Here is a 53,803-nt window from a genome sequence, read left to right as displayed (position 1 = left end):
CGATGGAGGCCGTCCACCTGCTGCCCGAACGGTCCTAGGCGGGCAGCGGCGACCTCCCAGGTCCGTTCCATGTCCGTCCTGCGCGTGGCGGTTATGGTTTCCCGGTGAGCAACGAACCCGAGCAGACGACCGAGCCCGCGCGTCGCGGCTCCGTGCCGGCGCGCCACGGGCGCCAGAAGCGACGTGCGGGTGTGGTCTTCCCTGCAGTCGCCGGGGTCCTCACGATGGCGCTCCTGCTCAGCGGCGGGTACGCGGCCTTCGCGTTCAACCGCGTGCAGAGCGGGGTGACGCGGATCGACGCCATCGCCGGGGGCAAGAAGGACAAGGACGACATCGACGGCAAGGCGCAGAACATCCTGCTCGTCGGCGACGACCACCGTCCGGAGAACGCCACCCCCGAGCAGATGGCCGAGCTCAGCACGACGACCGACGGCGGTGCGACGAACACCGACACGATGATCGTGCTGCACATCAACGCCGACGGCTCGCAGGCGACGATGATCTCGTTCCCCCGCGACTCGTACGTCGACATCCCGGACGTCGGCAAGGGCAAGCTCAACAGCGCCTTCTACTACGGCACGCTCAACGGCGGTGGGGACACCGGCGGGGCGAAGATGCTCATCAAGACGATCGAGAACCTGAGCGGGCTGTCGATCGACCACTACGTGCGCGTCTCGCTGCTCGGCTTCTACCAGGTGGTGAAGGAGCTCGGCCCGGTCGAGGTGTGCCTGAACCAGCCCGCGAAGGACAAGGACTCCGGCGTGGACCTGCCCGCGGGCAAGTCGACGCTGAACGCGAAGGAGGCGCTGTCGTTCGTGCGTCAGCGCAAGGGGCTGCCGAACGGCGACCTCGACCGCAACGTGCGGCAGCAGTACTTCCTGTCGCAGGAGGCCCGCAAGGTCCTGTCCGCCGGCACGCTGCTCAACCCGATCAAGATGAACAACATCCTCGGGGCGATCGGTGACTCGATCCAGACCGACACCGACCTGGTGTCCCTCGCGACGCAGATGCGGAACCTGCGCCCGGGCAACATCCAGTCGGCGACGATCCCGACGCTCGGCACCCCGACGATCTACCCGAACGGCACGGCGCTCTCGATCGTCGAGGTCGACACCGTCGGGCTGCCCGCCTTCGTGCAGGGCCTGGTCGGCGAGCCGGAGCGGTACGCCAAGGCCGGTCGTGCGCAGCCGGCGAACACCTCGGTCACCGTGCTGAACGGCTCCGGCGTCGAGGGCGCCGCGACCGCCGCCGGGCAGGTCCTGACGGCACGCGGGTTCCAGGTCGCCCCGGCCGGGTCGTCCCCGACGACGAAGACCACGCAGGTGCAGTACCCGGCCGGCCAGGAGTCGCAGGCGAAGGCCGTCGCGGCCGTGACGCCGGGTGCGGTCGCGGTGCGGACGAACGTCGTCTCGACGGTCACGCTCGTGCTCGGCACCGACGGCAAGACCCCGAAGCCGGTCGCGGCGCCGAGTGCGACCGCCTCGTCGCCCGCCGCCGACCCCGGCAGCTCCTCCGGATCGGGTTCTGGTTCGGGGTCCAAGTCCAGCGCGAAGCCGTCGAAGGAGCCGTCGCCGAAGTCGACCGACGTGCACAACTACGGCACCGACGGCACCTGCATCAACTGACCGCGTCCCCCGCGGGATGGGAACGTCCGGCGGGAGGATCGGTACGGTCGACGGGTGAGCACTGCGGCCCGTCCGATCGTCCTGATGACCTACAACGTCAAGAACCCCGACCCGGCGCACGACTGGCCGGCACGGCTGCCGGTGGTGCTCGACATCATCCGTCGGCACGACCCGGACGTGCTGTGCGTCCAGGAGGCCTTCGACCACCAGATGGACGCCCTGCGCGCCGGCCTCCCCGACCACGCCGACGTCGGGCAGGGTCGCGAGGGCGGCACCGCGGGCGAGCACGCGGCGGTGTTCTTCCGCCGTGACCGGTTCCGCCCGGCCGACCAGGGGTCGTTCTGGCTGTCGGACACCCCCGACGAGCCGGTGTCGAACACCTGGGGCAGCCTGTACCCGCGGATCGCGAACCACGTCCGGCTGCTCGACGCCGACGGCCCGGCCTTCACCCTGCTCACCACGCACATGGACCACGAGGTCGGCCCGCACGGCGACGAGGTGCGGGGCAAGAGTGCCGCACTCATCGTGGAGCGCCTGGCCGCGGAGACCGGCCCGGTCGTGTTCGCGGGCGACTGCAACGAGCCGTCCGGTTCGGGTGCGGCGTCGCGCGTGTTCCGCGAGGCCGGCTTCGAGGACGCCTGGCTGGTGGCCGGCGACCCGGACGACCGGACCGCGAGCTACAACGAGTGGCAGCCCCCGGTGGACTCCGGTGAGCGCATCGACTGGGTGCTCACGCGCGGGGTCGCCGCCGTCGAGCGGGTCGAGATCGACCACGACGGCCCGGAGACCTGGTTCGCGAGCGACCACTTCCCGGTCGTCGCGACGATCCGCGTCTGACCGCGGGCGGCCGGGTCAGCAGCTGCGCTGTGCGTGCACCGGCATCGGCGACCCGAGCACCGTGACCGTGGTCTCGTCGGTCAGGGCCGACACCCCGTTCCTCCCGGAGTGGGCGCGGTCGGCGCGGTGCGACCGGTCCGTGCGCTCCCACCCCTCGCGGAGGAGCAGCTGCCACGCCTGGGCGTCGTCGGAGCCGTAGGACACGCGTGCCGAGCGCGGGGCGTCGGCGATCGCCCGGCGGATGTCGTCACCGACCCGCACACCGTCCGGACCGGAGAGCTCGACCGTCGAGCCCCATCGGCTGCGGACCGCGTCGCGCAGCACCCGGATCTCGACGGCGTTGCCGATGCGTGCCGTGGTGGTCAGGGCCGCGACCCGCACCGCACCGCGCCAGGTGTAGGTGGTGCCGGCGGGGAAGCACGCGCCGCCGTCGCCCTCGGCGGTCTGGGTGCGCGACGGTGTGCCGAGCAGGCGGTCGAGCAGGCCGACGGTGAGCGCGGAGTCGCGCATCGACGCACGGACGACGGTGTCGTCGCCGGCGCGCAGGACGAGCGACTCGGCGCCGAGCTCGATCGCGTCCACCCCGCGCAGCTGCGACTCCGTGACGACGACCGGTGCGGCGTCGCGGACGGGCACGGCGGCGACGGCGGCGTCCGATCCGGCCCAGGTCGCGCCGCCGCCGACGACCGATCCGGCCGTGCAGGCCAGGACGGCGGCGCAGAGAGCGAGCTTGGTCCGAGGAGTCACCGTCCGACGGTACGACGCCGGAGCGGCCTGGACGACAGGTGTTACCGAATCGCATCCGGGCCGTCACCGGACCGTGACCTTCGCCGGGGACGCGAGCGGCGCCCTGGTGGTGCGCGCCGCCGGACGTGGGCCGACCCGCGCGACCGGGGGACAGCCTCCTGGGCGGACGTGCTGTCGGGGCTGCGTACCGTCACCGGCATGACGGACCAGTACACCATGCAGGACCCGACCAAGCTCTACGCCGACAAGAAGCCCGACGAGCAGTACCTCGAGGGTGCCGGTACCGACGCGGAGATGGCGAAGAACGTCCCCGCGGACCACGGCGAGGACACCTACCGCGGTTCCGGCCGTCTCGAGGGCCGCAAGGCGCTCGTGACGGGCGGCGACTCCGGCATCGGCGCAGCCGTCGCCATCGCCTACGCCCGTGAGGGCGCCGACGTCGCCATCTCGTACCTGCCCGAGGAGCAGGAGGACGCCGAGCGCATCGTCGGCCTCATCGAGGCCGCCGGCCGCAAGGCCGTCGCCCTGCCCGGCGACATCACCTCGCTCGAGTTCTGCGAGCAGCTCGTCGCCGACGCCGTCGAGCAGCTCGGCGGACTCGACATCCTCGTGAACAACGCGGGCAAGCAGCAGAACGTCGACGACATCACGAAGATCTCCGACGAGGAGTTCGACGAGACCTTCAAGACGAACGCCTACGCGACCTTCCGCATCACGAAGGCCGCCGTGCCGCACCTGCAGCCGGGTTCGACGATCATCAACACGACGTCGATCCAGGCCTACGCGCCGTCGCCCCACCTGGTGCACTACGCCGCCACGAAGGCGACCGTCAACAACATGGCCAAGGGCCTGGCGGCGCAGCTCGCCCCGAAGGGCATCCGCGTCAACGCGGTCGCCCCGGGCCCGATCTGGACGCCGCTGCAGCCGGCCGGCGGCCAGCCGCCGGAGGCGCTGCCCTCTGCCGGTGAGCAGACCTACCTGGGCCGCTGGGGCCAGCCCGCCGAGCTCGCGCCGGCGTTCGTGTTCCTGGCGAGCGGCGAGTCGTCGTACGTCGTGGGCGAGACGCTGCACGTCGACGGCGGGATGCCGACGCCGTAGGGCGCGCTCCACGAGCGATCGGACAGGAGGCGCGGTGCCGGTGGGCACCGCGCCTCCTGTCGTGTCCGGGGTCGCGTCCACCGCCGGCGCGGTGTCAGCAGGTGACGGTGCCGGCCATCCGTTCGAGGAGCTCGCGCGCCGACAGGGCCGCGGCGAGCTCGACCTCGACCGGGTTGATGCCGATCGCCCGTTCGAAGGCCCGGCGGCGAGCCTGGTCGGCGATCGGGACCTCCGGACGCTGCGGCAGCACCGCGACGGCCCGTGCGGCGGCCTCGAACGCCCCGGCCGGTCGGCCGAGCTGCTCCCACATCGCCCGGACGTCGTGGGCCACCTGGTCGGGGTCGCCGCCGAACTCGAAGCCGGCCGAGGCCATGGTCGCGAGTCCCTGTGCGGTGGGGTCGTTCGGGGTCATGTCCGGCATCGTCACACGCGGTGCCGCGAGGGCGCTGGACGTCGCTTGTCCTCCGATGTGCTGACACCCGGACCGGGGATTCTGGTGTCCCCCGTTCTGCGTCAGCATGGAGGGGTCCCGGTACCGGGGCGACGCGGACACGACGTCCGGCGAACGACGGAGGGCATGATGCTCGAACACACCAGCGCGGACACGCAAGCGGCTGTCGCCGCGGCCGCCACCCTGCACCTGCGGATCACGATCGTGGGGGCCACCGTCGACCTCCTGCGCGACGTCCCCTTCCACGAGGCGCGACCCGCCCACGTCGCCGAACGCCTCGGGATCCCCGTCTCCGAACTCGAGCAGCACTTCCCGTCGTGGGACGGCCTGGTGCTCGCCGCGCTGGACCGCTGGAACGGCGCCCGGATGGACGAGGTCACCCGCGAGGTCGGGGACGGCTCCACCGTCGACCTGCTCCGCGCCATCGTCGCGTCGAACGCCGAGGACCCCGCGCTCATGCGCCTGCTCGTCGCGCTGCTGTCCGTGGCCGGCAACCCGCTGCACCCGATGGCGAACTACCTGCGCTCGCGGTACCAGCTCTTCTACGCGCAGATCAAGCGCGGACTCGAGCACGACGTCGCCGTCGGCCGGGCGCCGCACACCATGGAGCCCCGGCGGGGTGCCGAGCAGCTCATCGCCCTGTACGAGGGCCTGCAGCTGCAGGCGCTGCTGCGCTCCGACCTCGACCTGGTGCCGGCCTTCGACCGGGCCGTGGCGCGGCTCGAGCGTGGGTGGATGGAACGCTACGAGGCGAACGCGGCCCGCCGCCTGGCGACCTGGAACGACGACGACACCGGCAGCTGGGAGATCTGAGCGCGGTTCCTGCCCGGCCCGACGTCCGCTGAGCGCGTGCCTGCGCCGGGGCCGAGCGTCGACCGCGTACCGATGGGTGTCGACGGAAGGAACCCGACATGGCATCACCGAACCCCATCCAGGTCCAGAAGTACCTGAGCGGCATCGACTACCCGGCGTCGAAGGACGACATCGTCTCGACCGCCGAGCAGGAGAACGCCCCCGACGACGTGCTCGAGGCACTGCGCGGCATCCCGGACCGCGAGTACGACGGCCCGACCGCGGTGTCGAGCGCCGTCTCCGACGCGGGCTGAGCGCGCGCGACGGCGTCGGGACCGCGCCGCGGTCGTACCGCGGTCGCATCGAGTGAGCAGAAGACGTCGGGTGGCGTGATCGCACCCGGCGTCTTCTGCTCACCGGGCGCCGCCGGAGCGCGACCCGCGCGACCCGAGCGCGACCCGCGTCACCCGCGCTACGTGCGCGACCGTGACCCGCGCGGCACCGAACCGTCGCCCGGATCGTACCCGGAGTCCCGGATGACCCGCAGCGCCGTGGTGTCGTTGTGGACCGAGTGCACGACGACCCGACGGGTGCGGCGCAGGGCCCGACGGGCACCGGGGGTGGCGAACAGACCGCCGAGCACGAGTCCGGCGCCGATGCCGAGTGCGACGGACACCGCGGCGACGAAGTCGAGTGCCGCGCCGGACGACCCGGACATGAAGTTGAGCAGGGCGTTCGACACCGCGACACCGGGGAGCAGCGCCCCGCAGAACGCCGGCACCGCGATCGCCGCCACCGCCGTCCGCATGCGGACCGCCGCGTAGGTCGACAGCACACCGAGCAGCACCGACGCCAGGAACGTCGCACCGAGCAGCGGCAGCCCGGCCTGGCGCAGCATCCACAGCGAGGCGCCGGCCGCGACCGAGAAGACCACCGCGACCGGGATCACCCGGGCGCTCGCCTGCTGCACGAAGCAGTTCGCCGCCGCCGACACGACGGTGAGCGACATGAGTGCCCAGAGCGGCAGGGGGCGGATGACGATGCCGGACGGGTCGACCTCGATCGACAGCCAGTGCGTGACGGCGATGCCGGCCGGCACCCCGACCACGATCGCGGCGATGACCAGCCCGATGTAGAACGCGCGGGCCACCGCCATCGCCCGGAAGCCGGAGATGGCGTCCTGCGCCCAGGTCACGAGCGACGGGTGCGGCAGCAGCAGCACGACCAGGGCGGCGACCATGGTGGCCGCGCCGCCGGGCCCGAGGACCTCGGCGCGGATGGCGAGCGACCCGATCGCGGAGGCCACCGCGGCCTGCGCCCCCGAGACGAAGAACTGCGGGTACCCGCGGCCGGTCAGCCACCGGCCGGACACGATGATGCCGAGCATGAGCACGAACGCGCCGACCCCGGCGCGCCAGCCGCCGCCGGCCTGCATCGCGATGGACGTGCCGAGGACGGACAGGCCGACGTCGGACAGCCACATCGGCCACCGCGGCGGCATCCGGAGCACGGCGACGAGCGCGTTGACGGCGGAGGTCATGTCCCGGTCGTCGTGGATCAGGTCGTCGACGATCTGGTTCGCCCGCGCCAGGCGGTCGAGGTCGGAGCCGTCGGAGTGCACGGTGCGGACCTTCACGAGCGGCGGGACGTCGGACGGCGCGTACTGGATCGTCACCGAGCTGCCGGAGAAGTCGAGGTCGAGCGGCGCGAGGTTCCACTTCGTCGACACCGCGACGACGGCGGTCTCGACGCTCCGGGTGTCCGCGCCGGAGGCGAGCATCACCTCGGCCAGGTCGAGGCAGAAGTCGACGATCTGGGTCGCGGTGTACTGGTCGCGCCCCTTCGCGTCGGGCTCGACGTGCTCGTAGATCGTGCCGCGCAGACGGGCCCGGGCGTCGCGCAGGTCGTGCTGCGCCAGGCTGCGGCGTCGTGGCCGTGGTGGGCGGCCCGGCTTGTGCGGGCCAGGGGGGTGCTGCTCGGCCATCACGCCATGGTGCCAGGCGGATCGCGCCGAGTCCGGACGTCCGCTGGACGCGGCAGGATCAGCTCCGGCGGCGCACGCTGAGCCGACCGAGGGCGAACGCGGCGACCACGGCGCCGGCGACGGCGAGCAGCTGACCGACGGCCTGCTGCGTCGAGTCGGTCCCGGCGACGAAGGCGTCGTCGGACACAGGTGCGTACGCGAACCAGCCGAACGACGCCGTCGGGGCGGTCAGCGCGACCACGACCCCCGCCACGAGGGCGACCAGGCCCACCCAGAACGCGATACCGGACGGGGTGGCGAACAGGCGACGTCCCATGCGCACCAGCGTACGGGGACGACGGACAGGAGGCCCGTGGCGGATCCGCCACGGGCCTCCCGTCCGACAGGTGGTCGGTCTGCTGCCTACTGCTCGAACGTCGCGTCGAGCGTGATCTCGACGCCGGTCAGGGCCTTGCTGACCGGGCAGGTCGCCTTGGCGTCCTCGGCGGCCTTGAGGAAGGTCGCCTCGTCGATGCCGGAGACCTCGCCGCTGACGGTGAGGGCGATGCCGGTGAGCTTGAAGCCGCCAGCCGAGTCCGGGCCGAGCGAGACGTCGGCCTTGACGTCGAGGGCCTCGACGGTGCCGCCGGCCTCACCGAGGACGGCGGAGAACTGCATGGCGTAGCAGGCCGAGTGCGCTGCGGCGATGAGCTCCTCGGGGCTGGTCGTGCCGCCGGCCTCGTCAGCGGCGCGCTTCGGGAACGAGACGTCGTAGGTGCCGACCTTCGAGCTCGAGAGCTCGACCTGACCGGAACCGTCGTTGAGGCCGCCGTTCCAGGCGGTGCGTGCGGTGCGCGTGGGCATGGCCGCTCCTTTCGTGTGGGGGATCGGTCCCGAGCGGGACCGTCGGAGCCGAGTCAATCGGAGAACGCTCGTTCTCGCAACCCGCTCACGGCGAAGACGCAGGGTTCCGGGTGCGCCCCGGTGTCGCCCGGGTGCGCCCTGGTGCTGCCTGGTGCTGTTCCGCGCGTGGGAAGCAGTTCCGCGCGTGGTGAGGCGATCCGCGCGTCGGGGGGCGTTCCTTCCGGCCGACCACGCGCGGAACTGCTTCCCATCCCATGCGTGATGGGACGGAACGTGCGCGTGCAAGTCTGCGACAGGTGTCGGGGAGGGCGACAGGTGTAGGCTGAACCTCCGGATCACACGATCCGATCGCGACGCCGCACCCCTCCTGACGCCCGACGGATCACCGCCGATCCGCCGCCCCGCAGTCAGCGAAAGAGGAGAACCCCATGCGCGCCGTCGTGTTCGAGCAGTACCAGACCTTCCCGTCTCTGACGGAGGTCCCGAAGCCCACCCCCGGGCCGGGGGAGGTGCTGCTCAAGGTCGCCGGTGCCGGGGCCTGCCACTCGGACGTCGCCGTGTACCGCGAGTTCCAGGAGGGCCAGCCGGGTGCCCAGGCCCCCGCGTTCGTGCTCGGTCACGAGAACTCCGGTTGGGTCGAGGCCGTCGGCGACGGGGTCACCGGTTTCGCCGAGGGTGACGCCTACCTGGTGTACGGGCCGGTCGGCTGCGGGCACTGCTCGTACTGCTCGAAGGGGCAGGACACCTACTGCGAGAACGCCGCGACGAACCCGTACATGGGCATCGGCCTCGGGCGCGACGGTGGCATGGCGGAGTACGTGACCGTCCCGGCGCGGAACCTCGTGCCGCTCGGCGACGCCGACCCGATCGCGGCCGCACCGCTCAGCGACGCCGCGCTCACGCCGTACCACGCGATCAAGAACTCCCTGCCGAACCTGGCGGGCGGCGGCAAGTACGCGCTGGTCGTCGGGCTGGGCGGGCTCGGGCAGATCGCCGTGCAGATCCTCACCGCGCTCACCGGTGCCACGGTCATCGCCACGGACATGAAGCAGGACGCGATGGACCGCGCTGCCGCCCGGGGCGCGATCACGGTGCCCGGCGGCCCGGACCAGGCCGCGGCGATCCGCGAGATCACCGGCGGACGTGGCGTCGATGCGGCCTTCGACTTCGTCGGCGCCACCCCCACGATCACGCTCGCGCAGGCGTCGATGGCGGTCGGCGGCCGGTTCACCGTCGTCGGGATCGCGGGCGGCACCACCGAGTGGAACTTCTTCTCGACGCCGTACGAGTCGACCATCACGAACACGTACTGGGGCACCATCGAGGACCTGCACGAGGTCGTCGCCATGTACCGCGCGGGGCAGATCGTCCCCGACGTCGAGCGCTACGCGCTGTCGGACGCGCTCGAGGCGTACCGCAAGCTCGAGGCCGGCGAGCTCTCGGGCCGCGCGGTGGTCGTCCCGACGCTCTGACGGACAGTGCCCGCGGCGCCCTTGACGGGTGTCGCGGGCGGGGTGATCCTTGCCCGCATGAGCCTGTTCATCAGCTGCCCGGTCGAGAGCGTCGAACGCGCGACCGCCTTCTACAGCGCACTCGGCTGGACGCAGGACACCACGATGTCCCGCGACGACGTGTCGTGCTTCGCGATCACGCCCGGGCAGTTCGTCATGCTCGCCAGCCGTGCGGTGTACGCGAGCGTCGGCGGGACCGAGGACCTCGTCGGCGGTCCGGACACACCCTCGAAGGTGACGGTCTCGTTCGACCTGGCCAGCCGCGAGGCGGTCGACGACCTGGTGGAGCGAGCCGCCGCCGCCGGGGGGCGGGTCGGGGACACCGACGACTTCCCGTTCATGTACCAGCGCCAGTTCGACGACCCCGACGGGTACCACTACTCGCCGTTCTGGATGAAGCCGGGAACGGGACCGACGCCCTGACGGCGACCGCGACCGTCATGCCGGCGCCCGCGACCCCGCCCCGGGTGTCAGCGCCCGGCGGCGTAGCCCTGCGCGCCCCGCGGGTTGGCGGCTGCGCCGAGGACGCCGGTCGACGGGTCGCGGGTGACGCAGGAGAGGCGACCGAGTGACCAGTCGCCGGCGCGCGTGACGACGTGCCCACGGGCCTCCAGGCCGGCGATCACCGCGTCGCCGAGCCGGTCCTCGACCACGAGCCCCGCCGGCTCCCACGTGCGCGGCCAGAACGAACCGGGGAACGACGTGGTGTGCAGGGCCGGGGCGTCGATGGCCTGCTGCGGCGAGTACCCGCCGACGATCCAGCGCAGCAGGAAGAGCAGCTGCCACTGGTCCTGCTGGTCGCCGCCCGGTGAGCCGAGGGCCGCGACCGGCTCGCCGTCCCGCAGCACGAGCGTCGGGGTGAGCGTCGTGCGCGGACGGTCCCCCGGACGCAGGGTCGAGGCCGTGTCCGGCTCGAGCCACGTCATCTGCAGGCGCGTGCCGAGGCAGAACCCGAGGCCGGGGATCGTCGGCGACGACTGCAGCCAGCCGCCGGACGGGGTCGCGCTGACGATGTTGCCCCAGCGGTCGACGACGTCGATGTGGCAGGTGTCGCCGCGGGTCTCGCCGTCCGGGGCCACGAACGGTTCGCCGCGGTCCTCCACGGGAGCAGCGGGAGCGGCGGGAGCGGCGGGCGCGGCGGGCGGGCGACCGGCGCCCCGCGCGACCTGCACGGTCGGCTCGCCGAGCCCCGCCGGGCGCTCGGCGTCGTCGGGGGTACGGAACGGCGGCAGCACGTGCTCGACGCCCGCGACGGTGCCCGGGCGGAGCTCCGCGGACGCCCGGTCGCCGATGAGCGCGCGACGTTCGTCGGTGTAGGCGTCGGAGAGCAGGACGTCCATCGGGACGTCGCCGTCGCCGTAGAAGGCCTCGCGGTCGGCGAGCGCGAGCTTCTGCGCCTCGACGATCGTGTGCGCGCCGACCTCGGTGGACGGGTCGAGCAGTGCGTCGTCGAGGGGGTCGAGCAGGCGGAGCGTCTGCAGCAGCGCCGGCCCCTGCCCCCACGGCCCGGTCTTCGCGATCGTGCACCCGCGGAACGTCGCCGTCGTCGCCGGTTCGTAGGACGCCCGGAAGGCCGCGAGGTCCGACGCGCGGATCACCCCCGCGTGGTCGGTGCCGGAGGCGTGGCGGTGCGGTTCGCGGACGAACCGGTCGATCGCCTCGGCCACCATCCCCTCGGACCACTCGGTGCGGGCGGCGTCGATGCGGGCGGTCCGGGTGTCGGTGCCGGCACCGGCGGCGACGAGCCGGTCGAGCACCGAGGCGAGCGCCTCGTTGCGCACCAGGTCGCCGGCGGCCGGCACCGCACCGTCGGGCAGCCACTGCGCCGCGGACGTCGGCCAGTGCTGCCGGAACAGGTCGTGCACGGCCGTGATCGTGCGGACCACGGCGGGGGCGACGGGGTGGCCGTCGCGGGCGTAGCTGATGGCCGAGGCGAGGACGTCGGCGAGCTCCCACGTGCCGTGGTCGCGGAGCAGGAGCAGCCACGCGTCGACCGCGCCGGGGACCGTCGCGGCGAGGGCGCCGGACCCCGGCACGAGGGCGAGGCCCTCGGCGCGGTAGTGCTCAGGCGTCGCAGCGGCCGGTGCGGGGCCCTGCCCGACCAGCACGACCGGGGTCGGGTCCGTCGCCGTCGCGAACACCGCCGTCAGGTCGCCGCCCGGCCCGTTCAGGTGCGGCTCGACGACGTGCAGCACGAACGCCCCGGCGACCGCCGCGTCGAAGGCGTTCCCACCCCGCTCCAGCACGGACTGCGCGGTGGCCGTGGCGGTCCAGTGGGTCGCGGCGGCCATGCCGAAGGTGCCCTGCAGGTCGGGGCGCGTGGTGTGCCCGGCGGGCGGGACGAAGGCGGGGTTCGGCGTCGGCATGGCCCCATCCTGTCCCAGCGCCGGCGGACAGGTGTCGCCGTACCCCCCTGTCACGGGGTTGTGCGCCCCGCGGTGAGAAGCGACCATCGTTCGGCGACTCGTGCAGGGCGAGCGCCGAACGACCGCGCAGGGGCGCGGCCGCTCCACGAGGCAGGGACTCCATGACCACCAACCACTCGACCGTCGTGCGCGCGCGCCGGTCCCTCCGCATCGCCGGGCTCGTCACGGCGCTCGCCGTGGCCGCGACCGCACTCGTCGCGGGCGACCTCGCGGTGACCGCTCGTCCCGCTTCGGCGTCGGCGGTCTGGGTCGGCTCGGCACCGGCCGGCACCACGATCGCCCCCGGTGACCAGGTCACCTCGCCGAACGGCCAGTTCCGCCTCATCATGCAGGGCGACGGCAACCTGGTCGAGTACGGCATCGGGAACCAGGTGCTCTGGGCATCGAACACGTCCGGTGCGCCGGGCGCGGTCGCCGTGGTCGGCAAGAACCGCGCGCTCGACATCACCAGGAACGGCAAGCGGCTCGCGCGCTGGGCCTCGGCCGGCACCGGGCAGTCGACGGCGCTCAAGGTCCGTGCCGACGGCACCATGGCGCTCCTGGCGGGCAAGAAGGTCGTCGTGAACTGGACGAACTTCCAGGACCGGGTCCTGTCCGGCAACCGCATCCTCGGCGGCACCGTCCTGCGTTCCGACACGAGCGCGACCCGCACCCTCAACATGCGCACCGACGGCAACCTCGTGCAGAAGCAGGGCGGCCGCGTCGTCTGGCAGTCGAAGACCGGCGGGCACCCCGGCGCCTGGGTGGAGCTGCAGACGAAGGGCAACATGGTCGTCTGGACCCGAGACGCCTCGCGCAAGAAGGTCGCGCTCTGGTCCAGCCGCACGGGCACGGCCGGCTCCGGCACGCTCCTGGTACAGGTCGACGGCAACGTCGTGCTCTACGGCGGCAAGGACACCCGGGTCTGGTCGAGCCGCCCGGTCACCGGCCTCGCGTGGCCGGTCAACGGCACGAAGATCAGCGGCCGCTACGGCGACGACCGCGGCGCCGGACACGTGCCGCGCTACCACCAGGGCACCGACGCGCCCGTCGCGGTGGGCACCGCCGTGTACGCGTCCGGCTCGGGCACGGTGACGAAGACCGTGGCGAACGACGGTTCGTACGGCAACTACGTCGTCGTGACCTACGGCCTCACCACCGTCCTGACGGCGCACCTCAGCAAGATCGAGGTCAAGCAGGGGCAGATCGTCAAGCTCTCGACCGAGATCGCGAAGTCCGGCAACACCGGGCAGTCGACCGGGCCGCACGTGCACGTCGAGGTCCGGCGGAACGGCACCCTCGTCGACCCGCTGGGAACGCTGCACTTCCGCTGACGCGGCGCGCGGGCGGACGGCACGAGCGCGTCCCGGCCGGGAGGCACGGCTCGGGTGGACGGGGACGGCCGCGTCGTCCACGGGCGCGCGTCCGCACCCCTGCCCACCGAGCGGGGCGGGCGACACCCCGCCACGCCCCCGCTCCGGGACCGTAGGCTGGAGGCGATGGGACAGAGCCGCGGAGGACACGACGCCGAGGCCGTGCTGGCCGCGTTCGCCCGCACCACCGGGGACGTCGCGGCGGCCCGCCGGGTCGCGCGGCAGTTCCAGGACCTCGACGAGGGGGAGCGCTCCGCCCTGCTCTGGAGCGAGGACGACGGCGCGAAGACCGTCGCCGTCCTGCTGCTCGTGCAGGCCATGCGGGCGCACCCCGACCCGGAGCTGACCGAGGAGTACCTGGCCGCCGCGAAGGCGGAGCGGTTCGACGACCCGGTGCTCGTCGACCTCGCGGCCGAGGAGCTCGTCGGCGCCCCGCTCGTCGGCGGTTCGACGGGCCCGCTCTTCGCGCTCGTGAAGTCCGACGTCGCGATGGTGCGACGGATCGCCGTCGTCGCGACCCTGGCGTTCGCGAAGCAGGGCGACGCCGACGTGCCGCTCGGGATCGCGGGCCGGCTCGTGCGGGAACGCGGCGACACCGTGCAATCGGCGCTCGGCCGGGTGCTGCGCGAGACGGGGAAGCGGGCGTCGGAACCCGCCCTCGTGGCGTTCCTCGAGCAGAGCGGACGGTTCCTGACGCCCGCCGCGCTCGCCACCGCGACCGAGCACCTGCCGGCGGCCGAGCGGGACCGCCTGCGCGGCTGACCGCCGCCACGCGCGCCGACGCGCGCACGGCACACCGGGCTGGGAACGCACCACGGGGCGGGCGGGTACCGAGGACGTGAACGCGAGCCGTGCCTCCCGGCCGGCCCGAAGCGAACCACGAGAGGAACGCGACGTGCGCGCACTCACCTGGCAGGGCACCGAGAAGGTGTCCGTCGAGACCGTCCCCGACCCGACCATCCAGCAGCCGACCGACGCGATCGTGCGGATCACCTCGACGGCGATCTGCGGCTCCGACCTGCACCTGTACCGGGTGCTCGGACCGTACATCGACAAGGGCGACGTCCTCGGGCACGAGCCGATGGGCATCGTCGAGGAGGTCGGTTCCGCCGTCACGAACCTCAAGGTCGGCGACCGCGTCGTCATCCCGTTCAACATCTCGTGCGGGCACTGCTACATGTGCGAGCGCGGCCTGCAGTCGCAGTGCGAGACCACCCAGGTCACCGAGTACGGCTCCGGTGCGGCGCTCTTCGGCTACACGAAGATGTACGGCCAGGTGCCCGGCGGCCAGGCGGAGTACCTCCGCGTGCCGCACGCCGACTACGGCCCCATCGTCATCCCCGACGACGGCACCCCCGACGACCACTGGTTGTTCATGAGCGACATCCTGCCGACGGCCTGGCAGGCCGTGCAGTACGCGAACGTGCCCGAGGGCGGCACCCTCGCGGTGCTCGGCCTCGGCCCGGTCGGCCAGTTCGCCGCCCGCATCGGCAAGCACCTCGGCTACCGCGTGCTCGCCGTCGACCCGGAGTCGGTGCGCCGTGACCTCGGTGCGAAGCACGGTGCCGAGGTGTTCGACCTGACGAAGGACGTCGTGCCGGAACTCGTCGACCTGACGGACGGCCGCGGCCCCGACGGGGTCGTCGACGCCGTCGGCATGGAGGCGCACGGCAACCCCGTCGCCGGGTTCGCCCAGCGGGCGGCCGGGCTCCTGCCGGACGCCCTCGCGCAGAAGGCGATCGAGACCGCCGGCGTCGACCGGCTCGCTGCGGTGCACGCGGCGATCGACCTGGTCCGCCGCGGCGGCACGGTTTCCCTGAGCGGTGTCTACGGCGGCATGGCCGACCCGATGCCGATGATGACGCTGTTCGACAAGCAGATCACGGTCCGCGAGGGCCAGTGCAACGTCCGCCGCTGGGTCGACGACCTCATGCCGCTCGTGTCCGACCCGTCGGACCCGCTCGGCACGCTCGACCTGACCTCGCACCGGGTGTCGCTCGAGGACGCCCCGCACATGTACGAGGTGTTCCAGAAGAAGCAGGACGACTGCGTGAAGGTCGTGCTCGACCCGGCCATGGCAGCCGCCTGATGCGGATCGTCGTCGTCGGCGCGACCGGCAACGTCGGAACGGCGGTGCTCCGCCGGCTCGCCGCGGTCCGCGCCGGCGGCGACGGGGCTGGGGGGACGGGCGCGGGGCACGGCGGCGCCCACGCGGCCACGGTGCCCGACGCCGCTCGCGGCGAGGTCGAGCTCGTCGGCGTCGCCCGACGGCTGCCCGACGCGCACGCCGAGCCGTACGCCTCGGCGGTGTGGCACAGCGTCGACGTCGGCGCGACGGACGCCGTCGACCGGCTCGCGGCCGTGTTCCGCGGCGCCGACGCCGTCATCCACCTGGCGTGGGCCCTGCAGCCGACGCACGACATCCCGACGCAGTACCGGACGAACGTCACCGGGACGGCGAACGTCCTGGCGGCGGTCGCCCGCGTCGGGGTGCCCCAGGTCGTCATCGCGTCGTCGGTCGGCACCTACCGCGGGGTCGACGTCGACGGCAAGCACACCCCGGTCGACGAGACCTGGCCGACCGACGGCATCCCGACGGCGACCTACTCGATCCACAAGGCCGAGAACGAGGCCGCGCTCGACGCGTTCGAGGCGGAGCACCCCTCGGTGGTGGTGACGCGGCTGCGCCCCGGGCTCATCTTCCAGCGCGACGCGGCGGCCGAGATCCGCGGGCTGTTCCTCGGGCACCTCGTGCCGATGTCGATCGTCCGCTGGGTGCGCTGGCTGCCGCTGCCGCTGCCGTATCCGTTCGTGTTCCAGGCCGTGCACGCCGACGACGTCGCCGATGCCTACTGGCGCGCGGTCGACCGTCGGGCCGGCGGTGCGTTCAACATCGCCGCGTCGCCGGTGCTCAACCCGCCGCGGCTCGCACGGGCGTTCGGCATGCTCGGCGCCGTGCGCATCCCGCTCCGGCTGCTGCGCGGCATCGTGACCCTGACCTGGCGGCTCCGCCTGCAGCCGACGGACGCCGGCTGGATCGACATCGCGGCCGGGGTGCCGATCATGCGCACCGACCGCGCCCGGACGGTGCTCGGCTGGGAGCCGCGGCACACCTCCGAGGACGCCCTGCGCGCGCTGGTGGCCGGCTTCGCCGACGGCGCGAACGTCCCCGCGTCGGGGCCCTTGCGCGGGTAGGGGCGCGGCGGGGGCGCTGTTTCGCGCGTAGGAGGTCGTTCCGCTCGTGGGAGGGTCTTCTGCGCGTCGGCAGCCGGAAGTTCTGGCTCCCGACGCGCGGATCCGCTTCCCACTCCACGTGCGATGGGACGGATCGCGCGCGTGCTGTGTGTCGGGACGGTGACGATCCAGCGCCCGCGGTGACGGGGATCGGGGCTCCGGCGGGGCCTCGGGTCGTCGGACTGCCGCAGTGCTGAGACATCCGGTGCCTACGGTCGCGGGCATGCAGACCTCGACGCGATCCTCCTCCCACGACGACGACGTGCCACAGCAGGACGACCTCGTCGTGCTCGGGCTCGAGGTCGCCATCGTCGTCACGTTCGTGGCGATCATCGGCATCGCGGCGCTCTGGCTGACCTGAGCACACGACGACGACCGGACTGCCGGTCAGTCCGCCGGGCGGAGCTCGACCGTCGCCCGGGCGCCCCGGTCGGTGTTCTCGAGCCGGAGCACCGCGCCCGAGGCCGCCAGGTGCTGCAGCACGATCGCCAACCCGATCCCCGACCCGCCGTGCGAGCCCAGGGCACCGAAGCGTCGCGGGCCGTCGCGGAGGACCTCCGGCGGGAAGCCCGGTCCGGAGTCCTGCACGGCCACGGCGTGCCCGCGCACCTCGACGGTGACCGGCGACGCACCGTGCCGCTCGGCGTTCGCCACGAGGTTGGTGAGCACCCGGCGCAGGTGGCCGGGGTCGACGACGACCCGCCCCGCGTCGGCGGTGCGGAGCTCGACGCGCTCCCCGAGTCCCTCGTCCTCGACCAGGTCCTGCACGGTGCGGCCGAGATCGGCTGCGACCGCCCGGCCCTCGCCGGCCTCGTGCGCCGCGCGGGACAGGTCGAGCAGGTCGTCGAGCAGCTGTCGGAGCCGGGTCGTGATCCGGCGGACCCGCGCCGTGTCGGGCCCGTCCGGCAACAGCTCGGCGGCCCCGACCAGCGCCGTGACCGGCGTCCGCAGGTCGTGCGCGACCTCGGCGCTGATGGCGCGCTCGTGGTCGAGGCTGCGGGCCAGCGCCGCCGCGGTGTCGGCGAGCCCGCGGGAGAGCACCGCCACCTCGTCGTCGCCCCGGACCTCGGCCGGGGTCCGTCCGGCGACGGTCTCGTCGACGGTCCGCGCCGCGCGCCGGAGCCGTGCGGTGAGCCGTCCGGCGGCCAACCACGAGCCGACCGCCGCGATCGCCGCCGCCGCCACGGCCGCGAGGACGAAGGTGTGCTGCAGGTTGGCCCACTGCGTCTGCAACGGGGTGTTGTCCACACGGGTGGCGATCACCCCCGACGCCTGGTCGCGCGCCGCCCACATCCAGCGGCCGTCGTCGTAGGTCACGGCGGTGCCGCCGTCGAGCGAGGCCCGGAGCGCTGCGGGCAGCACCGCCGGGTCGTCCGTGGACTCCGGCGGCAGGGCCCCGCCGAACGCCTGCGTCGCGATCATCTCGTCGAGCTGGGTCAGCGCCTGCTGCCGGAGCTGACCGGTGGCGTCGTCGATCGCGGTGTGCGCGAACACCGCGCCGGCCCCGACGACGAGCGTCGTGGCGAGCACCGTCATGGCCGCGGCCGTGCGGAAGCGGAGCGAGCGCCACCACGGGGTGCGGTCCGCGTCGCCGATGCGCCGGTGGGCACCGGTGTCGGACGTCCAGCTCACGACGGGTCCCGGTCGACGCGGTAGCCGAAGCCGCGGACGGTCTCGACCACCCCCGGCCCGAGCTTGCGTCGGAGCCGCTGCACGTTCGTGTCGACGATCCGCGGGTCCTGCCACGTGCTGTCCCACGCCATCGCGATCACCTGCTCCCTGCTGAGCACGGCGCCCCGGTTCCGGAGCAGGGCCTCGAGCACCCGGAACTCGACCGAGGTCAACGGCACCGGCACACCCCGGCGTTCGACCCGTCGGGCGCGGACGTCGACCCTGACGTCGCCGATCGCCACGACCTCCTGCGGCGGCCCGAGCCGTCGACGCAGCACCGCCCGCAGCCGTGCGGACAGGACGTCGGCGTCGAAGGGCTTCGTGACGTAGTCGTCCGCCCCCGCGGCGAGGCCGGTGACCTCGTCGAGCGGCAGGCTGCGGGCGGTCAGCAGGACGACGGGGATGCCGAGCGCGGTGAGCCGGGCGGTCAGGTCGAGTCCGTTGAGCCGGGGCATCGCCACGTCGAGCACGGCGACGTCGGGCACCTCGACGTCGACGGACTCGAGCGCCGCGACGCCGTCGACCGTCGCGGTGACCCGCCAGCCACGACGCAGGAGCAGGAGCTCCGTGGTCTCGCGGACGTCGTCGTCGTCCTCGGCGAGCAGGACCAGCGGCGCCGGCTCGGAACCGTGCGCGGGACCGGTCACGCGGACCGAGCCGTGGGTGGGGCCGGTCATGCCCGCTCCTGGTCGCTCAGGAAGCCGAGGTCGCCCCAGATGAAGTGCATGGTCGCGCGGCTCGCCCACGCCGGTCGGTGACCGGGGAAGGTGATGCTGAGCCGCTCGTACCGCCGGACCTCGCCGACGGCGGTCGGGTCGTCGAAGCGGACCGCGACCGGGTACGCGCGCGTCCTGCCGGTCGAGCAGTCGCAGGCGTTGTCGGTCAGCAACCCCGTGGCGAGCGCCTGCCGGCCGCCCCACGACGACCACGCGAGGTTCTCGAGGCGCTGGTCCGACGACTGGCACCAGATCGGGATCGCCGCGGGCTCGGCCACGGCCTGTTCCCCGCACCCGGCGTAGTACGCGCTGCCGACGTCCACCGTGGCGGCGTGGGGGAGGGCGTCGTGCGGGAGGGGGGTCGACATGGCGGTGACGGAGGCGATGGCCACCGCTGCGGTCACGGCGACCGCGGCGGTGATGCCGAGGCCCCGCCAGGGTACTGGGCGCTGCATGCTCCGAGCCTCCGTCTCGTCGGTGTCCCGCACGGGGCAGGGATGTGTCAGTTCCGTCACAGATGCTCGCACGGACCGACGCGGATCGCGGTGTCCCGGACGCCGCGGGCCACGATGGTGTGACACCGGTCGGAGACGACCGCTCCGTAGCGTCAGCGTCGTTCGGAGCGGGTGCCAGCCCGCACACCTGAAGGGAAGACCGTGACCATGAAGACCTCCATCTCGATCCTCGCCGTCGCCGCGGCGGCCCTCGCGCTCACCGGCTGCGCCGGTGCGGGCACCCCCGCGCAGGCCTCGGCCGCCGAGCGCGCCACCGCCACCTCCGTCGCCGCATCGCCCTCGGCGACCGTGACGTTCCCCGCCGGTCAGCCCCCGCGCCCCGGACGGCAGGACCGCTACCACGACACCGACTCGGTGCCCGGCCTGACGGCCGCCGTCGCCGCCGCTAAGCACCCCGGTCTGCAGATCTGCGGTGACGACGTGCAGTCGATCGTCACCGCGTCGGGCGACCTGCGCGGCGACGGCGGCAAGCAGTACCTCGTGGACTCGACGTGCGCGATGGCGACGGCCAGCTCGCCGGACGAGGTCGCCCTGTACGACGTGCACGGTCGGAAGATCACCCGGAGCGCGGTGATCTCCGAGTTCAGCGCCAACCGCCCGCGGACGACCGCCTACCCGTACCTGTGGAAGCGCCACACGGTCGTGCTCACCTACGACGGGGGCACGGCCTACCGCCTCGTCCAGCTCTCGCCGCACGCCGTGACCCCGGGGACGGTGCACGCCTTCCGGTGATCGCGGTCGAGGCGCAGCGGTACGCTCGACCACCATGCGGAAGGGGTCGTGAGCGGATGCTGCTGCCGACCGACCTGATGGGGACGTGGGACCTCCGCCGGACCGTGCACGACCGGCTCGCGGGGGCCCGCGGCACCGTCACCGGCACCACGACGCTGACCCTCGTCGGTCCCGACGAGGTGCGGTGGGACGAGTCCGGGGTGATGGTCTTCGCCGGGCGCACCACACCGGTCTCGCGGACCCTCGCGGTCCGCCGGGCCAGCGAGGACGCCGCCCCCGGTGCCGGCCCCGCCGCCCCCGGCCCCGCCGGCTGGACCGTGCACTTCGCCGACGGGCGGGTGTTCCACGACTGGGTCTGGGGCACGAGCGTCGCCCATGCCTGCGCCCCGGACGACTACACCGGTGCCTTCGCGGGCGACCGGGACCGCTGGACCGTCCGGTGGGAGGCGCGCGGCCCGGCGAAGGACTACCGGCTGGACAGCGTGCTCACCCGAGCGTGACCCCGATCCCGACCCCGAGCTCGAGCCCGACCCCGACCCCGACCCCGACCCCGAGCCCGAGCCCCGCGCCGGACCCCGAGCGACCACACTGGGTGCATGGCACGATCACCACGCACCGGCGGCACCGACGCCCCGCGCATCACCCTGACCGAACCCGCGGACCTGCAGGACTGGGTGCCGGGCCCCGGTGACGTGCTGAGCGGGGACCGGATCGAGGGCAAGCGCATCGACGTGCTCGACCTGTCCGGCGAGCGGCTGCCCGACCTGGAGATCGAGGAGTGCGTCGTCGACACGCTCCGCGCCGGGGACGCCGACCTGCGCGGCCTGCGGGTCCACGACTCGCTCGTCGACACCCTCGACGCCCCCGTGTTCCGCGCGTCGAGCAGTTCCTGGCGCGAGGTCCGGGTGTCCGGCGGCCGGGTCGGCTCGGCGGAGCTGTACGACACGGGGCTGAACGGGGTCGAGTTCGTCGGGGTGAAGTTCGGCTTCGTGAACCTGCGCGGCTCGACGCTCACCGACGTCGTGTTCCGCGACTGCGTCGTCGACGAGCTCGACATCGCCGACGCGAAGCTGCTGCGGGTCTCGTTCGAGGGCAGCAGCATCCGCGACGCCGAGGGGTCGGACGCCCGGATCGAGCACGTGGACCTGCGCGGTGCCGACCTCGACCGGGTGGAGCGGCTCGAGGGCTTCCGCGGTGCGACGATCGGCACCGACCAGCTGTACACGCTCGCCCCGCTCCTGGCGGCGCAGGCGGGCTACCGCGTCGACTGAGCCCCGGCAGCGGTCGCCAGCGCCGCGGCCAGGTCGGCCTGCACGAGGTCGCCGTGCACCGCCGCGCCCGTCTGGGTGCCGGCGGCGGCCGAGGCGATCAGCGTCGCCATCGGGGTCGTCACGTTGCCGGCCGCGTACACGCCCCGCACCGGGGTCTGCCCCCCGGCGTCGACGGTCAGCGCCGTCGCGTACGAGAGGTCGCCCATGAACTGCTCGGTCGCGGCCAGGCCGAGGCCGGACAGGAACGCCACCCGCGCCTCGGGCCGGCTGGCCGTGGCGAGCGCGTCGAGCGCGACGACGGAACCGTCGCCGAGGCGCACCCCGGACAGGCGCTCGCCCTCGGAGAGCACCTCGGCGACCGGGCTGTCCACGACCTCGATGCCACGAGCCGTCAGACCGGCCCTGGCGGTCCCGTCCAGGAGCGCAGGATCGGTCACGAACGCGGTCACCCGGTCGCTGAGCGCCCGGAACATGAGCGCGTGGTGCGCTCCGTTCGGCGTCGTGACGAGGACGCCGATGCGCTGGTCGCGGATCTCCCACCCGTGGCAGAACGGGCAGTGCACGACGCCGCGCCCCCACTGTTCCGCGAGCCCGGGGACCTGCGGCAGGACGTCCACGGCGCCGGAGGCGACGACCAACCTGCGGGCGGTGACGGTCGCGCCGGAGTCGAGCGTGACCGAGAAGCCGACCGGGTCGGTGCCGTCGAGGGTCGTGGCGGACGCGGCCACGATCCTCCCGGCCGTGACCTCGACGCCGTAGGCGGCGACCTCCTCCCGCCCGAGGCGGCCGAGCTCGGCGGGGGCGACGCCCTCGCGGCCGAGGTAGTTGTGGGCGCTGGCCGCCGGGGCGTTGCGGGGCTCGCCGGAGTCGACCACGAGCACGGAGCGGCGGGAGCGTCCGAGGACGAGGGCGGCGGAGAGGCCGGCGGCCGCGCCGCCGATGACGATGACGTCGTACTGATCAGGCATGGGCCGATCATCGGCGCTGGGTCCGCACGACGGCAACGTCTGTTGCCGGTGTGGCAACATGGCGGCATGGAGCACCGTCAGCAGGACCGGACGACCACGCGCACGACGACCGAGGTCGTCGACGGGGTGGGGCCCCGGCTCCGTGCGTTGCGCGCGCACCGCGCCGTGACGCTCGCCGCGCTGTCGGAGCAGACCGGCATCTCGGTGAGCACCCTGTCGCGGCTCGAGGCGGGGCAGCGGAGACCGACGCTCGAGCTGCTGCTGCCGCTCGCCCGGGCGTACCAGGTGCCCCTCGACGACCTGGTCGGCGCTCCACAGACCGGCGATCCCCGCGTGCACATGAAGCCCGAGGTGATCGGTGGCCGCGTCGTCGTGCCCCTGACCCGTCGGACCGGGGGCGTGCGCTCGTACAAGCAGCTGTTCCAGCCGCACTCGCCCGGCGGTGAGCCGTCGCTCAAGACGCACGAGGGCTACGAGTGGATCTACGTGCTGTCGGGTCGCCTGCGGCTGTTGCTCGGCGAGCGGGACATCGACCTCGGGCCGGGTGAGGTCGTCGAGTTCGACACCCACACGCCGCACTGGGTCGGCAACGTCACCGACGCCGTCACCGAGGTGCTCTGCCTGTTCGGGCCGCAGGGCGAGCGGGCGCACGTGCGCTCCCGCCCGACCCGTGAGCGGACGCCGACGCCCTAGAACACGTGGGCCGTGACGTCCTCGAGCAGGTCGGTCGTCTCGATGTTCGACTGCCGGATGTGGATGCCGATGTCGCCACGGGTGAAGTACGTGTCGCCGTCGGTGACGGGGTACTGCTCGTTCTCCGACACCTTCTGGCACAGGAAGCCCTCGGCCTCGTTACCGCAGTCGTAGCCCTTCGCCGTGAGCGCCTGCAGCTCGTCGCTCGCGGTGGCCGAGTCGACGACGTCCACCGCGATCGACAGGTACGAGATGTCGGCCTGCGGTTCCCGCCACACGCAGTAGAGCCGCTTGCCGTCGGGCTGCAGGACCGGGGTGAAGGCGCTCTTCGGGATCGCGATCGGGTCACCGACCACGGACGGGTCGTTCAGCGGCGCCTTCGCGAACGAGTCGTCCCACCTGCCCGGCGTGACGAGGTCGGTGCAGCTGTCCGGCACCGAGCCGCCGTCGAAGTCGACGCCGGGGACCTGCGTGATCGTCGAGGTCGGGCGGGGGGTGCTGCTGGTGCCCGTGGACGGAGTGGCTGAACCGGTGACGCGGGTGGTCGCCGCGGCGTCGGCCGGGTCCGTCCCGCCGTCAGCGGCGCACCCGGCGAGGGCGAGGCCCGCCGCGAGCAGTGCCGTGACGGTGAGCGTCGTGCGTGTGGTCCGCGTCGTGTCGCGCATGGTTCCCCTCGTCCGGTCACGTCCGGTCGTGACCCTCCCTCACGACGGTACCGATCCGACCCTGGGTCGGCCGGGTCCGTCGCCCCCCTGGCGGTGCGTCAGGGGCGGTGCCAGGCACGGCGCCCCCGCCACGCCGAGCGCACCCGCCGGGCCCACCGACGGACCGGGTTCGCCCGCCGGCCGTTCACGTGGAACGTGTGGAAGGCGCGGCGCGTCCGCAGCAGGGCGGACGGGAGGCCCGAGAACGGTCGTGCGGACACCCCCACCGTGAGCGCGTGGTCGGCCACCACCCGCCAGGCCGGGTCGAGCTGCATGCTCAGGTCGACGTCGTCGTGGACCTCGGCGTCCTCGCGGTGCGCGCGGGACCGCACGGCCAGCCAGGTCCGGCGGCGCAGCGCCATCGCGGACCCGAACAGCGGCGGACGGCCGAGCGCGGCCCACATGAGCGTGAAGTACGGCCGCATGTAGACCGCGTCCCAGAGCCGGACGACGAGCGGGCTGCCGTCGTGCGGACGCCCCGGCCCGGTCACCGCGACCACGGCGGGGTCGGCGAGCAGCCGGAGCGCGTCGGCGATCCAGGTGGCCGGCGGGACGGAGTCGGCGTCCAGCCGGACGAGCACGTCACCCGTCGCCCGGTCGTAGCCGCGTGCCGACGCCCGGGCGATGCCGCGGACGGGTTCGGAGACCACGACGGCCCCGGCGGCGGACGCCACCGACGCGCTCTCGTCGGTGCTGCCGTTGTCGACCACCACGACCTCGTCGGCGGGGACGGTCTGCAGTGCGAGGGCGTCGAGGCACCGGCGCAGGTGCGCGGCGTCGTCGCGCACGGGGATGACGACCGAGACGCTGGGCATCCCACCATCCTGTCGAGCGGTCGCTGTGCGGGCGGTCGGACCGCGTTCCGTGGCGTTCCTGCGTGCATGCCCAGAGGCGAGCGCGCACGTTCGGTCACGACACGCCGCCGGTGCACGCCGACGACGACCACGACCGGAAGGCCGACCATGACCACGAACCCACCCGGGAACGACTCCGGGACCCCGATCCACGACCGCACCGCAGCCGCCGAAGGGCACGAGGTCGCGCCCGGCGTGACCGTGCCGTCCTGGGCGAGCGACACGTCCGCTGCGCGACCCGCGGACCCGTCGACGCCGCTGACGTACGACCCGTACGGCGAGGACGCCACCGAGGTGCCGTTCGACGCCCCGCTCGACGCGATCCCCGCCGACGAGCAGCTGCCGGCCACGCCGACCGCCGCGAGCGGCGCCGTCGGCACCGGCGGCACGACCGGGCACGACGCCGGCAGCGGCTCCGGCAAGGCCGACGCGGCGAAGAGTGCCGCGCAGGACGTCGCCGGCGACGCGAAGGAGAAGGCCGCCGACGTGGCCGGCACCGTCAAGGAGCAGGCGTCGAACGTCGCCTCGGAGGCGACCGACCACGCCAAGCAGCTGTACGCGCAGGCGAGCAGCACGCTCAAGGACCAGGCCGCCGACCAGCAGCAGCGCGCTGCCGGTGGGCTCCGCAGCCTCGGTGAGCAGCTCGGGCGCATGGCCGAGAACGACGACGAGCAGGGCGTCGCCTCGAAGGTCGTCCGCGACCTCTCGGGCCGCGCGAACTCCGTCGCCGGGTTCCTCGAGGACCGCGACCCGGGCTCGCTGCTCGACGAGGTGAAGACCTTCGCCGCCAAGCGACCCGGCACCTTCATCGCGATCGCCGCGGGCGCCGGCCTGCTGGCCGGGCGTCTGGCCAAGGCGCTCGCGACCGAGGCGAAGCACGAGAAGGAGGCCGGCGACGGCACCACCGGGCCGGGGAGCACCGCATGAGCCACTCCGCCCCCGGCGCGACACCCCTCGGGGAACCGACCCCCGAGGAGCGTGCCGCGACCACGCCACTCGGGTCGCTGCTGTCCGACGTGTCCCGCGACCTCTCGACGCTGTTCCGGCAGGAGGTCGCCCTCGCGAAGGCCGAGTTGACCGACTCCGCGAAGAAGGCGGGCAAGGCGGGCGGCATGTTCGGCGGCGCCGGCCTCACCGCCCTGTTCGCCCTGCTGTTCCTGTCGATCGCCGCGTGGTGGGGACTCGGACACCTGGTCGGCAACGCCTGGTCCGCCCTGATCATCGCGGTGGTCTACGCGATCGTCGCCGCCGTCCTCGCCCTCCGTGGGCGCAAGGAGATCAAGGAGATCCGGGGCGTCCCGCAGACGGTCGAGACCGTCAAGGAAGTCCCCGACACCCTCAAGCCCACCACCGGGAGGAAGCCATGAGCACCCCAGACGAGATCCGCGCCGACATCGAGCGCACCCGCGGCGAACTCGGCTCCGACGTCGACGCCCTCGCCGACAAGGTCAGCCCGTCGTCCATCGCCCACCGCCAGACGGAGAAGGTCAAGGGCCGGTTCCAGGACGTCCGCGAGTCCGTGATGGGCGCGGCCCACTCGGCCCGCTCGAGCGCCTCCGGATCCGCCTCCGGCGCCTCCGACCAGGCGAAGGACGTCGCGCACAAGGGCGTCGAGAAGGCGAAGGGCAACCCCCTGGCCGTCGGCCTCATCGCGTTCGGCGCCGGCTGGCTCGTGTCGTCGCTCCTGCCGACGACGGACAGGGAGGAAGCCCTCGCCGGTGACCTCAAGGAGAAGGCGGCACCGCTCGTCGACGACGTCAAGGAGCAGGCGAAGGACGTCGGGTCGCAGCTCGGCGACGCGGCGAAGGAGCACGCGCAGGACCTCAAGGGGACCGCGCAGGACGCCGCGCAGACCGTCAAAGGCGAGGCGCAGGGTGCCGCGTCCGACGTGCAGGACCACGCGCAGGGGGCTGCGGACGACGTCCGCAACAGCTGACGCGACGAGGTGACGGACGGGAGGCCCGTGGCGATCCAGCCACGGGCCTCCCGTCCGTCGCGCGGTAGCGTTCCGGCATGGACCCGATCGACGAGCTCGCCGCGGAGCTCCGGCAGTCCGTCGGTCGCCTCGTGCGCGCTGCGCGGCGGGAGGCCGACGCCCTGCCGGCGGCGCACACCGCGACGCTCGGGCTCCTGCTGCGCGAGGGGCCGCTGACGATCGCGGAGCTCGCCCGGCTCCGCGGGGTGAAGCACCAGGGCCAGTCGCGCACCGTCGGGGAGCTCGCGGCCCGCGGGCACGTCGAGCGTGCCGTCTCGGACGCCGACCGCCGGGTCTCGGTCATCCGCCTCTCCGACGCGGGGCGGGCGGTGCTGCAGCAGGAGATGGACGCCCGCGCCGACTGGTTGGCCGGGGCGATCCGGGCCGAGACCGACGACGAGGAACGCGCCCTGCTCGCGCGGTTGCCCGAGCTGTTCGAGCGCCTGGCGCGCCGGGCCGACTGAGCGGACCCGCAGGTCGACCCCGTGCAACAAGTACAACACTGTTGTACAGTTGGCCGCATGGAGTTGACGAAGTACACCCACGCCACGGTCGTCCTCGAGCAGGACGGCGTCACCCTCGTCATCGACCCGGGGGTCTTCACGCCCGAGGCCGCCGACCTCGTCCGCGGGGCCGCGGGCGTGCTCGTCACGCACGACCACCCCGACCACCTCGACGTCGACGCCCTGCGCGCGGGGTTGGCGGCGAACGCGGAGCTCGTGGTCCGCGGGCCGCAGACCGTCGTCGAGCAGCTCGGGGAGCACCACGGCCGCGTCGTCGCGGTTCACGCGGGCGACACGATCACCGTCGGGTCGTTCTCCGTCCGGGTCTTCGGCGAGCAGCACGCGGTCATCCACCCCGACATCCCCTCGACCGCCAACGTCGGCTACCTGGTCGACGACGCCGTCTTCCACCCCGGTGACGCGTACCTGCAGCCCGGCGTGCCCGTGCCGACCCTGCTCGTCCCGACGAGCGGGCCGTGGACGAACACGGCCGAGGCCGTCGACTACGTCCGCGCCGTCGCTCCCGAGCGGGCCGTGCAGATCCACGAGGCGATGCTGAGCGACCTCGGCCAGCAGTCCACCACGCGGTTCCTCGGCCCGGACGGGCTCGGGCCGGTACCGGTCCGCATCCTGCCCGTGGGGGAGACGATCACCGTCTGACGGGCCGCCGGCCGCCCCTGGGAGGCGATCCGGGCCTCCCGAGCAGCATGGACGGATGGCCGACGCACCCACGACAGCAGTCCTCTTCGACATCGACGGCACCCTCGCCGACTCGAACTACGCGCACATCGACGCGTGGTGGCGTGCGTTCCTGGCGGCGGGGGAGTCCGTCGACGCCTGGCGGATCCACCGCGCGATCGGCATGGACTCGGCGAAGCTGCTCGAGACGCTGCTGCCGGAGGCGTCCCAGGAGACCCGCGACACCGCGAAGCAGTTCCACACCGCCTACTACGCCGAGCAGATGCCACGGCTCCGGCTGCTGCCGGGCGCGCGCGAACTCCTGCAGGCCGTCGCCGAGGCCGGGCACGCCGTCGTCCTGGCGACCAGCGCGCCCGAGCACGAACTCGCCCGCCTGCGCGACCTGCTCGACGCGGGTGAGTGGGTCACCGCCGAGACCAGCTCCGAGGACGTCGAGCAGGCGAAGCCCGACCCCGGCATCGTCCGGGTCGCGCTCGAGAAGGCCGGGGTCTCCGCCGATTCCGCCGTGATGGTCGGGGACGCCGTGTGGGACGTCGAGTCCGCCGGCACGGCGGGCGTGACGTGCGTCGGTGTGATGACCGGCGGCATCGGCGGCGACGAGCTCCGCGGTGCCGGGGCGGCCGAGGTGTACGACGACGCGGCGGCCGTGCTCGCGGCGTTCCGCGCTGGCGAGGGCCCGATCGCGGCGCTCGGTCAGCACGCCTGACGGGCGGTGCCGGTCGCGCCTGACGGGCACCTCGGTTCCCGCGCCGTCGGGCGCCTCGGTTTCCGCACCGTCGGGCGCCTCGGTTTCCGCACCGTCGGTCGCGCGTGCCAGGATCGACGTTCGTGATCACGATCGAACGCGTGTCCTGGGACGACCCCCGCAGCGTGGAGCTCCGCGCCCGGATGGACGACGAGATGCACGAGCGCTACGGCTCGTCGAACGCCGGTGAGGACCCGGCCGTCACCGCCGAGCGGAGCCGTGCGCTGAGCGTCGACCCCTCGACGGTGGTCACGTCGGTCCTCGCCCTCGACGAGTCGGGTGCACCGGTCGGGCACATCGCCGTCCGTCGCCTCGGCGACGAGGTCGAGCTGAAGCGCCTCATCGTGCTGGCGGCTGCGCGCGGCAAGGGCGCCGCGACGGCGCTGCTCGACGAGTGCGAGCGGGTCGGTCGCGAGCTCGGCGCCCCGCGGCTCATCCTGCAGACGGGTGACAAGCAGCCGGACGCCGTCGCGCTGTACCGCAAGACCGGCTGGCACCAGATCGACGTCTACGAGCCCTACGCGGCGACCATGCCGTGGTCGTTCTGCTTCGAGAAGGCGCTGTAGGGGGACGATCTCTACCTTGCACTCTCAGCCTCAGAGTGCAATTCTTGTTCGGTGAGCACCACCGAACGCACCCGCGCGCTGCGCCGACGCATGATCGTCGAAGCGCGTCGGGCGACCGTCGAGCACGGGCTGCACGGGTTCACGATCGAGCAGCTCTGCCAGACCGTCGGGGTGTCCCGGCGCACGTTCTTCAACCACTTCGCGTCGAAGGACGACGCCGTGCTCGGCATCGAGATCAACGCCGACGTCGAGGCCATCGAGGCCTACGCCGCCGGCGGGATCGTCCCCGGCGACCTCGACCCGCTCGACTCAATCGTCGCGCTCGCGGTCGACCAGCTCCGACGCGTCGGCATCGACCGCGCGGACGAGGTCCTCGTCCGCGGCGTCTTCGAACGGGAGCCCGCGCTCGTCGCGCGGTTCCTGTCCGCCACCGACGTGCAGCTCGGCCGCATCACCGCGGCGGTCCGCACCCGGTTCGGCTGGGACGACCCGGCCGACCGCCGCGCGCGCCTGGTGACCGAGGCGGCCGCGGCGCTCGCGAAGGTGACGGCGGAGACGTACTTCGACGACGCCTTCGACGAGACCACCGGGCCGACGTTCGACGCCCTGCTCACCGAGAACCTCCGCCTCATGAGGGCGGCCATCACGACCGGACAGGACCACACCGCATGAGCGCCACCGCGCCGGGCACGACCAAGCGTGCCCGCCCAGGCACCGACGGACCGCTGCTCCTCACGCAGCGCCGGATCTGGATCATCTTCTCCGCGCTCATCGCGGGGATGCTGCTCTCCAGCCTCGACCAGACCATCGTCTCGACGGCGATGCCCACCATCGTCGGCGAGCTCGGCGGCGTCGCCCACCAGGCCTGGCTGACCACCGGGTACCTGCTCGCCTCCACCATCGTGATGCCCGTCTACGGCAAGTTCGGCGACGTCCTCGGGCGCCGCAACCTGTTCCTCATCGCGATCGCGCTGTTCACCGTCGCGTCGGCCGGGTGCGCGTTCGCCACGGACTTCACGCAGCTCGTCGTGTTCCGCGCGATGCAGGGGCTCGGCGGCGGCGGGTTGATGATCCTGTCGCAGGCGATCATCGCGGACATCGTGCCCGCCTCGCAGCGCGGCAAGTACCTCGGCCCGCTCGGCGCGATCTTCGGTCTGTCCGCGATCGGCGGCCCGCTGCTCGGCGGGTTCTTCGTCGACCACCTCACCTGGAACTGGGCGTTCTACATCAACATCCCGGTCGGCATCGCGGCGTTCTTCGTCGCCTGGTTCGCGCTGACCCTGCCGAACAAGAAGGCGACGAAGCGCATCGACGTGCTCGGCGTGCTCTTCATGTCCGCCGCCACCACCTGCCTGGTCTTCTTCTCGGAGTTCGGCGGCAGCCGGGACCACGGCTGGGACGCCCCCGAGACGTGGGCCTGGTTCGCCGGCCTCGTCGTGTCGGCGGCGCTCCTCGTGCTCGTCGAGTCGCGGGTGGAGGACCCGGTCCTGCCGCTGTCGTTCTTCCGCAACCGCACCTTCCTGCTCGCCACCGGCATCGGCCTCGTGCTCGGCATCGGCATGTTCGCCGCGATCGGCTTCGTCCCGACGTTCCTGCAGATGGCGTCGGGCACCTCGGCCGCGGTCTCCGGTCTGCTGATGCTCCCGATGATGGCCGGCCTCATCGGCACGTCGATCGCCTCCGGTGTCCTCATCACGAAGACCGGCCGCTACCGGATGTTCCCGATCGTCGGCACGGTCCTCGTCGCGATGGCCATGCTCGCGATGACCCAGCTCGCCGCGGACACCCCGATCTGGCTCATCTGCGCGTACCTGTTCGTCTTCGGCGCCGGCCTCGGCCTCATCATGCAGGTGGTCGTCCTCGTCGCGCAGAACGCCGTGCCCGCTTCGCAGGTGGGCACCGCCACGTCGACGAACAACTACTTCCGCGAGGTCGGCGCCTCGCTCGGCACCGCCGTCTTCGGTGCGCTCTTCACGGCGCGGCTCACCACGTCGCTCACCGACGTGTTCCGCGGCGCCGGCGGCTCGGCCACCGACGCGGCGTCGTCCGCGGGCAGCATCGACCCGGCGACCGTGGCGGGGCTGCCGCCGGCGGTGCAGGACGGCATCGTGAACGCCTACGCCGACTCGCTGGCACCGGTGTTCTGGTACCTGCTGCCGTTCATCGCCGTCGCGTTCCTGCTCGCGCTCTTCCTGCCGCAGATCACGCTGTCCGACACGGCCGGCATGGTCGCCCGCGGCGAGGCCGTCGGTGGTGCCGAGGCCGACGAGCTCGAGCGCGCCCAGCGCGAGGGCCGGGCGGAGCAGGCGCAGCCGGTCGAGCCCGCGGACCGCACGCAGCAGTAGTCCGGGCTGGGCCGGGCCGGGCCGGGACCGGTTCGGTCCGCGAAAGCGACAGTCCGCCGCGGAACGTTCGCGGTGAACTGTCGCTTTCGCGGGGTGGTCGTCACCACCTTCGGACGGGAGGCACGGTGTCAGCTGGCGCCGTGCCTCCCGTCCGTCGAGCGGGTGCGGCCACAGGCCCGCGCCTCCGCGAAAGCGACACTTTGCCGCGGATTGTTCGCGGCCGACTGTCGCTCTCGCGATGGGGACCAGCGCGCTGCGGCGAGGAGTGTCGCTTCCGCGGTGGAGACCCTCCCGCTGGCCTGCTGGGCGGTGGGTCCGCAGGCCCGGGGGCTGCGAGTCTGTGGGTCTGCGGGGCAGCGGGCCAGCGGGCCAGCGGGGCTGCGGGTCCGCGGGTCCGCGGGTCCGCGAAAGCGACACTTCGCCGCGGAACATCGGCGGCGAATTGTCGCTTCCGCGATGGGGACGAGCCTGCTGCGGCGAGGTGCGTCGCTTTCGCGGCCCGGCCCGGCCCGGCCCGGCCCGGCCCGGACCGAACCAGCCCGGACCGGCCCGAGCGCTGCATGACCGCGCCCGGCCGGCGCGGACCGCCTACGCCCCGGTGCTCGCGCGGCGGACCAGGCGCGTCGGCAGCGCGGCGGGCTCGGCGGCCGTGCCGTCGAGCGTCGCGAGGAGCCGGAGCGCCGCCGCGCGACCGAGGTCGGCGCCGGGCAGCGCCACGCTCGTCAGGGCCGGGGCGGTGACCGAGGACGACGGCAGGTCGTCGAAGCCGGCGACCGCCAGGGCCCCGGGGACGGCGATGCCGAGCGAGCCGGCGACGCGCAGCACCCCGTAGGCCAGGGTGTCCGCGGCCGCGACGACGGCGGTGACGTCGTCGTCCTGCCAGGCCTCGATGACGTGCTCCGTCGCCGCGGCCGCAGCGTCCACGGTGAGGTCGGCGCGGGCGGTGACCTCGGAGACGGTGATGCCGGCGTCGGCGCAGGCCTGCTCGAACAGGTCGCGGCGGACGCCGAACGTCGTCGCGCGCGAGGTGCCGTCGAGGTAGCCGACCCGGCGGTGGCCCAGGGCGTGCAGGTGCGCGACGAGGTCGTGCACGCCGGTGGAGAGGTCGTAGTTGACGGCCTCGACACCACCGGGGGCGTCGAGCAGCACGACGGGGACGCTCGCCGCCATCGACTCCCCGGCGGCGGGGGCGTCGACCAGGATCCCGGCGGGTCGCAGCCGTTCGAAGCGGCGGACGTCGGCGGCGACGGGCTGCGCGCCGGGCTCGGTGACGGAGAGCACGAGCTGGAACCGGTCGCCCAGTGTGTCGCGGACGCCGCGGATGACCTCGGCGAAGAACGGGTTCGACAGGTCGGGCGCGATGAGCACGACGAGGTCGCCGCTGCCCCGCGCCAGGGAGCTCGCGGCGTGGTCGACGACGTAGCCGAGTTCGTCGACGGCGTCGCGGACCCGCGTCGCGATGGGTGCCGAGACACGTCCGCGGTCCTTGCCGTTCACCACGAGCGACACGGTGGCGATGCTCGTGCCCGCGCGCTCGGCCACCATCGCCGCGGTCACGCGACGGGCCGGGGCGGCGGAGTGGGGCACGTGCCGATGCTACCGAGGCTGCCTCGACGACTTGACGTCAAACGCTTGACGTGCTTCCATGTCAAACGCTTGACGCGCTGCGGTGCGACGCGCTGTCGCCCCGCGGATCCCCACCGCGCCGAGCACTCACCCCCTCGATTCCCCGAAGAAGTGGAGCGCCCCGCGTGCCTTCGAAGATCATCCTCGACTGCGACCCCGGCCACGACGACGCCGTCGCGATGCTGCTCGCGCACGGCAACCCGGACGTCGAGCTGCTCGCCGTCACCACGGTCGTCGGCAACCAGACCCTCGAGAAGGTCACCCGCAACGCCCTGGCCGTCGCCCGCATCGCCGGCATCACCGGGGTGCCGTTCGCCGCCGGATCCCCGCGACCGCTGCTGCGCGAGGTCGAGGTCGCGCCGGAGATCCACGGCGAGAGCGGCCTCGACGGCCCGGTGCTGCCGGAGCCGGCGTTCGGCCTCGACGAGCGGCACGCCGTCGACCTCATCATCGACACGGTCATGGCCCACGAGCCCGGCACCGTCACCATCGTGCCGACGGCCGGCCTGACGAACATCGCCCTCGCCGTCCGCAAGGAACCCCGCATCGTCGAGCGCGTCAAGCAGGTCGTGCTCATGGGCGGCGGGGTGCACGTCGGCAACTGGAGCCCCGTCGCCGAGTTCAACATCGTCATCGACCCCGAGGCCGCCGCCATCGTGTTCGAGGCCGGCTGGGACGTCGTCATGGTCGGCCTCGACCTGACCCACCAGGCGCTCGCCACCCCCGAGGTCGCCGCCCGGATCGCCGCCGTCGGCACCGGTCCCGCCGCGTTCGTCGGGGAGCTGCTCGACTTCTTCGGCCAGACGTACAAGGACGCGCAGGGCTTCGACGCCCCGCCGGTGCACGACCCCTGCGCCGTCGCGTACGTCATCGACCCGACGATCGTCCGCGCGGTGAAGGTGCCGATCCGCATCGAGACCCAGGGCGCCCTGACGCTCGGCATGACCGTCGCCGACTTCCGCGCGCCCGCGCCCGAGGACTGCCGCACGAGCGCCGCGATGGAGCTCGACCACGGCCGGTTCTGGGACCTGGTCGTCGACGCCCTCGAGCGCATCGGCGAGACCCCCGACACCGGCTGGACGCCCCGCGCCGCCGCCACCACGACGGAGATCTGAGCACCATGACCACCTCATCGACGACGAAGTCGATCGGCGCCCTCACCGCCGCGCTCCTCGCCGCGTGCATCGCGTTCCAGCTGAACGCGAGCATGCTCAGTCCGGCGCTCGTCACGATGGCGCGCGAGCTGCGGACCGACGACGCCACCATCGGCCTCTCGCAGACGCTGTACTTCACGCTGGCGGCGCTGTTCTCGCTGTTCCTGCCGCGGCTGTCCGACATCGTCGGCCGCAAGCGGGTCCTGCTCGGGATGCTCGCCGTGATGTTCGTCGGCAGCGTCGTCGCGGCGCTCGCGGTGAACGTGCCGATGCTGTTCGCCGGCCGGATCATCCAGGGCGTCACCGGCCCGGTCGTCCCGATCTGCCTGCTCGTCCTGCGCAACGAGATCCACGACCCGAAGCGCTACGGCGCCGCCCTCGGTCTGCTCACCGCGGTGAACGGCGGGATCGCCGGGGTCGACGCCCTGGCCGGCGGCTGGATCGCCACGAACTTCGGCTTCCGCGGGATCTTCTGGGTGATCGCGCTCGTCACCGTGATCGCGCTGGCACTCGTCGCCGTCTGGGGGGTCGAGTCGAAGCCGTCCGCCGGCACCCGGATGGACTGGATCGGAGTCGTGCCCCTCGTGGTGAGCGTCGGCGCGCTGCTCACCGCCTTCAACGAGGCCGGCAAGCTCGGCGCCGCGAACCCGGTGCTCGTGGTCGGCGGCATCGTCGTCGCCCTCGCCGCCTTCGCGGTCTTCTGGGCGGTCGAGTCCCGGGTGCGGGAGCCCCTGGTCGAGACCCGCTTCCTGAAGCGTCGCGCCACGTGGGCGCTGCTGGCGACGACGTTCCTCACGATGACGGGCGTCTTCGCCGTGGTCAACGGCCTGGTCACGTCGCTCGCGCAGAACGGCGACGCCGGCTTCGGCATGGAACCCGATCTGGCATCGCTCGTGTTCCTCACCCCGTACGCGCTCGTCGGCTGGGTCGTCGGACCGTTCGCCGGACGCCTCGCGCCGACCATCGGCTACCGCGCCGTCCTGCGCGTCGGCCTGGTCGGCAGCATCGTGGCGACCGTCCTCATGGCGATCGTCGGCGTGCACTCGCTGCCGGTGCTCGTCGCCGCGACCGTGCTCATCGGCATCACCTACGCCGGCATCGCGAACATCATCCTCAACGGCCTCGGCATCGTGCTCTCCCCGGAGTCGAACCCCGGCTTCCTGCCCGGCCTGAACGCCGGTGCGTTCAACCTCGGCGCCGGGGTCAGCTTCGCCGTGTTGCCGGCACTGCAGATCGCACTCGGGGTCGGCGGGTCCGCGGGCACCGCCGGGTACTCGGGTGGGATGCTGCTCGGGGCCGCCATCACGACGGTCGCGCTGGCCGTCTCGTTCCTCATCCCTCGACCGGAGGGCGCCGAGACCACGTCCGCCGCCCCGCAGAAGGAGTCCGTCCGGTGACCGAGACCATCGTGATCGTCGGATCGCTCAACGCGGACCTGGTGGTCCGGACCGAGCGGTTCCCCCAGCCCGGCGAGACCCTGCACGGGTCCGACCTGGTGGTCCTGCCCGGCGGCAAGTCCGCCAACCAGGCGGTGGCTGCCGGGAGGCTCGGGGGCACGGTCCGCATGATCGGTGCGGTCGGCGACGACGGGAACGGTGCGCTGCTCCGCGACTCCGTCGCGGCCGCGGGTGCGGACACCACGCACGTCGCCGTCCGGGAGGGCGTGGCCACCGGCACCGCCGTCATCACGGTCGACGGCGCCGGCGAGAACACCATCGTCATCTCCGCCGGGGCGAACGGCACCCTGACGCCGGACGACGTGCCGTCCGACGCCTTCGGCGACGCCGCGGTCCTCGGGCTCTGCCTCGAGGTCTCGATCGACGTCGTCCTCGCTGCCGCCCGGGCCGCCCACGCGGCGGGGGTCACCGTGCTCACGAACCTGTCGCCGTTCGGGGCAGTCCCCGCCGAGCTGCTCGAGCTGACCGACGTCCTGCTCGTCAACGAGCACGAGGCCGTGGCGCTCGGCGACCACGGCGTCACCCGGTCGATCGTCACCCGCGGCGGCGCGGGCTGCGTCGTGCACGACGGCGGTGCCGAGCCGGTGTCGATCGACGCCGTCCGGGTCGAGCCGGTCGACACCACGGGCTGCGGCGACGCCTTCATGGGGTCGGTCGCGCTGCGGCTCGCGGCGGGGGACGCCCTCGTCGACGCGGCGCGGTTCGCGGTGGGGGTCGGGGCGTACGCCGCGACGAAGGCGGGCGCGCAGGCCTCGTACCCGACCACGGCGGAACTCGAGGCCTTCCTGCGGGCGTAGGGCGGGCCTCCCGGCCGTTGATCGCCTGCCCGGCCGCTAGCGTTGCGCTCATGCGCGTGGGAGTCCTCGACATCGGGTCCAACACCGGCCACCTGCTCGTGGTGGATGCCCACGGCGGCGCCGCGCCGCTGCCGGCGTCCTCGTTCAAGCAGCCGCTGCGGCTCGCCGAGCACCTGGACGCCGCTGGCGCGGTGACGCCCGAGGGGATCGACGCGCTGACGGCCTTCGTGGCCGACGCCGTCCGCGTCGCCGAGGAGCGCGGGTGCGAGGACATGCTCGCGTTCGCGACCTCGGCCGTCCGGGACGCCGTCAACTCCGAGGCGGTCCTCGCCCACGTCAGGTCGTCGACGGGCGTCGAACTCGCGGTACTGTCCGGCGGGGACGAAGCGCGCCTGACCTTCCTGGCCGTGCGGCGCTGGTTCGGCTGGTCCGCCGGGCGCCTGGCGGTCTTCGACATCGGCGGCGGCTCGCTGGAGATCGCCGGCGGAGCCGACGAGGCACCGGACGTTGCGTGGTCGATGCCCATCGGCGCCGCGCGGCTCGCACGCGCGTACTTCGCGGCGGGCACCCCGACCGAGGACGACGTCCGCCGGATCCGGCACGAGATCCGCGTCGAGATCGCCCGGGACGCCGGACGTCTGCTCCGCTCGGGCAGGCCGGACCGTGCCGTCGCCACCTCGAAGACCTTCCGGTCGATCGCCCGGATCTGCGGCGCCGCTCCGTCCGCGGCGGGCCCGCTCGTGCCGCGTGCGCTCGACGGCGCCGTGCTGCGGCAGCAGCTGCCGGAGCTGCTCATGATGTCGGTGGACGAGCTCGCGACCCTGCCCGGGGTCTCCGCCAGCCGCGCGCACCAGGTGGTGCCCGGTGCCCTCGTCGCCGAGGCGTGCCTGGACATCTTCGACCTGCCGGCGCTCGAGATCTGCCCGTGGGCGCTCCGCGAGGGCGTCATCCTCGAACGGCTCGACCAGCTCTCCGTCCTGGGAGGCTCCCAGGTCTGACCATTATGGTCAGAGAATGACCAGAACGGACACCACCTCGTCGACCGTGCACCGCGGGCTCGTCGTCCCCGCCGTGGCCTGGCTCGTCGCCGGGCTCGGCTGGCTCACCGGCGAAGCCGTCTCGGCATCGGCCTGGCCGGGCTACAGCTACGCGACGAACTACATCTCCGACCTCGGCGTCCCCGACGTCGGCTCGTTCCAGGGCCGCGCGATCGACTCGCCGCTGCACGGACTGATGAACGCCACCTTCGTCGGCCAGGGGGTGCTGTTCGGCGCCGCCACGGTGCTCGCCGCCGTGCTGCTCCGGGGTGCGACCCGCAGGGCCCGGGTGACGGCGGTCGTCCTCGGCGCGGTCCACCTGGTCGGGATGGTCCTGGTGGGGTCGTTCCACGGCAGCCAGGCGAGCACCGAGGACGGCACGATCGCGTTCCACGTGCTCGGCGCCGCGGCGGCGATCACGACCGGCAACGTCGTGGCGATCGTCGCCGCCGCGTCCGGCCGGCGCACCGGAGCCACCCGCGGGTACCGGGTGGCGAGCACCGTGCTCGGGGTCCTCGGCCTCGTCGCCCTCGTGATGCTCGTCGTCGACTCGTCGACCAGCACGGTCGACGTGTTCCCCGACGGGGTGTGGGAACGTGGCTCCGTGTACACGATCATCGCGTGGGAGGTGCTCACCGGCGCCGTCCTGCTCGTCGGGGCCGTCCGCCGCCGGTCGGCGGTGCGCGCGTGACCGCCGGGGCCCGTCGTGGGCGTCCGTCGAGCGAGGACGTCGACCGGGACGTGCTCGACGTCGTCGCCGGTCTGATCGCCCGCCGCGGCATCAAGGACACCGCGGTGCAGGCCGTCGCCGACCGCTCGGGGTACTCGAAGGCAGGGGTCCTCGCGCGGTTCACGAGCAAGGACCTGCTCGTCGAGGCGGCGCTCGCCCAGTGCGCGGCGCAGACCGAGGCGGTGCTGCGGGCGGTGCGCGACCTGCCGGTCGGGCCCGCACGGGACGCGGCGGCGCTCGCCGGCATCACCGACCTCGCGCTGGCCCGACCCGGCTGGGCGGAGCTCGCGCTCGCCGCGTTCACCCTGCACCGCGGCGACGACGTCGGGGCGCGACTCGTGCCGGTCGCCGCGACGCTGCTCGAGCTGTTCGGCACCGACCCCGGGGACCCCACGGCCACCCCCCTCGACCGTCGCGCCCGGGTGTCCGGCGCGTTCGGTGCGATCGTCATGCTCGCGCTGACGTACGAGGACGACGCCTCGGCCGCCGAGGCCCGCCCGCACGTGCTCCGCGTGGCCTGGGACGCGCTCGGCCACGACGGCGGCTTCCCGCACGCGGCCGGCGAGGTCGGCCGGGTCGGCTAGGCCCGCTCGGACCGCGGCGGCGCGAGCAGCCACGGGCGGATCAGCTTCGTCACGAACGGCAGCACCCAGAAGGTCATGATCGGCGTGAGCACGAGCGTCGTGACGAGCACCCGGGGCAGGATCGCGACGTGGGCGAACGCGGGAACGAGCCCGGCCATCAGGTACGTGAACGCCAGGTTCACCGGGAAGAAGCCGAGCCAGATGCTCACCGCCTGCTTCCACCGCGGGGGAGCGCTCGAGGCCGGGGCGTCCTGCGGGACGTCGAACCAGCCCTCGATGCCGGTGCGCCGCTCGACGCGGGACTCGACGACCAGGTCGCGGCCGAGGTCGAGCCAGCGGAGCCGGTCGTCGGAGTTCTCCCACGTGGCCAGGGAGTCGTGGTCGGCGAACCGGTAGAGCATGTGCCACTCGCGGCTCGTCGCGTGCGAGCGCACCCACCCCGAGCCGAGGAAGCCCGGATAGCGGTTCGCCAGGTTCACGCCGGACTGCACCCAGCGGGTGACGTCGGGGATGCGGTCGGGTTCGACCAGCCGGGTGATGGACACGGTGACGGGCGGGCCTGCGGTCACGGATGGCGAGTGCAGGCTCCCTGGCTCTTGTGGAGTCATTTCACCAGTTTCCCCGAACTGTGTTTCCGGCTCGTGTCGTGTCGGCCGTCGTGCTTGACTGACGCCATGGCACCGCGTGCAATCATCGGGATCGGCTACGAGGGGTCTGACCTCGAAGGGCTCGTCGCGAGACTGCGGCTCCGCGGTGTCGAGCACGTCGTCGACGTCCGATTGAACCCGATCTCACGAAAACGAGGACTCTCAAAGACGGCGCTCCGGGCCGGACTCGAAGCTGCTGGGATCGGCTACAGCCACTTGCGCGCACTGGGTAACCCCAAGACCAACCGTGAGGGATTCGCAACCTCCGCGGGCCCAGAAGCGTTCGCGAGTCGGGAAACGTACCGAGATCTCCTCCGATCTGACGAGGCGCAGAGCGCGCTGTCCGAGGTTCGCGATCTCACCGAATCTCATCACGTCGCTTTGTTGTGCTTCGAGGCGGATGAAACGCACTGCCATCGTGAGCTGATCCTGCAAGCGCTCTGCGCCGAAGACCTGGCACTCGCGGTCTGACTCAGAAGAGCGTCGAGGACCAGTCCGAATCTCTCGGGACGTGGTGTACTCCGAGAGCCGAGAAGCTCCGTCGCTTAGGCGGATCCGCGATGTTCCCGACGAACAGCGATGTGCGAAGCCCTTCATTGAACTGCTCATCACGGAACTTCTGCAGGATCATCGCCTGGAGAGCCTCATCGGACCGATGACGACCCCGATGCTGCAGCGCCGCGAGTTCGAAGTCGAGGAGCGAGGGCTCGTGGCCGTTGCAGGCCTCCGCCTCGCAGCGGTAGCGAATCCTCACTGTGAAGCGTGGTGGTTCGAGGGGCCGCGCGGCTTTCTCCGACTCCCCGAACAGTGGAGGTTGCGCGATGGCGCTCTCGATCGCGCGCTGCTGGGCGGTTGACCAGCCCGGGTGTTTCGAGAGCGAGAAGCCCTGGAGCTGTCTGACGGAGACGAGCCCGAGCGATTGCGCGTCGGGGTCGCTCTGCACACCGCCGATGAGCTCGCACATCGATCTGGACGGCAACGTGCCGAGTATGCGATCCCGAGCTGCCTTGTGCTCAACACGACCGACAACCTCGAGTGAGTCCCACACGGGTCGCCTGCTCTCTGCACGGGAGTCGTGTCGCGCGCGGACGGTGTCGACCTCGATCAGGTCGTACTTCGCGAATTGATGACTAGTCGACAAGTGGCGGAACGGTACCGGGTACAGGCGTATCCACTCGGCTACTTCACGGTCAACTCGCACTCCGGCGACGCAGACCGTATCGATGTACGTCCGCGACGGTTCCGGGGCGGCTTTCACCGTCACCATCAATCGAAGTCTTTCGCTGGCGGCCATCGCGAGTCCCCACTTCAGTGTGAGATTTCACCCTACTCACTCTGTCTGCCGGTGGGTAGGTTCGTGGTCTGAACGAGACCGAACGCGGGCGGCACGAGACACCGACCGAACGGTGGGACCGGAACTGGGCGGACATCCAGCAGAAACTCCGGATCGTGCAGACCGGCACCCAGATCCTGGCCGGGTTCCTCCTCACGCTGCCGTTCCGACAGCGGTTCGCGACGCTCGACGTCGGGCAGCGGGCGATCTACCTGGTGCTGGTCGTCCTGGCGGTCCTCGTCACCGTCACGGCGTTGTCGGCGGTCGCGACGCACCGGCTCGTGTTCCGGCAACGGCAGGAGCACGACCTGGTCCGGGTGGGCAACGTCATCCTGCTGGTGACGCTCATCGTGAGCGCCCTGCTCTTCGCCGGCACCGTGTTCTTCGTCTTCGACGTGGTCGTCGGGGACCTCGGCGGCGTGCTCGGCGGGGTCGCGGTCGCCGTCGGCGCGGCGGCGCTGTGGGTGTCGGTGCCGCTCGCCGTCCGGCGGACCAACCGCGACACCGACGACGACTAGCTGGCCTGCTTCTTCTCGGTCGTCGTCTTCTCGGCCGTCGTCTTCCCGGTGGTCTTCTTCGCCGGGGTCTTCTTCGCCGCCGCCGGCTTCTTCGCCGGGGTCTTCTTCGCCGGTGCCTTCTTCGCGGGGGCGTCCTCGGTGCTCGTCTTGTCGGCGCCCGTCTTCTTCGCCGGGGTCTTCCGGGCCGGGGCCCGCTTCGTCGAGCCGGACGTGCCCGAGTCGGAACCCGACGACGAACGCGAGGTGGACGACGAACGCGACCCCGAGCCTCCCGACCGCTTCTTGTCGACGGACGCACGCAGGGCGGCCATCAGGTCGAGCACGTCCCCGCCCTCGTCGTCGTCGTCCTCGTCGGCCTGGTCGCCGAAGGTCTTCTCGGTGTCGACGTCGTCGCCGGCCTCGAGCTTGGCGTCGATGAGCTGCTGCAGTTCCTCCTGGTAGGAGTCGGTGTAGCGGTCGGGGTCGAAGTCCGTCGACATGCTCTCGACGAGCGACGACGACATCTTCAGCTCGTTCGCGCTCACCTTCACCGTCGTGTCGAGCGTTTTGAAGTCGGCCGCGCGGACCTCGTCGCCCCAGAGCAGCCCCTGCAGCAGGATGACGTCGTCGTGCACGCGGAGCACACCGAGCCGGGTCTTCTGGCGCAGGGTGAACTGCACGATCGCCAGGCGGTCGGTCGTCGCCAACGTCTCGCGCAGCAGCACGTAGGCCTTCGGCGAGCGCGAGTCGGGCTCGAGGTAGTAGGTCTTCTCGAACATCATCGGGTCGACCTGGTCGACGGGCACGAACTCGAGCACCTCGACCTCGTGCGACTGCTCCTCGGGGAGCTGCCCGAAGTCGTCCGCCGTGAGCACGACGGTCTTCTCGCCGTCGTCGTAGGCGCGCTGGATGTCGGCGTACTCGACCTCGTGGCCGAACTCGCACACCCGCTTGTACCGGATGCGGCCCTTGTCCTCGTCGTGGACCTGGTGCAGGGACACGTCGTGCGTCTCGGTGGCTGCGTACACCTTGATCGGCACGTTGACGAGCCCGAACGCGATGGAGCCCTTCCAGATCGACCTCATGCGCTCATGATGCCCGGGTCCCGGGCGGAGCGCCCGGAGTGGTCGGGTCGTCCACAGGTCCGCGACCCGGTGGAACCGTCCACAGGTCCGGCCTCGCTGGACCGCGGAGCGGCCGACGCGAGCACGATGGGCGCATGAGCCAGCTCGACAAGCAGGACCCACGAGACCAGTTCGCCCGCCCGCCGTTCCCCGCGCAGACGCAGCAGGGGTCCGGCCTGGCCGGAGCGATGGACCCGCCTCCCGACCACGGCGAGACGACGTACCTCGGCACCGGACGGATGCGCGGGTACCGCGTCCTCGTCACGGGCGCCGACTCGGGCATCGGCCGGGCCGCGGCGATCGCCATGGCGAAGGAGGGCGCCGACGTCGCCCTGAACGCCCTGCCGGAAGAGCGCGACGACCTCGAGCAGGTGCGGGACGTCATCGGCGACCTCGGGCGCAAGGCGGTGCTGCTGCCAGGGGACCTCACCGACGAGGCGTTCTGCGCGACGCTGGTGCGCGACGCCGTCAGCGAGCTCGGCGGGCTCGACTCGCTGGTGCTGGTCGCCGGTCACCAGCAGGTGCACGAGGACGTCACCGAGCAGTCGACCGAGGACTTCGACCGCACGATGAAGGTCAACGTGTACTCGCTGTTCTGGCTCGTCCGCGCCGCCGTGCCGCACCTGGCGCCCGGCAGCTCCATCGTCACGACGAGCTCGGTGTCCGCCTACCAGCCGCAGGACCGGATGATCGACTACGCGGCGACCAAGGCCGCCATCATCACGTACACGAACGGCCTCGCCCGGCAGCTCGCGCCGAAGGGCATCCGCGCGAACACGGTCGTGCCGGGGCCGGTGTGGACCCCGCTGCAGCCGATCAGCTACCCCGGCGACGAGATCGCCCACTACGGCGAGGGCACGCCGTTCGGCCGGCCGGCGCAGCCCGTCGAGCTCGGCGGCGCGTACGTCTACCTGGCCGGTCCGGAGTCGTCGTACACGTCCGGCACCACCCTCACCGTGGCAGGAGCGACCGGAGTGGCGTTGTGAGCCCGGCCGCCCGGAAGACCGTGGTGCTGGTGGGGGACCGTCGGCTCGCGCTGACGAACACCGACAAGGTGCTCTACCCCGAGACCGGCACGACGAAGGGTCGGGTGATCGAGTACTACGAGCGGGTCGCGCCGTGGATGATCCCGCACGTCAAGGACCGCCCGGTGACGCGCAAGCGCTGGGCGAACGGCGTCGGCGGCAAGGTCTTCTTCGAGAAGAACCTGCCGGACTCCGCGCCGGACTGGGTCCGCCACCACACGATCCACCACACCGAGCACGACAACGAGTACCCGATCGTCGACGACCTGCCGACCCTGGTGTGGATGGCCCAGCAGGCGGCGCTCGAGCTGCACGTGCCGCAGTGGCGGTTCGGTCCCCGCGGCGCGCAGCAGAACCCGGACCGGCTCGTGCTCGACCTCGACCCGGGCGAGGGGGTCGGGCTGCCCGAGTGCGTCGAGGTGGCGCTCGCCGCCCGCGAGATCCTGCACGGCATGGGACTCGACCCGTACCCGGTGACCTCGGGGTCGAAGGGCATCCACCTGTACGCCGCCCTCGACGGTCGCTCCACGACGGCACACGTCTCGGACGTGGCGCACGAGCTGGCGAAGGCCCTCGAGACGGACCTGCCCGACCTGGTGCTGTCGTCGATGAGCCGCGCCGAGCGTGCCGGCAAGGTCTTCGTCGACTGGTCGCAGAACAACGGCAACAAGACGACGATCGCCCCGTACTCGCTGCGCGGCCGTGACCGGCCGACGGTCGCTGCACCCCGCACCTGGGCGGAGCTCGAGGAGAAGGGGCTCGCGCAGCTCACGCTGGACGAGGTCCTCGAACGCCTGGAGGCCCGTGGGGACTTCCTGCACCCGGTCGCCTCCGCCTCGTTGGCCGTCGGGCGCGACGACCACGGTCACTGGGACAGCGACCGGACCGAGCGCGCGAACGACGCCGAGCAGCCGGCGCGCGACCGGCTCGCCGCCTACCGGGCGAAGCGTGACGCGTCGAAGACCCCGGAACCGGTGCCGGCGGGCGCGCCGACGGTGCGGAAGGACGGCACCCCGACGTTCGTCATCCAGGAGCACCACGCCACGCGTGACCACTACGACTTCCGGCTCGAGCACGACGGCGTGCTCGTCAGCTGGGCCCTGCCGAAGGGTGAACCGACGGACCCGGGCAAGAACCACCTGGCGGTGCAGACCGAGGACCACCCGCTCGAGTACGGCTCGTTCGAGGGCACGATCCCGCACGACGAGTACGGCGGCGGCACGGTGACCCTCTGGGACGACGGCACGTACGAGCTCGAGAAGTGGCGCGAGGGACAAGAGGTCATCGTCACGCTGCACGGCCGCGCCGGCGGGGTGCGGCGGCTCGCGCTCCTGCACACCCGTGGCCGGGGCGGGGGCGACGAGAAGAACTGGCTCATCCACCGCACGAAGGAACAGCCGGACCGGGCGGCGGACGGCGGCGGCGCACCGGCGGACCGGCAGGGCGACGCGTCTCGCGACGGAGCGGTTGCCGGACACCGCGACGGACGGCGGCGGATCACGGGGGCTGCCGCTGCCGACACCCCGCCGTCCGACCGTCGGACGATGCAGGCGACGGCGGCCTCGGGCACGCCGCGGCTCGACCCGGCGGACTGGGCCTTCGAGATGAAGTGGGACGGCGTGCGGGCGCTCGCGACCGTGCGCGACGGGTCGGTGACCCTCCGCAGCCGCAACGACAACGACCTGACCGCGCAGTACCCGGAGCTGCAGGAGCTGGCCGAGCGTGCCGGGGTCGACGGGGTGTTCGACGGCGAGGTGGTGGCCGTCGACGAGCGCGGGCGACCGTCGTTCCAGCTGCTGCAGAACCGGATGGGTCTGACGAAGGCGCGCGAGGTCCGCGCCGCGCAGGAGACGACACCCGTGCGGTTCCTGCTCTTCGACGTGCTCGAGGCCGACGGGCACGAGCTCACGCGACTCGGGTACGACGCCCGCCGGCAGGCGCTCACCACCGTCGTCGAACCGGGTGGGGCGATCGACGTGCCGCCCGCGGTGTCGGGCGACCTCGACGCGGTGATGGCCGCGTCACGAGAGCAGGGGCTCGAGGGCGTCGTCGCGAAGAAGCGGTCGTCGCGGTACGCCGAGGGCCGCCGGTCCGAGGCCTGGCTGAAGCTCAAGCACCACGCCGCGCAAGAGGTGGTGGTCGGCGGCTGGCGCCCCGGGAACGGGCGACGGGCCGGCGGCGTCGGCTCCCTGCTGCTCGGCGTGCCCGGGCCCGGCGGCCTGCAGTACGTCGGCCGGGTCGGCACCGGGTTCCGCGACCGCGACCTCGACGAGATCGCCGCGGTGCTGCGACCACTCGCCCGCACGACGTCGCCGTTCGTCGACGTGCCGGGCGTCGATGCGCGCGACGCGCAGTGGGTGACGCCGAAGCTCGTCGGCGAGGTCGAGTTCGCCGAGTGGACCGGTGAAGGCCGTCTCCGGCAGGCCTCCTGGCGCGGCTGGCGCCCCGACAAGGACCCGGAGGACGTCGCGCGCGAACCCTGAGCCCGCGCACGGATGCGTTCGCATGGGGTCCGCCGTCGGCGAACTTCCGTCCCCCGTCCGGGCCCTCGGCGGGGGACGATCACGGTGCACGCCTGCTGCGCAGACGCCCGGCGCTGTTACGGTCGCCGGGACGAAGGGGCACCGTGATGAGTTCGAGCAAGTACCTGCCGCCGTACGACGCCGAGGAACGCGTGGCGATCGGGACGGACGCCGAGCCGACGGTCGAGGCGTCCGGGGAGCGCACGGACCCGATCCCGACCCCGGTCCCGGAGGTCACGTACGCCGACTTCCTCGTGGACGAGGACGACTGACGAAGCCGTGCCGGCACGCAGGGTCAGCGGAGCACGGTGGGGCAAGGAAGAACGGCCCGTGCGTCGGATCAGGGAACGCACGGGCCGCTGGAGCGCCGTGGCCGACCGTTCAGGGGCGGCCGACCACGGCGCGCTCGCACCAGGCACGCTGACGCGCACCTGGTAGGCACAAAACTAAAGACGTGACGACGACCCGATTCGTCACGCTGACGACCGAGATCCGTGATGAGGAGCCGCCCGTGGCGAGCGACGAGTCCCTGTCCGCGTTGACCGACGCCTCGCTCGTCGAACGCAGCGCCGACGGTGACACCGCGGCCTTCGGGGTGCTCATCCGGCGCTACGGCCCGCTCATGCGCGCGTACGCCGCACGCATCCTCGGACACGGGGACGGCGAGGCGGACGACGCCGTGCAGGAGGCCGCGTTGCAGGCCTGGCAGCGGATCGACCGGGTCGAGGACCCGGACCGCGTGCGGACCTGGCTGTTCCGGATCACGGCGAACAAGGCACTCGACCGGTTGCGTCGACGGCACCCGCACGCAGACCTGGAGGCCGTGGTCGACTCCGCGTCGGAACAGGCCGTCGACGAGGTGGTCGCCACGCGGCTCCAGGTGCAGGAACTCGCGCGTATCGTTCAGGCTCTCCCGGACGCGCAGCGCGCGGTCTGGGTGATGCGGGAGATCGGTGGCGCTCCCTACTCCGAGATCGCCGAGGCAACGGGGCTGTCGGCGACGAGCGTGCGGGGGCTGCTGGCGCGGGCCCGCCGCCGGGTGATGGAGCAGATGGAGGTGTGGCGATGACCGACGACACCGACGACCGTCACGGGGCCTTCACCCTCGACGAGCTCTCCGAGTACCTCGACGCCCACCGTGACCCGTTCCGCCCCGACATCGAGGGCGACCCCGACGCGGTCAGCGCCCTGGAACGGCTCGAGGCGCTCCGCTCGGCGTCCAGGGAGCTGCTCGACCCGGGCACCGACGGTGACGAGGACGAGCCGTGGATCACCTCGGTCCTCGCGGCGATCCGGACGACGGCGCACGCCGGCCGGGACATCCCGGTGCCCGACGACGACCCGGCATCGGACCTCGTGGTGACCGAGGGCGCGCTGCGCGGGCTCGTCCGGAGTCTCGGCGACGCGTTCCCCGGCGTGCTGGTCCGTCGGACCCGGTTCACCGGCGACCTGACCGTGCCCGGGGGACCGGTCGACGTCGAGGTCACCGTCGTGACGACCCTCGACGCCTCCGTCCCCGAGCGGGCCGACGCGCTCCGCTCCGCGATCGCCGAGGCGCTGCGGACGCACGCGCCCTTCACCGTCCAGACCCTGGTGGTCCGCGTCGCCGACGTCATGACCGGGGGCACCCCGTGAACGCCGACCTGCGGGCGGCGTCCCGCACGCTCACCGCAGTGGTCCTCGCCGTGCCCGGGGTGCGGTCGGTCGTGCCGCCCGGCCCGGCGCTCGCGACGCTCGTCCGCGACGTCCGGACGGCGCTCGACACACCCCGTGACGGCGCCGCGGTGCTCGTCCGACAGGGCGACGACGGCTCCGTCGTGCGTGTCGTCGTGACCGTCGACCGTGGTCTCCCGACGACCGCGGTGCTGCGGGAGGTCCGGGACGCGGTCCGGACGACCGTGGTGGACGTCCTCGGCGGACCACCGGCGCACCTGACCGTCCGGGCCGTCGAGATCGACTGAACGCCGGAACGCCGGGCCCCTGCGGGGACCCGGCGCTCCGGTGATCCGTCGGTGTCAGGCGGCGGGAGCCGGCCCGTCGGCGGGTCCGGCGTGGTCGGCCACGGGCGCACCCTCGTCGACGAGGGTGTCCTCCTCCGGCTCGACCACGTCGGCCGCCGCGGCCTTCGCATCGTCGATGGACTCCTGCGCGCGGCGGAGCATGGCGTCGTCTGCTGGCTGGTCGCTCATGCGCCGGAGACTACGCGGGCGTGCCTGTGTCGGCGTCCCGGCGGCGACCGTCGAGCGGTCCGCCGAGTCGGCGCGCGTCGTCACGGTGCGGCGGCTCGAAGTCGACCGCCGAGGTGGGGGCCGGGCTGGACGGCATCGGCGGGGCGGCCGGCGTGCCGAAGGCGTCCGCGGCGTCGAGCACCGCACGGGTCGCCGCCGCGGCGGTCCGCAGGGCGTCGGCGATCGGCATCGCCCGGTGTGCCGGCGTGCGCACCTCGACGCCCCACGGCTCGTCGAAGCCGAGGTCGCGGACGGTGCGGACGAAGCCGGGCAGGTCCCACGCGCCGGCCCCCGGCAGGTACCGGGCCTGCTGGGACTCCTGCGCCAGGGTCATGCCGGACGGGGTGTGCAGCAGTCCGTCGCTCAGCTCGACCGCGGCCAGGGTCGCGGGCGCCACGCCCTGCCGGATCGAGGCGAGGGTCGACCCGCCACGCAGGGCGTGCATCGCGTCGAGCAGGAGCCCGCCGTTCGGGTGCCCGGCGCCGGCCACGAACCGCGAGGCGCGTTCGACCGTCGGCAGGTTCGACCACGGTTCCGGTTCGAGCACGAGCTGCGCGCCGACCGTCTCGGCCTGCCCGGCGAGGGCGACCCAGTCCTCGGCCATGGCGACCGGTGACGCTCCGGGCAGCGAGGTGTCGGCACGGACGACGACCTGCCACGCACGGAGCGAGGCCGCGGCCTCGAGCACCACGCCGCGGTCGGCGACGTCGTCGGCGGTCCGGCTCGCGCAGGTCCACCACCGGTCCAGCGGACCGAGTTGCACCCAGACGATGCCCGCGCCGTCGAGCATGCGTCGCAGCTCGGCGAAGCCGGTCGTCGCGCGGACCTCGTGCAGGTCGTCGAGCGACAGCGACAGCCCGGCGAACCCGGCCGCACCGACCGCGTGCACGCGGTCCCGGATGCTCTCGTCGCCCGCCCACGTCCACGACGTCGCCAGCAGATCGTGTTCCAGCACGGCGTACCTCCGTAGTCCCGGAACAGTGGCCGCCGCGTCGTTGCGGTGCGCTGCCCCGTGTCCGTCGACGTCCCGATCCCCACCCGACGTCGAGACCATGAGTACGCCTCGTGGCTGCGAACGCTCCCAGCGCGTCGTCACACGCCGGACACGTGCGTCAGACGATCCGGGTGTGGACCGCTCCGACCCCGGCGATCGTGCCGTCCAGCACCTGACCGCGGCGGAGCACCCCGACCCCCTCGGGCGTGCCGGTCATGACGAGGTCACCCGGAGCGAGCGCGACCGACCGCGAGAGGGCCGCGATCGTCTCCCCGACGGACCAGATCTGGTCGGCGAGGTCGCCCGCCTGCCGCAGGGCGCCGTCGACGCGCAGCTCGACGGCACCGGCCGAGGGGTCGACGCCCGCGGCCGGGGTGATCGCACCGATCGGCGCCGACGCGTCGAAGCCCTTCGCCGCGTCCCACGGGCGGCCGAGCCGCTTCGCCTCGGCCTGCAGGTCGCGACGGGTCAGGTCGAGACCGACGGCGTAGCCCCAGACGTGGTCGAGCGCGTGCGCTTCCGTGATGTCGGCCCCGCCGACGCCGATCGCCACGACGAGCTCGACCTCGTGCTCGAGCCGCTCGGTCGCCGGCGGGTACGGGGTGTCCGCGCCGTCGACGACGACCGCGTCGGCCGGCTTCGAGAAGAAGAACGGCGGCTCGCGGTCCGGGTCGTGGCCCATCTCACGCGCGTGCGCGGCGTAGTTCCGTCCGACGCAGAAGACGCGGCGCACGGGGAACCGCCCGCCGGTGGTCGTCGGGACGGTCGGGAGGCCAGGGGCCGGGATCACGAGGTCGGTCACGATCCCAGCGTGGCAGTCCGCGGCGTCGCTGTCAGCCCTCGCCGAAGGACGCCTCGTGCCGCAGACGCCGTGCGCGGGCGCGCTCCTGTCGTCCGCGCCACTCGATGCGCGCCTGCCGGAGTTGCTCCTCGGCGCCCTTCGCCCGCATGAGCTGCCCGTGGTGCGACGAACCCATCCCGTCGTCGTGCACCCACGATGACGGGACAGGGCCGGCCCCGCGGCGGCGGTGACCGGTCCTGTGGAGCGTGGGGCGGGCCTCCCGACCGTCGAGGACCGGCCCCGTGGCGGAGGCGAGCCGTCAGTTGCCGGGCGCCGCCGACTCGGTCTCGCCCTCGCCCGGGTCGCCGCCGGTCCCGCCGGACGCAGGCTCGTCCTGCGGCCAGCCGGAGAACTCCCACCCGTCGACCGAGGGGTGGTCCTCGCCCTTCGTGTAGGCGTGGGTCCGGGCCGCCTCGCGGGCGTCCGTCAGCGTCGCGAGCAGGTCGGCGTGCGCGTCGGCGTCGACCCGCGTCAGCGCGTCGTGCGCGAGCGCGAACCGGTCCATCTCGTTGCGCATGAGCATGTCGAACGGCGACGTGGTCGTGCCGCGCTCGAGGAACCCGTGCACGTGCAGGTCGTCGTGCCCGTTCCGCCGGTACGTCAGCTGGTGCACGAGCGACGGGTACCCGTGGAACGCGAAGACCGCGGGCGTCCCCGGCAGGAAGAGCTTGTCGTACCGGTCGTCCGGGATCGGGTGCTCGTGCTTGCGCGGGTCGCCGAGGGCGAGCAGGTCGACGACGTTGACCACGCGGACGCCGACACCGGGGGCGTGGCGCCGGATGATGTCCACGGCCGCGATCGCCTCCACCGTCGGGACGTCGCCGGCGCAGGCCATCACGACGTCGACCCGGCCGACCGTCTGCTCGGTCCCGGCCCAGTCCCAGACCCCGAGGCCGGCGGCGGCGTGCGCGACCGCGTCGTCGAGGGACAGGAACACGGGTTCCGGGTGCTTGCCGGCCACGATCACCTCGATCCGGTCCGTCGTCTCCATCGCGTGCGCGGCGACGGCGAGCAGCGTGTTCGCGTCGGCCGGCAGCTTGATGCGGACGAGGTCCTGCTGCTTCGACGCGACGACGTCGAGGAAGCCCGGGTCCTGGTGGGAGAAGCCGTTGTGGTCCTGCCGCCACACGTGCGACGACAGCAGGATCGACAGGTTCGAGACGGGGGCGCGCCAGTCGATGTCCGTCGCGGACTCGAGCCACTTCGCGTACTGGCCGACCATCGAGTCGATGATGTGGGCGAAGGCCTCGTACGTGTTGAGGATGCCGTGGCGGCCGGACAGCACGTAGCCCTCGAGCATCCCCTCGAGCAGGTGCTCGGACAGGACCTCGGTGACGCGGCCGCGGGCGGACAGGTGCTCGTCGTCCGGGGACCGTTGCGCCCGCCACACGCGCGAGGTGACGTCGAACACGGCGTCGAGCTTGTTCGAGATCGTCTCGTCCGGGCCGAACAGGCGGAAGGACGACGCGTTGCGGCTGATGAGCTCCGCGACCCACGGACCGAGGGTGCCGGTGGCCGAGGCCGTCGACCCCGCCTCGACACCGTACGGCTCGAGCGACGGACGGTCGAGCGCGGTGCGGATGCGGCCGCCGTTCGCGTGCGGGGTCGCGCTCATCCGGGTCTCCCCGGTCGGCCGGATCGACGTGAGGATGCCCGTGGGGTGGCCGGCGTCGTCGAGCAGCTCGTCGGCACGGTAGGACCGCATCCACTCCTCGAGCTGGGCGCGGTGGGCATCGTCCTCGCGCACCGCGGGCAGCGGCACCTGGTGCGCGCGGAAGGTGCCCTCGACGCGCTCGCCGTCGACCTCCTTCGGGCCGGTCCAGCCCTTCGGGGTGCGCAGCACGATCATCGGCCAGCGCGGGCGGAGGTCCGCGGCACCGGCGGGCTGCCCGGCGGCGGCGCGCTCGGCCTGGGCGCGGGCGGCGGCCTGGATGTCGTCGATGCTCGCCAGGGCCCGACGCAGCGCGCCCTCGAACAGGGCGTGCACGGCGAACGGGTCGTCGTCGACGCGGCGGGAGTCGACGACGAGCGGCTCGTAGCCGAGCCCGCGGAAGTACGCGGTGAGGTCGGCCTCCGGGATGCGTGCGAGCACGGTCGGGTTCGCGATCTTCCACCCGTTCAGGTTGAGGATCGGCAGCACCGCACCGTCGGACACCGGGTCGAGGAAGGTGTGCGCCTGCCACGAGGCGGCGAGCGGACCGGTCTCGGCCTCGCCGTCACCGACGACGCACGCGACGACCAGGTCCGGGTTGTCCAGTGCCGCGCCGTACGCGTGCGCGAGGGAGTAGCCGAGCTCGCCGCCCTCGTTGATCGAACCGGGCGTCTCGGGCGCGGCGTGCGACGGGATGCCGCCGGGGAACGAGAACTGCCGGAAGAAGCGCTGCAGGTCGTGGTCCGGGTACAGCTCGCCCCACGTGCCGTCGAGCCAGGCGTTCGCGTTCATCGCCGGGCCGCCGTGCCCAGGGCCGCACACGTAGAGGAACTGCCGACCGGTGTCCGCGATCACCGCGTTGCAGTGCGCGTACACGAGGTTCAGGGCGGGGGAGGTGCCCCAGTGCCCGAGCAGTCGCGGCTTGACGTCGGAGGGCTCGATCGGCCGCTCCAGCATCGGGTTGTCCAGCAGGTAGATCTGCCCGACCGTGAGGTAGTTCGCGGCTCGCCACCAGGCGTCGATCGCCCGGAGTCGGTCGGTGGAGTGGATGTGTGCTGCGGCCATGCCCCCACGGTACGAACCCGGTGGTCGGAGAAGCCCAGGAAAAGTCGTTCCAATCCGTTCCGCGCGGGGTACCGAATCACTTGCACAGGGCAAAAGCCCAGGGCGCTCTCCGGTCGTGAACGGCCGGTGTTCAGCGTACGCACAGAAGCATTCGTTCGGCCCCCGGCCGGAGTGTCCCTCAGAGCAAAGGATCCACATCATGCGCAAGAGCCTCAAGACCAGCATCACCCTCGCCACGACCGGCGCCCTCGTCCTCGGTGGCGCAGCGTTCGGGATCTCCTCCGCCAACGCCGCCACGCCCTCGATCCACACGGTGTCGTCGTCGTCGGAGTCGAAGGTCCCCGCACCCGTCGCCTCGGTGCCCGAGGTCCTCGGTGGCTCCACCGCCGTGAAGCTCGACTCCGGCTTCACCGACGCCCTCACCGCCCTCAAGCTCACCCCCGGCGTCTCCGGCGACGCAACCCTCGCCGACGGGTCCGTGTCGTTCCCGATCACCGCCGGCTCGGTCACCTACTGGTCGCCGGACGGCAACTACCGCCCCTACGTGCAGGGCCTGCTCAACCACGACGACTCCGGCCTGACCCTCAAGGCCGGCGACACCACCGTCACGCTCGAGAACTTCGTCGTGAACCCG

At 72.9% G+C, this 53,803-nt stretch carries 61 protein-coding genes and 1 pseudogene (1 of these 62 cut by a window edge); 41 read left to right on the top strand and 21 right to left on the bottom strand.

Annotation, left to right across the window (positions count from 1 at the left end; all coding sequences use genetic code 11):
• The 3 genes from BIU94_RS03400 to BIU94_RS03390 form a co-directional block, all read left to right on the top strand.
• A protein-coding gene (locus BIU94_RS03400; protein WP_071290523.1) for a GntR family transcriptional regulator crosses the window boundary here: on the top strand, positions 1 to 38 show its end. Its footprint begins 613 nt before the window's first position; 38 of the gene's 651 nt are visible here — the last part of the coding sequence; its start codon lies off the left edge, out of view; the stop codon is at positions 36 to 38.
• A 66-nt stretch (positions 39 to 104) separates the two neighbouring features.
• Positions 105 to 1,625 carry an LCP family protein gene (locus BIU94_RS03395; protein WP_071254227.1) on the top strand — a complete coding sequence of 507 codons (1,521 nt, stop codon included), beginning with the start codon at positions 105 to 107 and terminating at the stop codon, positions 1,623 to 1,625.
• A gap of 54 nt (positions 1,626 to 1,679) precedes the next feature.
• The gene (locus BIU94_RS03390) at positions 1,680 to 2,462 is read left to right on the top strand and encodes an endonuclease/exonuclease/phosphatase family protein (RefSeq protein ID WP_071254225.1); all 783 of its coding nucleotides are present in this window, start codon (positions 1,680 to 1,682) and stop codon (positions 2,460 to 2,462) included.
• A 15-nt stretch (positions 2,463 to 2,477) separates the two neighbouring features.
• On the opposite strand, the gene BIU94_RS03385 is transcribed toward BIU94_RS03390, so the two are convergent.
• Entirely contained in the window at positions 2,478 to 3,209 is a 732-nt protein-coding gene (locus BIU94_RS03385; protein ID WP_071254223.1) for a hypothetical protein, read from the bottom strand.
• A 198-nt stretch (positions 3,210 to 3,407) separates the two neighbouring features.
• Here BIU94_RS03385 and BIU94_RS03380 point away from each other — a divergent pair, with 198 nt between their 5' ends.
• On the top strand, positions 3,408 to 4,307 hold the full coding sequence (locus BIU94_RS03380) for an SDR family oxidoreductase (RefSeq protein WP_071254270.1): 900 nt from the start codon (positions 3,408 to 3,410) through the stop codon (positions 4,305 to 4,307).
• 94 nt (positions 4,308 to 4,401) lie between these two features.
• Here BIU94_RS03380 and BIU94_RS03375 read toward each other — a convergent pair whose 3' ends face one another.
• Positions 4,402 to 4,719: a hypothetical protein gene (locus BIU94_RS03375; RefSeq protein WP_139196005.1), complete on the bottom strand. Its 318-nt coding sequence runs from the start codon at positions 4,717 to 4,719 to the stop codon at positions 4,402 to 4,404.
• 165 nt (positions 4,720 to 4,884) lie between these two features.
• On the opposite strand from BIU94_RS03375, the gene BIU94_RS03370 reads away from it, so the two are divergent.
• A complete protein-coding gene (locus BIU94_RS03370) occupies positions 4,885 to 5,571 on the top strand; it encodes a TetR/AcrR family transcriptional regulator (protein ID WP_071254219.1) in 687 nt (228 codons plus the stop codon).
• A gap of 98 nt (positions 5,572 to 5,669) precedes the next feature.
• Positions 5,670 to 5,864: a DUF2795 domain-containing protein gene (locus BIU94_RS03365; protein WP_071254217.1), complete on the top strand. Its 195-nt coding sequence runs from the start codon at positions 5,670 to 5,672 to the stop codon at positions 5,862 to 5,864.
• A gap of 158 nt (positions 5,865 to 6,022) precedes the next feature.
• Here the strand turns inward: BIU94_RS03365 and BIU94_RS03360 are convergent, their stop codons facing one another.
• The 3 genes from BIU94_RS03360 to BIU94_RS03350 all read right to left on the bottom strand — a co-directional run bounded on the left by BIU94_RS03360 (position 6,023) and on the right by BIU94_RS03350 (position 8,377).
• A complete protein-coding gene (locus BIU94_RS03360; protein WP_071254215.1) occupies positions 6,023 to 7,534 on the bottom strand; it encodes a threonine/serine exporter ThrE family protein in 1,512 nt (503 codons plus the stop codon).
• Between the two features lie 58 nt (positions 7,535 to 7,592).
• On the bottom strand, positions 7,593 to 7,850 hold the full coding sequence (locus tag BIU94_RS03355; protein ID WP_071254213.1) for a hypothetical protein: 258 nt from the start codon (positions 7,848 to 7,850) through the stop codon (positions 7,593 to 7,595).
• 86 nt (positions 7,851 to 7,936) lie between these two features.
• A complete protein-coding gene (locus BIU94_RS03350) occupies positions 7,937 to 8,377 on the bottom strand; it encodes an OsmC family protein (RefSeq protein ID WP_071254211.1) in 441 nt (146 codons plus the stop codon).
• 428 nt (positions 8,378 to 8,805) lie between these two features.
• On the opposite strand from BIU94_RS03350, the gene BIU94_RS03345 reads away from it, so the two are divergent.
• Together BIU94_RS03345 and BIU94_RS03340 are read left to right on the top strand one after the other, a co-directional pair.
• Entirely contained in the window at positions 8,806 to 9,849 is a 1,044-nt protein-coding gene (locus BIU94_RS03345; protein WP_071254209.1) for an NAD(P)-dependent alcohol dehydrogenase, read from the top strand.
• A gap of 57 nt (positions 9,850 to 9,906) precedes the next feature.
• Positions 9,907 to 10,311 (top strand): VOC family protein, encoded by a 405-nt coding sequence (locus tag BIU94_RS03340; RefSeq protein WP_071254208.1) that lies wholly within the window; start codon positions 9,907 to 9,909, stop codon positions 10,309 to 10,311.
• Positions 10,312 to 10,358: 47 nt separating this feature from the next.
• Here BIU94_RS03340 and BIU94_RS03335 read toward each other — a convergent pair whose 3' ends face one another.
• Positions 10,359 to 12,254 carry a gamma-glutamyltransferase family protein gene (locus BIU94_RS03335; RefSeq protein WP_071254207.1) on the bottom strand — a complete coding sequence of 632 codons (1,896 nt, stop codon included), beginning with the start codon at positions 12,252 to 12,254 and terminating at the stop codon, positions 10,359 to 10,361.
• Positions 12,255 to 12,415: 161 nt separating this feature from the next.
• On the opposite strand from BIU94_RS03335, the gene BIU94_RS03330 reads away from it, so the two are divergent.
• From BIU94_RS03330 to BIU94_RS17685, 5 genes are all read left to right on the top strand, one after another.
• On the top strand, positions 12,416 to 13,627 hold the full coding sequence (locus tag BIU94_RS03330) for a peptidoglycan DD-metalloendopeptidase family protein (protein ID WP_071254206.1): 1,212 nt from the start codon (positions 12,416 to 12,418) through the stop codon (positions 13,625 to 13,627).
• A 165-nt stretch (positions 13,628 to 13,792) separates the two neighbouring features.
• Entirely contained in the window at positions 13,793 to 14,428 is a 636-nt protein-coding gene (locus BIU94_RS03325) for a DNA alkylation repair protein (RefSeq protein ID WP_071254205.1), read from the top strand.
• Between the two features lie 133 nt (positions 14,429 to 14,561).
• Complete coding sequence (locus BIU94_RS03320; RefSeq protein WP_071254204.1) at positions 14,562 to 15,755, top strand: zinc-dependent alcohol dehydrogenase; 1,194 nt, start codon at positions 14,562 to 14,564, stop codon at positions 15,753 to 15,755.
• Positions 15,755 to 16,861, top strand: coding sequence for an NAD-dependent epimerase/dehydratase family protein (locus BIU94_RS03315; protein ID WP_071254202.1), 1,107 nt, complete (start codon positions 15,755 to 15,757; stop codon positions 16,859 to 16,861). Before BIU94_RS03320 ends, BIU94_RS03315 begins: the two co-directional genes overlap by 1 nt.
• Positions 16,862 to 17,123: 262 nt before the next feature.
• Positions 17,124 to 17,261, top strand: coding sequence for a hypothetical protein (locus tag BIU94_RS17685; protein ID WP_175472088.1), 138 nt, complete (start codon positions 17,124 to 17,126; stop codon positions 17,259 to 17,261).
• Between the two features lie 26 nt (positions 17,262 to 17,287).
• Here BIU94_RS17685 and BIU94_RS03310 read toward each other — a convergent pair whose 3' ends face one another.
• The 3 genes from BIU94_RS03310 to BIU94_RS03300 are packed head-to-tail and all read right to left on the bottom strand — an operon-like array spanning position 17,288 to position 19,742.
• The gene (locus tag BIU94_RS03310; RefSeq protein ID WP_071254200.1) at positions 17,288 to 18,532 is read right to left on the bottom strand and encodes a HAMP domain-containing sensor histidine kinase; all 1,245 of its coding nucleotides are present in this window, start codon (positions 18,530 to 18,532) and stop codon (positions 17,288 to 17,290) included.
• The gene (locus BIU94_RS03305) at positions 18,529 to 19,248 is read right to left on the bottom strand and encodes a response regulator transcription factor (protein WP_083404554.1); all 720 of its coding nucleotides are present in this window, start codon (positions 19,246 to 19,248) and stop codon (positions 18,529 to 18,531) included. Before BIU94_RS03305 ends, BIU94_RS03310 begins: the two co-directional genes overlap by 4 nt.
• Positions 19,245 to 19,742 carry a hypothetical protein gene (locus BIU94_RS03300; protein WP_139196006.1) on the bottom strand — a complete coding sequence of 166 codons (498 nt, stop codon included), beginning with the start codon at positions 19,740 to 19,742 and terminating at the stop codon, positions 19,245 to 19,247. The genes BIU94_RS03305 and BIU94_RS03300 overlap by 4 nt, the downstream gene beginning before the upstream one ends.
• Before the next feature lie 201 nt (positions 19,743 to 19,943).
• Here BIU94_RS03300 and BIU94_RS03295 point away from each other — a divergent pair, with 201 nt between their 5' ends.
• From BIU94_RS03295 to BIU94_RS03285, 3 genes are all read left to right on the top strand, one after another.
• Positions 19,944 to 20,534, top strand: coding sequence for a hypothetical protein (locus tag BIU94_RS03295; RefSeq protein ID WP_071254197.1), 591 nt, complete (start codon positions 19,944 to 19,946; stop codon positions 20,532 to 20,534).
• Positions 20,535 to 20,590: 56 nt separating this feature from the next.
• The gene (locus BIU94_RS03290; RefSeq protein WP_071254195.1) at positions 20,591 to 21,034 is read left to right on the top strand and encodes a DUF6314 family protein; all 444 of its coding nucleotides are present in this window, start codon (positions 20,591 to 20,593) and stop codon (positions 21,032 to 21,034) included.
• A gap of 96 nt (positions 21,035 to 21,130) precedes the next feature.
• Complete coding sequence (locus tag BIU94_RS03285; RefSeq protein WP_071254193.1) at positions 21,131 to 21,805, top strand: pentapeptide repeat-containing protein; 675 nt, start codon at positions 21,131 to 21,133, stop codon at positions 21,803 to 21,805.
• Here BIU94_RS03285 and BIU94_RS03280 read toward each other — a convergent pair.
• Complete coding sequence (locus tag BIU94_RS03280; RefSeq protein WP_071254192.1) at positions 21,790 to 22,773, bottom strand: NAD(P)/FAD-dependent oxidoreductase; 984 nt, start codon at positions 22,771 to 22,773, stop codon at positions 21,790 to 21,792. The genes BIU94_RS03285 and BIU94_RS03280 overlap by 16 nt on opposite strands.
• 66 nt (positions 22,774 to 22,839) lie before the next feature.
• Between BIU94_RS03280 and BIU94_RS03275 the strand changes: the two genes are divergently transcribed.
• Complete coding sequence (locus BIU94_RS03275) at positions 22,840 to 23,466, top strand: helix-turn-helix domain-containing protein (protein WP_071254189.1); 627 nt, start codon at positions 22,840 to 22,842, stop codon at positions 23,464 to 23,466.
• On the opposite strand, the gene BIU94_RS03270 is transcribed toward BIU94_RS03275, so the two are convergent.
• Together BIU94_RS03270 and BIU94_RS03265 are read right to left on the bottom strand one after the other, a co-directional pair.
• The gene (locus BIU94_RS03270; RefSeq protein WP_071254187.1) at positions 23,463 to 24,131 is read right to left on the bottom strand and encodes a hypothetical protein; all 669 of its coding nucleotides are present in this window, start codon (positions 24,129 to 24,131) and stop codon (positions 23,463 to 23,465) included. The two genes, BIU94_RS03275 and BIU94_RS03270, sit on opposite strands and share 4 nt — an antisense overlap.
• A 98-nt stretch (positions 24,132 to 24,229) precedes the next feature.
• Positions 24,230 to 24,985: a glycosyltransferase family A protein gene (locus tag BIU94_RS03265; protein WP_071254185.1), complete on the bottom strand. Its 756-nt coding sequence runs from the start codon at positions 24,983 to 24,985 to the stop codon at positions 24,230 to 24,232.
• A 147-nt stretch (positions 24,986 to 25,132) separates the two neighbouring features.
• Here BIU94_RS03265 and BIU94_RS03260 point away from each other — a divergent pair, with 147 nt between their 5' ends.
• From BIU94_RS03260 to BIU94_RS03220, 9 genes are all read left to right on the top strand, one after another.
• Entirely contained in the window at positions 25,133 to 25,951 is an 819-nt protein-coding gene (locus tag BIU94_RS03260) for a hypothetical protein (protein WP_071254183.1), read from the top strand.
• Positions 25,948 to 26,391, top strand: coding sequence for a phage holin family protein (locus BIU94_RS03255; RefSeq protein WP_071254181.1), 444 nt, complete (start codon positions 25,948 to 25,950; stop codon positions 26,389 to 26,391). Before BIU94_RS03260 ends, BIU94_RS03255 begins: the two co-directional genes overlap by 4 nt.
• Positions 26,388 to 26,960 (top strand): DUF3618 domain-containing protein, encoded by a 573-nt coding sequence (locus tag BIU94_RS03250; RefSeq protein WP_071254179.1) that lies wholly within the window; start codon positions 26,388 to 26,390, stop codon positions 26,958 to 26,960. Before BIU94_RS03255 ends, BIU94_RS03250 begins: the two co-directional genes overlap by 4 nt.
• A gap of 77 nt (positions 26,961 to 27,037) precedes the next feature.
• Complete coding sequence (locus BIU94_RS03245) at positions 27,038 to 27,463, top strand: MarR family winged helix-turn-helix transcriptional regulator (RefSeq protein ID WP_071254177.1); 426 nt, start codon at positions 27,038 to 27,040, stop codon at positions 27,461 to 27,463.
• Between the two features lie 57 nt (positions 27,464 to 27,520).
• A complete protein-coding gene (locus tag BIU94_RS03240) occupies positions 27,521 to 28,162 on the top strand; it encodes an MBL fold metallo-hydrolase (protein ID WP_071254175.1) in 642 nt (213 codons plus the stop codon).
• Between the two features lie 55 nt (positions 28,163 to 28,217).
• Positions 28,218 to 28,907, top strand: a complete 690-nt coding sequence (locus tag BIU94_RS03235) for an HAD family hydrolase (protein WP_071254173.1) — start codon at positions 28,218 to 28,220, stop codon at positions 28,905 to 28,907.
• A 122-nt stretch (positions 28,908 to 29,029) separates the two neighbouring features.
• On the top strand, positions 29,030 to 29,512 hold the full coding sequence (locus BIU94_RS03230; RefSeq protein WP_254782968.1) for a GNAT family N-acetyltransferase: 483 nt from the start codon (positions 29,030 to 29,032) through the stop codon (positions 29,510 to 29,512).
• Between the two features lie 51 nt (positions 29,513 to 29,563).
• The gene (locus tag BIU94_RS17680; protein ID WP_071254169.1) at positions 29,564 to 30,184 is read left to right on the top strand and encodes a TetR/AcrR family transcriptional regulator; all 621 of its coding nucleotides are present in this window, start codon (positions 29,564 to 29,566) and stop codon (positions 30,182 to 30,184) included.
• The gene (locus BIU94_RS03220; protein ID WP_071254167.1) at positions 30,181 to 31,857 is read left to right on the top strand and encodes an MDR family MFS transporter; all 1,677 of its coding nucleotides are present in this window, start codon (positions 30,181 to 30,183) and stop codon (positions 31,855 to 31,857) included. Before BIU94_RS17680 ends, BIU94_RS03220 begins: the two co-directional genes overlap by 4 nt.
• Positions 31,858 to 32,445: 588 nt before the next feature.
• Here BIU94_RS03220 and BIU94_RS03215 read toward each other — a convergent pair.
• On the bottom strand, positions 32,446 to 33,444 hold the full coding sequence (locus BIU94_RS03215; protein ID WP_254782881.1) for a LacI family DNA-binding transcriptional regulator: 999 nt from the start codon (positions 33,442 to 33,444) through the stop codon (positions 32,446 to 32,448).
• A 164-nt stretch (positions 33,445 to 33,608) separates the two neighbouring features.
• On the opposite strand from BIU94_RS03215, the gene BIU94_RS03210 reads away from it, so the two are divergent.
• From BIU94_RS03210 to BIU94_RS03185, 6 genes are read left to right on the top strand one after another with little or no spacing between them, the layout of a single operon-like run.
• Positions 33,609 to 34,598, top strand: a complete 990-nt coding sequence (locus BIU94_RS03210; protein WP_139195885.1) for a nucleoside hydrolase — start codon at positions 33,609 to 33,611, stop codon at positions 34,596 to 34,598.
• 5 nt (positions 34,599 to 34,603) lie between these two features.
• Positions 34,604 to 36,034 carry an MFS transporter gene (locus tag BIU94_RS03205; protein WP_071254165.1) on the top strand — a complete coding sequence of 477 codons (1,431 nt, stop codon included), beginning with the start codon at positions 34,604 to 34,606 and terminating at the stop codon, positions 36,032 to 36,034.
• Positions 36,031 to 36,891: a ribokinase gene (locus BIU94_RS03200; RefSeq protein WP_071254163.1), complete on the top strand. Its 861-nt coding sequence runs from the start codon at positions 36,031 to 36,033 to the stop codon at positions 36,889 to 36,891. Before BIU94_RS03205 ends, BIU94_RS03200 begins: the two co-directional genes overlap by 4 nt.
• Before the next feature lie 50 nt (positions 36,892 to 36,941).
• Positions 36,942 to 37,889, top strand: coding sequence for a Ppx/GppA phosphatase family protein (locus BIU94_RS03195; RefSeq protein ID WP_071254161.1), 948 nt, complete (start codon positions 36,942 to 36,944; stop codon positions 37,887 to 37,889).
• 16 nt (positions 37,890 to 37,905) lie between these two features.
• Positions 37,906 to 38,619: a DUF998 domain-containing protein gene (locus tag BIU94_RS03190; RefSeq protein ID WP_071254159.1), complete on the top strand. Its 714-nt coding sequence runs from the start codon at positions 37,906 to 37,908 to the stop codon at positions 38,617 to 38,619.
• Positions 38,616 to 39,242, top strand: a complete 627-nt coding sequence (locus BIU94_RS03185) for a TetR/AcrR family transcriptional regulator (protein ID WP_071254157.1) — start codon at positions 38,616 to 38,618, stop codon at positions 39,240 to 39,242. The genes BIU94_RS03190 and BIU94_RS03185 overlap by 4 nt, the downstream gene beginning before the upstream one ends.
• Here the strand turns inward: BIU94_RS03185 and BIU94_RS03180 are convergent.
• Positions 39,239 to 39,850, bottom strand: a complete 612-nt coding sequence (locus BIU94_RS03180) for an antibiotic biosynthesis monooxygenase (protein ID WP_071254154.1) — start codon at positions 39,848 to 39,850, stop codon at positions 39,239 to 39,241. The genes BIU94_RS03185 and BIU94_RS03180 overlap by 4 nt on opposite strands.
• Positions 39,851 to 39,916: 66 nt before the next feature.
• On the opposite strand from BIU94_RS03180, the gene BIU94_RS03175 reads away from it, so the two are divergent.
• Entirely contained in the window at positions 39,917 to 40,360 is a 444-nt protein-coding gene (locus BIU94_RS03175) for a DUF488 family protein (RefSeq protein ID WP_071254152.1), read from the top strand.
• Position 40,361: 1 nt separating this feature from the next.
• Here the strand turns inward: BIU94_RS03175 and BIU94_RS17230 are convergent, their stop codons facing one another.
• Positions 40,362 to 41,183 carry a hypothetical protein gene (locus tag BIU94_RS17230; RefSeq protein WP_139196266.1) on the bottom strand — a complete coding sequence of 274 codons (822 nt, stop codon included), beginning with the start codon at positions 41,181 to 41,183 and terminating at the stop codon, positions 40,362 to 40,364.
• Between the two features lie 68 nt (positions 41,184 to 41,251).
• Between BIU94_RS17230 and BIU94_RS03165 the strand changes: the two genes are divergently transcribed.
• Positions 41,252 to 41,740: a DUF6328 family protein gene (locus tag BIU94_RS03165; RefSeq protein WP_071254149.1), complete on the top strand. Its 489-nt coding sequence runs from the start codon at positions 41,252 to 41,254 to the stop codon at positions 41,738 to 41,740.
• Here the strand turns inward: BIU94_RS03165 and BIU94_RS03160 are convergent.
• The gene (locus BIU94_RS03160) at positions 41,737 to 42,804 is read right to left on the bottom strand and encodes a Ku protein (protein WP_071254146.1); all 1,068 of its coding nucleotides are present in this window, start codon (positions 42,802 to 42,804) and stop codon (positions 41,737 to 41,739) included. The genes BIU94_RS03165 and BIU94_RS03160 overlap by 4 nt on opposite strands.
• A gap of 134 nt (positions 42,805 to 42,938) precedes the next feature.
• On the opposite strand from BIU94_RS03160, the gene BIU94_RS03155 reads away from it, so the two are divergent.
• From BIU94_RS03155 to BIU94_RS03135, 6 genes are all read left to right on the top strand, one after another.
• Positions 42,939 to 43,829: an SDR family oxidoreductase gene (locus BIU94_RS03155; RefSeq protein WP_071254144.1), complete on the top strand. Its 891-nt coding sequence runs from the start codon at positions 42,939 to 42,941 to the stop codon at positions 43,827 to 43,829.
• The gene (locus tag BIU94_RS03150; protein ID WP_071254142.1) at positions 43,826 to 46,351 is read left to right on the top strand and encodes an ATP-dependent DNA ligase; all 2,526 of its coding nucleotides are present in this window, start codon (positions 43,826 to 43,828) and stop codon (positions 46,349 to 46,351) included. The genes BIU94_RS03155 and BIU94_RS03150 overlap by 4 nt, the downstream gene beginning before the upstream one ends.
• Positions 46,352 to 46,497: 146 nt before the next feature.
• Positions 46,498 to 46,662: a hypothetical protein gene (locus BIU94_RS17675; RefSeq protein WP_175472089.1), complete on the top strand. Its 165-nt coding sequence runs from the start codon at positions 46,498 to 46,500 to the stop codon at positions 46,660 to 46,662.
• 182 nt (positions 46,663 to 46,844) lie between these two features.
• Complete coding sequence (locus tag BIU94_RS03145) at positions 46,845 to 47,459, top strand: RNA polymerase sigma factor (RefSeq protein WP_254782883.1); 615 nt, start codon at positions 46,845 to 46,847, stop codon at positions 47,457 to 47,459.
• Positions 47,456 to 48,025, top strand: a complete 570-nt coding sequence (locus BIU94_RS03140) for a hypothetical protein (RefSeq protein ID WP_139195886.1) — start codon at positions 47,456 to 47,458, stop codon at positions 48,023 to 48,025. Before BIU94_RS03145 ends, BIU94_RS03140 begins: the two co-directional genes overlap by 4 nt.
• Positions 48,022 to 48,351: a hypothetical protein gene (locus BIU94_RS03135; protein ID WP_071254136.1), complete on the top strand. Its 330-nt coding sequence runs from the start codon at positions 48,022 to 48,024 to the stop codon at positions 48,349 to 48,351. The genes BIU94_RS03140 and BIU94_RS03135 overlap by 4 nt, the downstream gene beginning before the upstream one ends.
• A gap of 54 nt (positions 48,352 to 48,405) precedes the next feature.
• Here BIU94_RS03135 and BIU94_RS17670 read toward each other — a convergent pair whose 3' ends face one another.
• The 5 genes from BIU94_RS17670 to BIU94_RS03120 form a co-directional block, all read right to left on the bottom strand.
• Positions 48,406 to 48,579 carry a hypothetical protein gene (locus BIU94_RS17670; protein ID WP_175472090.1) on the bottom strand — a complete coding sequence of 58 codons (174 nt, stop codon included), beginning with the start codon at positions 48,577 to 48,579 and terminating at the stop codon, positions 48,406 to 48,408.
• Between the two features lie 10 nt (positions 48,580 to 48,589).
• The gene (locus BIU94_RS03130; RefSeq protein ID WP_071254135.1) at positions 48,590 to 49,573 is read right to left on the bottom strand and encodes a sugar phosphate isomerase/epimerase; all 984 of its coding nucleotides are present in this window, start codon (positions 49,571 to 49,573) and stop codon (positions 48,590 to 48,592) included.
• Positions 49,574 to 49,730: 157 nt separating this feature from the next.
• Positions 49,731 to 50,414, bottom strand: coding sequence for a fumarylacetoacetate hydrolase family protein (locus BIU94_RS03125; RefSeq protein WP_071254133.1), 684 nt, complete (start codon positions 50,412 to 50,414; stop codon positions 49,731 to 49,733).
• A 31-nt stretch (positions 50,415 to 50,445) separates the two neighbouring features.
• The gene (locus tag BIU94_RS17665; protein WP_175472091.1) at positions 50,446 to 50,589 is read right to left on the bottom strand and encodes a hypothetical protein; all 144 of its coding nucleotides are present in this window, start codon (positions 50,587 to 50,589) and stop codon (positions 50,446 to 50,448) included.
• A 123-nt stretch (positions 50,590 to 50,712) separates the two neighbouring features.
• Positions 50,713 to 53,169: a phosphoketolase gene (locus BIU94_RS03120; protein ID WP_071254132.1), complete on the bottom strand. Its 2,457-nt coding sequence runs from the start codon at positions 53,167 to 53,169 to the stop codon at positions 50,713 to 50,715.
• Positions 53,170 to 53,368: 199 nt separating this feature from the next.
• On the opposite strand from BIU94_RS03120, the pseudogene BIU94_RS03115 reads away from it, so the two are divergent.
• Positions 53,369 to 53,803 (top strand): annotated as a pseudogene (locus BIU94_RS03115) (hypothetical protein); the annotation flags it as partial.

This window comes from Curtobacterium sp. MMLR14_006, from assembly GCF_001864985.1.
GTDB lineage: Bacteria > Actinomycetota > Actinomycetes > Actinomycetales > Microbacteriaceae > Curtobacterium.
The sequence above is the reverse complement of the archived record's forward strand: the minus strand, read 5'-3'. Positions and strand labels throughout refer to the sequence as shown.

Coding starts and splice junctions, on each gene's coding strand:
- BIU94_RS03190 (WP_071254159.1), top strand. CDS start 37,906: ATGACCAGAACGGACACCACCTCGTCGACCGTGCACCGCGGGCTCGTC.
- BIU94_RS03315 (WP_071254202.1), top strand. CDS start 15,755: ATGCGGATCGTCGTCGTCGGCGCGACCGGCAACGTCGGAACGGCGGTG.
- BIU94_RS03160 (WP_071254146.1), bottom strand. CDS start 42,804: ATGAGGTCGATCTGGAAGGGCTCCATCGCGTTCGGGCTCGTCAACGTG.
- BIU94_RS03300 (WP_139196006.1), bottom strand. CDS start 19,742: ATGCAGCGCCCAGTACCCTGGCGGGGCCTCGGCATCACCGCCGCGGTC.
- BIU94_RS03260 (WP_071254183.1), top strand. CDS start 25,133: ATGACCACGAACCCACCCGGGAACGACTCCGGGACCCCGATCCACGAC.
- BIU94_RS03340 (WP_071254208.1), top strand. CDS start 9,907: ATGAGCCTGTTCATCAGCTGCCCGGTCGAGAGCGTCGAACGCGCGACC.
- BIU94_RS03325 (WP_071254205.1), top strand. CDS start 13,793: ATGGGACAGAGCCGCGGAGGACACGACGCCGAGGCCGTGCTGGCCGCG.
- BIU94_RS03275 (WP_071254189.1), top strand. CDS start 22,840: ATGGAGCACCGTCAGCAGGACCGGACGACCACGCGCACGACGACCGAG.
- BIU94_RS03255 (WP_071254181.1), top strand. CDS start 25,948: ATGAGCCACTCCGCCCCCGGCGCGACACCCCTCGGGGAACCGACCCCC.
- BIU94_RS03180 (WP_071254154.1), bottom strand. CDS start 39,850: ATGACTCCACAAGAGCCAGGGAGCCTGCACTCGCCATCCGTGACCGCA.
- BIU94_RS03270 (WP_071254187.1), bottom strand. CDS start 24,131: ATGCGCGACACGACGCGGACCACACGCACGACGCTCACCGTCACGGCA.
- BIU94_RS03120 (WP_071254132.1), bottom strand. CDS start 53,169: ATGGCCGCAGCACACATCCACTCCACCGACCGACTCCGGGCGATCGAC.
- BIU94_RS03330 (WP_071254206.1), top strand. CDS start 12,416: ATGACCACCAACCACTCGACCGTCGTGCGCGCGCGCCGGTCCCTCCGC.
- BIU94_RS03195 (WP_071254161.1), top strand. CDS start 36,942: ATGCGCGTGGGAGTCCTCGACATCGGGTCCAACACCGGCCACCTGCTC.
- BIU94_RS03380 (WP_071254270.1), top strand. CDS start 3,408: ATGACGGACCAGTACACCATGCAGGACCCGACCAAGCTCTACGCCGAC.
- BIU94_RS03355 (WP_071254213.1), bottom strand. CDS start 7,850: ATGGGACGTCGCCTGTTCGCCACCCCGTCCGGTATCGCGTTCTGGGTG.
- BIU94_RS03265 (WP_071254185.1), bottom strand. CDS start 24,985: ATGCCCAGCGTCTCGGTCGTCATCCCCGTGCGCGACGACGCCGCGCAC.
- BIU94_RS03280 (WP_071254192.1), bottom strand. CDS start 22,773: ATGCCTGATCAGTACGACGTCATCGTCATCGGCGGCGCGGCCGCCGGC.
- BIU94_RS03345 (WP_071254209.1), top strand. CDS start 8,806: ATGCGCGCCGTCGTGTTCGAGCAGTACCAGACCTTCCCGTCTCTGACG.
- BIU94_RS17665 (WP_175472091.1), bottom strand. CDS start 50,589: ATGGGTTCGTCGCACCACGGGCAGCTCATGCGGGCGAAGGGCGCCGAG.
- BIU94_RS03305 (WP_083404554.1), bottom strand. CDS start 19,248: ATGACCGGCCCCACCCACGGCTCGGTCCGCGTGACCGGTCCCGCGCAC.
- BIU94_RS03335 (WP_071254207.1), bottom strand. CDS start 12,254: ATGCCGACGCCGAACCCCGCCTTCGTCCCGCCCGCCGGGCACACCACG.
- BIU94_RS03240 (WP_071254175.1), top strand. CDS start 27,521: ATGGAGTTGACGAAGTACACCCACGCCACGGTCGTCCTCGAGCAGGAC.
- BIU94_RS03375 (WP_139196005.1), bottom strand. CDS start 4,719: ATGACCCCGAACGACCCCACCGCACAGGGACTCGCGACCATGGCCTCG.
- BIU94_RS03350 (WP_071254211.1), bottom strand. CDS start 8,377: ATGCCCACGCGCACCGCACGCACCGCCTGGAACGGCGGCCTCAACGAC.
- BIU94_RS03155 (WP_071254144.1), top strand. CDS start 42,939: ATGAGCCAGCTCGACAAGCAGGACCCACGAGACCAGTTCGCCCGCCCG.
- BIU94_RS03365 (WP_071254217.1), top strand. CDS start 5,670: ATGGCATCACCGAACCCCATCCAGGTCCAGAAGTACCTGAGCGGCATC.
- BIU94_RS03360 (WP_071254215.1), bottom strand. CDS start 7,534: ATGGCCGAGCAGCACCCCCCTGGCCCGCACAAGCCGGGCCGCCCACCA.
- BIU94_RS03205 (WP_071254165.1), top strand. CDS start 34,604: ATGACCACCTCATCGACGACGAAGTCGATCGGCGCCCTCACCGCCGCG.
- BIU94_RS17670 (WP_175472090.1), bottom strand. CDS start 48,579: ATGAGCGACCAGCCAGCAGACGACGCCATGCTCCGCCGCGCGCAGGAG.
- BIU94_RS03250 (WP_071254179.1), top strand. CDS start 26,388: ATGAGCACCCCAGACGAGATCCGCGCCGACATCGAGCGCACCCGCGGC.
- BIU94_RS03235 (WP_071254173.1), top strand. CDS start 28,218: ATGGCCGACGCACCCACGACAGCAGTCCTCTTCGACATCGACGGCACC.
- BIU94_RS03175 (WP_071254152.1), top strand. CDS start 39,917: ATGGCACCGCGTGCAATCATCGGGATCGGCTACGAGGGGTCTGACCTC.
- BIU94_RS03245 (WP_071254177.1), top strand. CDS start 27,038: ATGGACCCGATCGACGAGCTCGCCGCGGAGCTCCGGCAGTCCGTCGGT.
- BIU94_RS17675 (WP_175472089.1), top strand. CDS start 46,498: ATGAGTTCGAGCAAGTACCTGCCGCCGTACGACGCCGAGGAACGCGTG.
- BIU94_RS03370 (WP_071254219.1), top strand. CDS start 4,885: ATGATGCTCGAACACACCAGCGCGGACACGCAAGCGGCTGTCGCCGCG.
- BIU94_RS03285 (WP_071254193.1), top strand. CDS start 21,131: ATGGCACGATCACCACGCACCGGCGGCACCGACGCCCCGCGCATCACC.
- BIU94_RS17230 (WP_139196266.1), bottom strand. CDS start 41,183: ATGGCCGCCAGCGAAAGACTTCGATTGATGGTGACGGTGAAAGCCGCC.
- BIU94_RS03290 (WP_071254195.1), top strand. CDS start 20,591: ATGCTGCTGCCGACCGACCTGATGGGGACGTGGGACCTCCGCCGGACC.
- BIU94_RS03220 (WP_071254167.1), top strand. CDS start 30,181: ATGAGCGCCACCGCGCCGGGCACGACCAAGCGTGCCCGCCCAGGCACC.
- BIU94_RS17685 (WP_175472088.1), top strand. CDS start 17,124: ATGCAGACCTCGACGCGATCCTCCTCCCACGACGACGACGTGCCACAG.
- BIU94_RS03140 (WP_139195886.1), top strand. CDS start 47,456: ATGACCGACGACACCGACGACCGTCACGGGGCCTTCACCCTCGACGAG.